Origin of the sequence: Paenibacillus silagei, from assembly GCF_017874735.1 — a bacterium.
GTDB lineage: Bacteria > Bacillota > Bacilli > Paenibacillales > Paenibacillaceae > Paenibacillus_AQ > Paenibacillus_AQ silagei.
This window is the reverse complement of record NZ_JAGGLV010000001.1, coordinates 631,475-687,863: the sequence shown is the minus strand read 5'-3', so window position 1 is coordinate 687,863 and position 56,389 is coordinate 631,475. Positions and strand designations below refer to the sequence as shown.

The 56,389-nt window shown below is 47.8% G+C and carries 61 protein-coding genes and 2 pseudogenes (2 of these 63 cut by a window edge); 47 read left to right on the top strand and 16 right to left on the bottom strand.

Going from position 1 to position 56,389, the window contains the following annotated elements; translation table 11 throughout:
* The 3 genes from J2Z70_RS02995 to J2Z70_RS02985 form a co-directional block, all read right to left on the bottom strand.
* On the bottom strand, positions 1-76 hold the 5' portion of the coding sequence (locus J2Z70_RS02995; RefSeq protein ID WP_209869115.1) for a bifunctional transcriptional activator/DNA repair enzyme AdaA. It extends 995 nt beyond the left edge of the window; the window shows 76 of its 1,071 coding nt (coding positions 1-76); its start codon is at positions 74-76; its stop codon lies off the left edge, out of view.
* Between the two features lie 85 nt (positions 77-161).
* The gene (locus J2Z70_RS02990; protein WP_209869112.1) at positions 162-980 is read right to left on the bottom strand and encodes an SDR family oxidoreductase; all 819 of its coding nucleotides are present in this window, start codon (positions 978-980) and stop codon (positions 162-164) included.
* 26 nt (positions 981-1,006) lie between these two features.
* Positions 1,007-1,531, bottom strand: coding sequence for a PadR family transcriptional regulator (locus J2Z70_RS02985; protein WP_209869109.1), 525 nt, complete (start codon positions 1,529-1,531; stop codon positions 1,007-1,009).
* 333 nt (positions 1,532-1,864) lie between these two features.
* Here J2Z70_RS02985 and J2Z70_RS02980 point away from each other — a divergent pair, with 333 nt between their 5' ends.
* The 11 genes from J2Z70_RS02980 (at position 1,865) to J2Z70_RS02930 (ending at position 11,019) form a co-directional block, all read left to right on the top strand.
* Complete coding sequence (locus J2Z70_RS02980; RefSeq protein WP_209869106.1) at positions 1,865-2,458, top strand: TetR/AcrR family transcriptional regulator; 594 nt, start codon at positions 1,865-1,867, stop codon at positions 2,456-2,458.
* A gap of 242 nt (positions 2,459-2,700) precedes the next feature.
* The gene (locus J2Z70_RS02975; protein WP_209869103.1) at positions 2,701-3,552 is read left to right on the top strand and encodes an SDR family oxidoreductase; all 852 of its coding nucleotides are present in this window, start codon (positions 2,701-2,703) and stop codon (positions 3,550-3,552) included.
* Between the two features lie 100 nt (positions 3,553-3,652).
* The gene (locus J2Z70_RS02970) at positions 3,653-3,976 is read left to right on the top strand and encodes a putative quinol monooxygenase (protein ID WP_209869100.1); all 324 of its coding nucleotides are present in this window, start codon (positions 3,653-3,655) and stop codon (positions 3,974-3,976) included.
* A gap of 31 nt (positions 3,977-4,007) precedes the next feature.
* Positions 4,008-4,340 (top strand): chaperone CsaA, encoded by a 333-nt coding sequence (csaA, locus tag J2Z70_RS02965; protein ID WP_209869098.1) that lies wholly within the window; start codon positions 4,008-4,010, stop codon positions 4,338-4,340.
* 103 nt (positions 4,341-4,443) lie between these two features.
* Positions 4,444-5,745 carry an XRE family transcriptional regulator gene (locus J2Z70_RS02960; RefSeq protein ID WP_209869095.1) on the top strand — a complete coding sequence of 434 codons (1,302 nt, stop codon included), beginning with the start codon at positions 4,444-4,446 and terminating at the stop codon, positions 5,743-5,745.
* Between the two features lie 217 nt (positions 5,746-5,962).
* Positions 5,963-6,379, top strand: coding sequence for a hypothetical protein (locus J2Z70_RS02955; protein ID WP_209869342.1), 417 nt, complete (start codon positions 5,963-5,965; stop codon positions 6,377-6,379).
* 370 nt (positions 6,380-6,749) lie between these two features.
* Positions 6,750-7,433, top strand: coding sequence for a Crp/Fnr family transcriptional regulator (locus tag J2Z70_RS02950; protein ID WP_209869093.1), 684 nt, complete (start codon positions 6,750-6,752; stop codon positions 7,431-7,433).
* A 29-nt stretch (positions 7,434-7,462) separates the two neighbouring features.
* Entirely contained in the window at positions 7,463-8,302 is an 840-nt protein-coding gene (locus tag J2Z70_RS02945) for an ABC transporter ATP-binding protein (protein WP_209869090.1), read from the top strand.
* Positions 8,303-8,306: 4 nt separating this feature from the next.
* Positions 8,307-8,999, top strand: a complete 693-nt coding sequence (locus J2Z70_RS02940) for an ABC transporter permease (RefSeq protein WP_245367917.1) — start codon at positions 8,307-8,309, stop codon at positions 8,997-8,999.
* Between the two features lie 57 nt (positions 9,000-9,056).
* A complete protein-coding gene (locus J2Z70_RS02935; RefSeq protein WP_245367916.1) occupies positions 9,057-10,073 on the top strand; it encodes an ABC transporter substrate-binding protein in 1,017 nt (338 codons plus the stop codon).
* A 43-nt stretch (positions 10,074-10,116) separates the two neighbouring features.
* The gene (locus J2Z70_RS02930; RefSeq protein WP_245367915.1) at positions 10,117-11,019 is read left to right on the top strand and encodes an MBL fold metallo-hydrolase; all 903 of its coding nucleotides are present in this window, start codon (positions 10,117-10,119) and stop codon (positions 11,017-11,019) included.
* A gap of 182 nt (positions 11,020-11,201) precedes the next feature.
* On the opposite strand, the gene J2Z70_RS02925 is transcribed toward J2Z70_RS02930, so the two are convergent.
* Complete coding sequence (locus tag J2Z70_RS02925; RefSeq protein ID WP_209869083.1) at positions 11,202-11,564, bottom strand: winged helix-turn-helix transcriptional regulator; 363 nt, start codon at positions 11,562-11,564, stop codon at positions 11,202-11,204.
* 111 nt (positions 11,565-11,675) lie between these two features.
* Here J2Z70_RS02925 and J2Z70_RS02920 point away from each other — a divergent pair, with 111 nt between their 5' ends.
* Positions 11,676-12,332 carry a nitroreductase family protein gene (locus J2Z70_RS02920; RefSeq protein WP_209869081.1) on the top strand — a complete coding sequence of 219 codons (657 nt, stop codon included), beginning with the start codon at positions 11,676-11,678 and terminating at the stop codon, positions 12,330-12,332.
* On the opposite strand, the gene J2Z70_RS02915 is transcribed toward J2Z70_RS02920, so the two are convergent.
* Positions 12,306-13,154, bottom strand: coding sequence for an AraC family transcriptional regulator (locus tag J2Z70_RS02915; RefSeq protein WP_209869078.1), 849 nt, complete (start codon positions 13,152-13,154; stop codon positions 12,306-12,308). The two genes, J2Z70_RS02920 and J2Z70_RS02915, sit on opposite strands and share 27 nt — an antisense overlap.
* A gap of 130 nt (positions 13,155-13,284) precedes the next feature.
* Between J2Z70_RS02915 and J2Z70_RS02910 the strand changes: the two genes are divergently transcribed.
* Together J2Z70_RS02910 and J2Z70_RS02905 are read left to right on the top strand one after the other, a co-directional pair.
* Positions 13,285-14,082 (top strand): APH(3') family aminoglycoside O-phosphotransferase, encoded by a 798-nt coding sequence (locus J2Z70_RS02910; protein ID WP_209869075.1) that lies wholly within the window; start codon positions 13,285-13,287, stop codon positions 14,080-14,082.
* Positions 14,083-14,112: 30 nt separating this feature from the next.
* Entirely contained in the window at positions 14,113-14,553 is a 441-nt protein-coding gene (locus J2Z70_RS02905; RefSeq protein WP_209869073.1) for a hypothetical protein, read from the top strand.
* A 207-nt stretch (positions 14,554-14,760) separates the two neighbouring features.
* On the opposite strand, the gene J2Z70_RS02900 is transcribed toward J2Z70_RS02905, so the two are convergent.
* Positions 14,761-15,144: a RidA family protein gene (locus J2Z70_RS02900; RefSeq protein WP_076085715.1), complete on the bottom strand. Its 384-nt coding sequence runs from the start codon at positions 15,142-15,144 to the stop codon at positions 14,761-14,763.
* A 105-nt stretch (positions 15,145-15,249) separates the two neighbouring features.
* Between J2Z70_RS02900 and J2Z70_RS02895 the strand changes: the two genes are divergently transcribed.
* Positions 15,250-15,585 carry a winged helix-turn-helix transcriptional regulator gene (locus J2Z70_RS02895; protein ID WP_209869070.1) on the top strand — a complete coding sequence of 112 codons (336 nt, stop codon included), beginning with the start codon at positions 15,250-15,252 and terminating at the stop codon, positions 15,583-15,585.
* 16 nt (positions 15,586-15,601) lie between these two features.
* On the opposite strand, the gene J2Z70_RS02890 is transcribed toward J2Z70_RS02895, so the two are convergent.
* A complete protein-coding gene (locus tag J2Z70_RS02890; RefSeq protein WP_209869067.1) occupies positions 15,602-16,240 on the bottom strand; it encodes a nitroreductase family protein in 639 nt (212 codons plus the stop codon).
* Positions 16,241-16,372: 132 nt separating this feature from the next.
* Between J2Z70_RS02890 and J2Z70_RS02885 the strand changes: the two genes are divergently transcribed.
* Positions 16,373-16,732: a helix-turn-helix domain-containing protein gene (locus J2Z70_RS02885; protein WP_209869064.1), complete on the top strand. Its 360-nt coding sequence runs from the start codon at positions 16,373-16,375 to the stop codon at positions 16,730-16,732.
* Positions 16,733-16,774: 42 nt separating this feature from the next.
* Here the strand turns inward: J2Z70_RS02885 and J2Z70_RS02880 are convergent, their stop codons facing one another.
* Positions 16,775-17,122 (bottom strand): hypothetical protein, encoded by a 348-nt coding sequence (locus J2Z70_RS02880; RefSeq protein ID WP_209869062.1) that lies wholly within the window; start codon positions 17,120-17,122, stop codon positions 16,775-16,777.
* A 59-nt stretch (positions 17,123-17,181) separates the two neighbouring features.
* Positions 17,182-17,403, bottom strand: a complete 222-nt coding sequence (locus J2Z70_RS02875) for an SDR family NAD(P)-dependent oxidoreductase (RefSeq protein ID WP_281068109.1) — start codon at positions 17,401-17,403, stop codon at positions 17,182-17,184.
* 68 nt (positions 17,404-17,471) lie between these two features.
* Between J2Z70_RS02875 and J2Z70_RS33835 the strand changes: the two are divergent.
* Positions 17,472-17,555: pseudogene (locus tag J2Z70_RS33835) on the top strand (DUF2834 domain-containing protein); the annotation flags it as partial.
* Positions 17,556-17,600: 45 nt separating this feature from the next.
* Here J2Z70_RS33835 and J2Z70_RS02870 read toward each other — a convergent pair.
* A complete protein-coding gene (locus J2Z70_RS02870; protein WP_209869056.1) occupies positions 17,601-19,022 on the bottom strand; it encodes an MDR family MFS transporter in 1,422 nt (473 codons plus the stop codon).
* Positions 19,023-19,077: 55 nt separating this feature from the next.
* Positions 19,078-19,317 (bottom strand): hypothetical protein, encoded by a 240-nt coding sequence (locus J2Z70_RS02865; RefSeq protein ID WP_209869054.1) that lies wholly within the window; start codon positions 19,315-19,317, stop codon positions 19,078-19,080.
* A 303-nt stretch (positions 19,318-19,620) separates the two neighbouring features.
* On the opposite strand from J2Z70_RS02865, the gene J2Z70_RS02860 reads away from it, so the two are divergent.
* From J2Z70_RS02860 to J2Z70_RS02830, 7 genes and pseudogenes are all read left to right on the top strand, one after another.
* Positions 19,621-20,829, top strand: a complete 1,209-nt coding sequence (locus tag J2Z70_RS02860; RefSeq protein WP_209869052.1) for a TerD family protein — start codon at positions 19,621-19,623, stop codon at positions 20,827-20,829.
* Positions 20,830-20,933: 104 nt separating this feature from the next.
* Positions 20,934-22,016: pseudogene (locus J2Z70_RS02855) on the top strand (5-methyltetrahydropteroyltriglutamate--homocysteine S-methyltransferase); the annotation flags it as partial.
* On the top strand, positions 22,008-23,495 hold the full coding sequence (locus tag J2Z70_RS02850; RefSeq protein WP_209869336.1) for an aldehyde dehydrogenase family protein: 1,488 nt from the start codon (positions 22,008-22,010) through the stop codon (positions 23,493-23,495). The pseudogene J2Z70_RS02855 and the gene J2Z70_RS02850, both read left to right, overlap by 9 nt.
* A gap of 200 nt (positions 23,496-23,695) precedes the next feature.
* Positions 23,696-24,358: a hypothetical protein gene (locus J2Z70_RS02845; protein WP_209869050.1), complete on the top strand. Its 663-nt coding sequence runs from the start codon at positions 23,696-23,698 to the stop codon at positions 24,356-24,358.
* Between the two features lie 152 nt (positions 24,359-24,510).
* A complete protein-coding gene (locus J2Z70_RS02840; protein ID WP_209869048.1) occupies positions 24,511-25,098 on the top strand; it encodes a sigma-70 family RNA polymerase sigma factor in 588 nt (195 codons plus the stop codon).
* Entirely contained in the window at positions 25,085-25,846 is a 762-nt protein-coding gene (locus J2Z70_RS02835; protein WP_209869046.1) for a DUF3600 domain-containing protein, read from the top strand. Before J2Z70_RS02840 ends, J2Z70_RS02835 begins: the two co-directional genes overlap by 14 nt.
* Positions 25,847-26,084: 238 nt before the next feature.
* Complete coding sequence (locus J2Z70_RS02830) at positions 26,085-29,198, top strand: ATP-binding response regulator (RefSeq protein WP_209869334.1); 3,114 nt, start codon at positions 26,085-26,087, stop codon at positions 29,196-29,198.
* A gap of 121 nt (positions 29,199-29,319) precedes the next feature.
* Here J2Z70_RS02830 and J2Z70_RS02825 read toward each other — a convergent pair whose 3' ends face one another.
* The 3 genes from J2Z70_RS02825 to J2Z70_RS02815 all read right to left on the bottom strand — a co-directional run bounded on the left by J2Z70_RS02825 (position 29,320) and on the right by J2Z70_RS02815 (position 33,694).
* A complete protein-coding gene (locus tag J2Z70_RS02825; protein ID WP_209869044.1) occupies positions 29,320-31,035 on the bottom strand; it encodes an ABC1 kinase family protein in 1,716 nt (571 codons plus the stop codon).
* Positions 31,036-31,138: 103 nt separating this feature from the next.
* Positions 31,139-32,422, bottom strand: coding sequence for an MFS transporter (locus J2Z70_RS02820; protein ID WP_245367914.1), 1,284 nt, complete (start codon positions 32,420-32,422; stop codon positions 31,139-31,141).
* Between the two features lie 117 nt (positions 32,423-32,539).
* Positions 32,540-33,694 carry an MFS transporter gene (locus tag J2Z70_RS02815; RefSeq protein WP_209869333.1) on the bottom strand — a complete coding sequence of 385 codons (1,155 nt, stop codon included), beginning with the start codon at positions 33,692-33,694 and terminating at the stop codon, positions 32,540-32,542.
* A 262-nt stretch (positions 33,695-33,956) separates the two neighbouring features.
* On the opposite strand from J2Z70_RS02815, the gene J2Z70_RS02810 reads away from it, so the two are divergent.
* From J2Z70_RS02810 to bglH, 5 genes are all read left to right on the top strand, one after another.
* Positions 33,957-34,544, top strand: coding sequence for a TetR/AcrR family transcriptional regulator (locus J2Z70_RS02810; RefSeq protein WP_209869040.1), 588 nt, complete (start codon positions 33,957-33,959; stop codon positions 34,542-34,544).
* A 29-nt stretch (positions 34,545-34,573) separates the two neighbouring features.
* Positions 34,574-35,188, top strand: a complete 615-nt coding sequence (locus J2Z70_RS02805; protein ID WP_245367913.1) for a suppressor of fused domain protein — start codon at positions 34,574-34,576, stop codon at positions 35,186-35,188.
* 185 nt (positions 35,189-35,373) lie between these two features.
* Positions 35,374-36,204, top strand: coding sequence for a BglG family transcription antiterminator LicT (licT, locus tag J2Z70_RS02800; protein WP_209869036.1), 831 nt, complete (start codon positions 35,374-35,376; stop codon positions 36,202-36,204).
* Positions 36,205-36,344: 140 nt separating this feature from the next.
* Positions 36,345-38,249 carry a beta-glucoside-specific PTS transporter subunit IIABC gene (locus J2Z70_RS02795; protein WP_209869034.1) on the top strand — a complete coding sequence of 635 codons (1,905 nt, stop codon included), beginning with the start codon at positions 36,345-36,347 and terminating at the stop codon, positions 38,247-38,249.
* 24 nt (positions 38,250-38,273) lie between these two features.
* Entirely contained in the window at positions 38,274-39,683 is a 1,410-nt protein-coding gene (gene bglH, locus J2Z70_RS02790; RefSeq protein WP_209869032.1) for an aryl-phospho-beta-d-glucosidase, read from the top strand.
* A gap of 53 nt (positions 39,684-39,736) precedes the next feature.
* On the opposite strand, the gene J2Z70_RS02785 is transcribed toward bglH, so the two are convergent.
* Positions 39,737-40,099, bottom strand: coding sequence for a winged helix-turn-helix transcriptional regulator (locus J2Z70_RS02785; RefSeq protein ID WP_209869030.1), 363 nt, complete (start codon positions 40,097-40,099; stop codon positions 39,737-39,739).
* Between the two features lie 191 nt (positions 40,100-40,290).
* On the opposite strand from J2Z70_RS02785, the gene J2Z70_RS02780 reads away from it, so the two are divergent.
* The 13 genes from J2Z70_RS02780 (at position 40,291) to J2Z70_RS02720 (ending at position 50,912) form a co-directional block, all read left to right on the top strand.
* Positions 40,291-40,659: a DoxX family protein gene (locus J2Z70_RS02780; RefSeq protein ID WP_209869028.1), complete on the top strand. Its 369-nt coding sequence runs from the start codon at positions 40,291-40,293 to the stop codon at positions 40,657-40,659.
* Between the two features lie 323 nt (positions 40,660-40,982).
* Positions 40,983-41,579: a response regulator transcription factor gene (locus tag J2Z70_RS02775; protein ID WP_209869026.1), complete on the top strand. Its 597-nt coding sequence runs from the start codon at positions 40,983-40,985 to the stop codon at positions 41,577-41,579.
* Positions 41,580-41,765: 186 nt separating this feature from the next.
* The gene (locus tag J2Z70_RS02770; RefSeq protein WP_209869024.1) at positions 41,766-42,800 is read left to right on the top strand and encodes a radical SAM/SPASM domain-containing protein; all 1,035 of its coding nucleotides are present in this window, start codon (positions 41,766-41,768) and stop codon (positions 42,798-42,800) included.
* A 14-nt stretch (positions 42,801-42,814) separates the two neighbouring features.
* Positions 42,815-43,102 carry a PqqD family protein gene (locus J2Z70_RS02765; RefSeq protein ID WP_209869022.1) on the top strand — a complete coding sequence of 96 codons (288 nt, stop codon included), beginning with the start codon at positions 42,815-42,817 and terminating at the stop codon, positions 43,100-43,102.
* Positions 43,103-43,129: 27 nt separating this feature from the next.
* Positions 43,130-43,273 (top strand): hypothetical protein, encoded by a 144-nt coding sequence (locus tag J2Z70_RS02760; RefSeq protein ID WP_209869020.1) that lies wholly within the window; start codon positions 43,130-43,132, stop codon positions 43,271-43,273.
* Between the two features lie 53 nt (positions 43,274-43,326).
* Positions 43,327-44,586, top strand: a complete 1,260-nt coding sequence (locus J2Z70_RS02755; RefSeq protein WP_209869018.1) for a M16 family metallopeptidase — start codon at positions 43,327-43,329, stop codon at positions 44,584-44,586.
* 9 nt (positions 44,587-44,595) lie between these two features.
* Positions 44,596-45,816: a M16 family metallopeptidase gene (locus J2Z70_RS02750; protein ID WP_209869004.1), complete on the top strand. Its 1,221-nt coding sequence runs from the start codon at positions 44,596-44,598 to the stop codon at positions 45,814-45,816.
* 26 nt (positions 45,817-45,842) lie between these two features.
* A complete protein-coding gene (locus J2Z70_RS02745) occupies positions 45,843-46,874 on the top strand; it encodes a radical SAM/SPASM domain-containing protein (RefSeq protein WP_209869002.1) in 1,032 nt (343 codons plus the stop codon).
* 21 nt (positions 46,875-46,895) lie between these two features.
* Complete coding sequence (locus J2Z70_RS02740; protein ID WP_245367912.1) at positions 46,896-47,213, top strand: YciI family protein; 318 nt, start codon at positions 46,896-46,898, stop codon at positions 47,211-47,213.
* 29 nt (positions 47,214-47,242) lie between these two features.
* On the top strand, positions 47,243-48,484 hold the full coding sequence (locus J2Z70_RS02735) for an MDR family MFS transporter (RefSeq protein WP_209869000.1): 1,242 nt from the start codon (positions 47,243-47,245) through the stop codon (positions 48,482-48,484).
* A gap of 29 nt (positions 48,485-48,513) precedes the next feature.
* Positions 48,514-49,170 (top strand): MOSC domain-containing protein, encoded by a 657-nt coding sequence (locus J2Z70_RS02730; protein ID WP_209868999.1) that lies wholly within the window; start codon positions 48,514-48,516, stop codon positions 49,168-49,170.
* A gap of 125 nt (positions 49,171-49,295) precedes the next feature.
* Positions 49,296-50,291: a zinc-binding dehydrogenase gene (locus tag J2Z70_RS02725; RefSeq protein WP_209868997.1), complete on the top strand. Its 996-nt coding sequence runs from the start codon at positions 49,296-49,298 to the stop codon at positions 50,289-50,291.
* Between the two features lie 219 nt (positions 50,292-50,510).
* A complete protein-coding gene (locus tag J2Z70_RS02720; RefSeq protein ID WP_036722960.1) occupies positions 50,511-50,912 on the top strand; it encodes a VOC family protein in 402 nt (133 codons plus the stop codon).
* A 24-nt stretch (positions 50,913-50,936) separates the two neighbouring features.
* Here the strand turns inward: J2Z70_RS02720 and J2Z70_RS02715 are convergent, their stop codons facing one another.
* Positions 50,937-51,779, bottom strand: coding sequence for an NAD-dependent epimerase/dehydratase family protein (locus tag J2Z70_RS02715; protein ID WP_209868995.1), 843 nt, complete (start codon positions 51,777-51,779; stop codon positions 50,937-50,939).
* 118 nt (positions 51,780-51,897) lie between these two features.
* Between J2Z70_RS02715 and J2Z70_RS02710 the strand changes: the two genes are divergently transcribed.
* The 5 genes from J2Z70_RS02710 to J2Z70_RS02690 all read left to right on the top strand — a co-directional run.
* Positions 51,898-52,734, top strand: a complete 837-nt coding sequence (locus J2Z70_RS02710; RefSeq protein WP_209868993.1) for a helix-turn-helix transcriptional regulator — start codon at positions 51,898-51,900, stop codon at positions 52,732-52,734.
* Positions 52,735-53,169: 435 nt separating this feature from the next.
* Positions 53,170-53,637 carry a hypothetical protein gene (locus J2Z70_RS02705; RefSeq protein ID WP_209868991.1) on the top strand — a complete coding sequence of 156 codons (468 nt, stop codon included), beginning with the start codon at positions 53,170-53,172 and terminating at the stop codon, positions 53,635-53,637.
* 31 nt (positions 53,638-53,668) lie between these two features.
* Positions 53,669-54,676: a helix-turn-helix transcriptional regulator gene (locus tag J2Z70_RS02700; protein ID WP_245367911.1), complete on the top strand. Its 1,008-nt coding sequence runs from the start codon at positions 53,669-53,671 to the stop codon at positions 54,674-54,676.
* Positions 54,677-54,915: 239 nt separating this feature from the next.
* Positions 54,916-56,037 (top strand): hypothetical protein, encoded by a 1,122-nt coding sequence (locus J2Z70_RS02695; protein ID WP_245367910.1) that lies wholly within the window; start codon positions 54,916-54,918, stop codon positions 56,035-56,037.
* 96 nt (positions 56,038-56,133) lie between these two features.
* Positions 56,134-56,389, top strand: partial view of an SMI1/KNR4 family protein gene (locus tag J2Z70_RS02690; protein ID WP_209868989.1) — the 5' portion only. It continues 251 nt past the right edge of the window; 256 of the gene's 507 nt are visible here — the first part of the coding sequence; it begins with the start codon at positions 56,134-56,136; its stop codon lies beyond the right edge, outside the window.

Here is a 56,389-nt window from a genome sequence, read left to right as displayed (position 1 = left end):
AGACGCCTTCATAGTCAGATTTTTTCTCGATAAGGGCTTTATAATACTCTAATTTGCGTTCCTCATTTTGAATCATAATTACACCTGCATGTTTTAGGATGAGTATAGTATACCTCTTGCTAACCACGTCCATAGCCGAAAATCAGGCACTTATTCTCTTTTCAAGAAAAATGCTGGGCGATATTAGTTAAATACTCTTCTTCATCCGTATTTTCTTTCATCTGAATGAGCATCTTTGCATCATCTCCGACGATGTACCGGAATTGACTTGTGCCGTCTGTGGCCGCTTGGTATATGGTTTCGGCAACCATTTCTGGAGGCGAGGCGTAGGCCGGTTGTTTTTCCATATCACCCAATTTAGCCCGAAACGCAGCAGTAAATAGCTTGTAGTCTGTTAACGCATCATCAAAAAAGAATTCCATCGATCTTCCACCAAAGTCCGTATGAATAGCACCGGGTTCAATCAACTTTACTTTGATATTTTGTGATGCTAATTCATAAGATACGGACTCAGAAAAACCCTCCACTGCAAACTTGGACGAATGATACAGAGACATCGTAGGAAAGGTAACTTTTCCTCCCATAGAAGAGATGTTGATCAGCATCCCTTTTTGATTAGACCGGAAATGTGGCAGCATGGCTTTAGTCATACGGATCAGACCGAAAACATTCACTTCAAACTGTCTTCTAATCTGTTCATCCGTAGCGGCTTCTATTAGACCCATTGTTCCATATCCGGCATTATTGAGAAGAACATCAATAGTACCGAACCGCTCAATCGCTTCCGCTAACGCAGTTTGAATAGTACCTTCTTGTTCAACATCAAGCCTTAGCACCAACACATTATCCAGTGTAATAAACTCAGTTTCTTGTTCAGGTGAACGCATCGTGGCTACTACGTTCCATCCTCTTTCAGCAAAATGCTTTGCTGTTGCTCTCCCAATGCCTGATGAAGCACCCGTGATAAAAATTGTATTCATAACCATTCCTCCTATAAATTCTGCTCTTACACTAACTTTTCCAGGCTTACCAATCCCTCGGCAATGGTTGCAAGTTTAGCTTTATATTCTTCTATCCCAATTTGGATGCAGATGATCTGTGCTGGATGCATTTCATCTTTATAAAGCGAATATTGCTCAAGTAATTGATCTAATTTTGTGTGAGATTCCTCTTGAGCTTGCTTCAACCAAGCAATCACTTTGTCATATCCAACGAATTCACCAAAATAAAGCCTCATCATAAAATCGGATTTCCTGATGCTGTCTCCTTCTAGCGGGCCTAGTAAATAGGCGTTAAAACATTCTCTGCCTTTAGGCGTTATAGTTAGAAGATTCTTATTAGGCTTACCGTCCTGGAGCACATTTTCCTTAGTGATTAACCCATCCTTTTCCATTCGGGCAAGAGTGGGATAGATCGTTCCATAACTGGAACTATAGAAATTAGAGAATACATTTTCTAATGACTGTTTTATTTGATACCCAGTCGACGCTTCTTTCATAAGTATGCCTAAAATAACATCCTGACTGTTCAAAATTCGGCCTCCTTATAGGTTGGGGAAATTTGTATATCACAATATATCATCTTGATATATATCAAGTCAATATATATTCATTAGATATATAACGTTTTATTGGGCGAATACAACCTCCGCGCTTAATAAGCATTCAACCGAAAAGATTTTAACCGCCAATTCTCACTTGCGGATGCACTTGTACATGTGTTGGAATCCATCCCCAACTCCCGCATTATAGTAATAACGGACAAGATGGGGGCAATGATAGGTTGGGGGCATTATCGCTATCTCAGCGGGAGCGGATAAGCGTTCATCATGGACATACGAGTATAGCGCTGCTATAATAGGCGTATGAACACATATGACAAAATATTGGCGGCTGCTCTTAAGGTACTTGAGGAGGAGGGCGGAGCCCAATTTTCGACGCGGGCTGTAACTGCGATCGCGCAGGTTACGGCTCCTACACTCTACCACCATTTCGGCAGTGCCGATGGACTCCTGAGTGCAGCTATAGTGGAAGCATTCAAACAATTATTTGAAAGTAAGATTACCGCAGTGGAGTCCACCATTTCAGAGATGGCTCTTCGTCAAGGATGGGATGACTATGTCCGCTTCGCGGCTGCCCGTCCCCGGATTTATGCGGCGATGATGGGGCGGTTGCTCGAGGGCGCCCATATCGAGGCGGCAGATCAATCGCACCAAGCCCTAGTGCAAAATGTTCAGAGAGTCGCCGCCGAGGGCAAACTGGCTGTGTCCGCTCAAGCAGCCGCAGATCTGGTCTGGGCTTCCGCCAATACGGCCGCTTGGCTGTATGTGACGGCCCAGTTTCGTAAGTCACCCCCGCCCCAACCCGACGTTATTGATCTTATTCGGGAAAGCGTAATGCAGATCATTTTGACAGAGCCTGGAGATTTCAGGCAAAGCCCTAATGTAGAAGATATATAAGAAAGATCGCCTATCCAACCTGGACCTTCAGGAGGAGGGCGATCTTTTTTATGTTTTGCCAGGGTATTTCGTGTGCGTCGAGTGCATCATGCAATGCCCGCCAAACCAATGTCCAGGCCCAAGGATAACACTTCGAAAAAATATATAGCACCGCTATAGACAACTTTGTATAGCGGCGCTATAATATTCGTATAGCGGTGCTATACAGCGATCCATATCTTATCAAACTCAGGAGGGGTACGATGTCACTTAATACTCAAGAACTGGTCGTCGTCACAGGTACGTCCAGCGGCATCGGGAGGGCTACCGCAGAGCAGCTCGCCACTGAAGGATTTCACGTATTGGCGGGTGTTCGCCGTCAGGAAGACGCCGACAAAATCAAACGCAATAATATCGAGCCGGTGATCGTCGATGTTACCAATGTCGGCACACTTAAGACGCTGGCCGAACGGGTGGAGCAAGATCCGTTTGGCCGCCCTTTGCGTGCAGTAGTTAACAATGCCGGTATCGCTGTTAATGCGCCTCTCGAGATGGTTCCGCTTGATGAATTGCGCCGTCAGATTGAAGTCAGCGTGATCGGACAGGTCGCAGTTATTCAGGCGCTCACCCCGGCCTTATTGAACAGCGGCGGACGCGTGGTCAATATCGGCTCCGTTGGCGGCAAGGTCTCCATGCCTGGATTCGGAATATACTCGGCTGCGAAGTATGCGATGGAAGCGATCAATGACAGCCTTCGCAGGGAGATGTCCTCGTTTGGAATCAAGGTTATCATGATTACTCCGGGGGGGGTCAGCACTGGCCTGTCGGAGCAAGGAATTACAACAGCGGAGCGGTTGTCCAGGTTGATGACCCCGGACCAGCACCGGCGCCATGATCGTCTGTTTGACGCCGTGAAGGCTCAGGCTGAAACATGGGCAAAGGACGGTATCCGCCCTGAGAAGGTGGCAGCAGTGATTTCACGCGCAATCCACGCAAGAAAGCCACGCACCCGCTATACGGCTGGCCGTGATTCGGCACTGCTGACCCGGCTGGTCCGTATTCTCCCGGACAAAGTCCTCGACCGGATGCTCCGCAGCCAGATGAAGCTGCAGTAACGGGCGTTTCACGAAGATACTGTTATCCTTATGGACTCCATTACACAGTATCCGAATTCGATAACAAAAGCTTTGGGTGAATAAATTAGGAGGAATTAGCATGAACGATACAAAGAACCGTTACGTTACTGTACTCTGGGAGGCGAGAGCTAAGGCAGGAAGAGAAGCCGAGATGAAGGCATTTATGACTGCTGCTGTCACCCCGTCGCGCAACGACCCGGGTAACATTGACTACGAGGCTTATGAGGTAGAAGGCCAGCCGGGCACATTCATCATCTACGAGCGCTGGGAGAACCGGGATGCCCTCGACCGGCACCTGAGCGCCCCCCGGATGCAGGAGCTGGTGCCCCAGCTCTTGGACATGATGGAGGGATCCATTGAGGAAGGGATTCGGCTCCTGCAGCCATTCCGTCCAGCGCAGTAAAACAAAAAAATTTAGTAGAGGAGGCACAACGTTGGCAACGATCGATGATTTCGCAGCACTGGATATTCGTGTCGGAACGATTAAGGAAGCGGAGTTTTTTGAAGAAGCAAAGATCCCTGCGATCAAGCTTAAGATTGATTTTGGACCGGAAATCGGGATGAAATCCTCAAGTGCACAAATAACTAAGCGTTACAGAGTTGATGAAATTGTAGGAAAGCAAATTATAGGAATCGTCAATTTCCCTCCCCGGCGCATTGCGGGATTCAAATCGGAAGTATTAGTGTTGGGAGGAGTCCCGGAAAAAGGAGATGTTATTCTATTAAAGCCGGATATTGAAATACCTAATGGTACTTCTATTGCGTGAAAATAAGACTCTAAGAGCGACTCAGCCTTAAAATGTTGATCCCTAAAAAGTTATAGTATACTTGCTTATATGAATAACTGAAGAAAGGGCAGAGGAGAATCTTATGCTCAAGGAACGCATCGAGCTTCTGTGCAAGAAGAAGCAAATATCGAGGAAAGACCTCGTGGAGGGACTCGTTACGCAGGCCCATTTTGCCAACATTTTGGCAGGCAGGTACCCGTTGGCGGACGATTTGTCGGAGCATATCGCAGGGCGTCTCGGCGTCCACGTCACCTATTTGACTGCCGCAGCAACTGCCGATGAGCAGGCACTGCAGCGGGCGGAGCACATTTTCCAGACGATGTCCGGGGGGGCGGTATCCGATAGCTACGTGGATGCTCTGGACGATCGGGATGATGCGCTCGTCGTAGAGTTGACGACTGCCCTTATGAAAGCCGTATACTATCAGCAAATCAACGATCTGACCGCTTACGACTACTTGCATCAGTCCTACTTGAATCATTATTTGGAGAAGTACGGAAGGCCCGACGAAGTTGATCTGCCGGTACCCTTAAAAAAAGCGCTTCTGCTGTACAAAATCCAGTATTTCCGCTCCAAAAGCCGTTACTACGATGTGCTGAATGATGTGAACCGCTTAAGCGGGCTTGTGGAACCGGGGACGGAAGTATGGTTGATGGCGCAAAATATCAGGATGGAAGCATGCATCCTGCTGAAGCAGTTCGAGCAGGCGAAACAGGTATTCGAGCAGACCATGCGGCAAGTCGTCGATGATCGGCTGTTTCACCGTCTATCCGGCCTGTATGTAGCATACAGCGGCTATTGTTTCGCGGTGGGCCTTGTGCAGGAAGCGTTGCATTCGCTTTCGATGGCCGAAGCCAATCTCGTTTATTTGCAGCAGCCGGGCGATGTGGTCACGACGATTATGAACAACCGGATTGTTATGCTGACGATGACTGGAGAACTGGATAAAGCGTTGGACGAAATCGCCCGTTTCGAGGCGATGATCGCCAATGAGCCGGAGGGAACCCGGAAGAAGCTTGAGCCGGTTACGACCATTTATCGGTGTGAGGCCGCTTTTGCCCAGAAAAATTGGGGATTGCTCCTGCAAGGGATTGAGCGGTTGCGAATATCCGGAACCAATACGGATCAAGAGATGGCGTTGGCTTTCTATGAGAGCCAGCTGGCGCTGTCCCAAGGGGACATGGAGAGATTTCAGAACCGCGCGCTGGAATGCTTGCCTTATTTCGAATCCAACCAGCATTCAATGCGTCTTGAGCAGCTGTATGAAGCGTTGGCGGTCGTGTGTGAGGAAGGCCGCCGCTATAAGGAATCGTCCATGTATTATCGGAAGCTGGTGTATCTATTAAGGAATAACGGCGGGGGAGGGCCTTCCCGTCAGGTTTAAATACAAAAATGTTGAACCAAGTGGAGCCTTGAATAACGTCTGAGGCCCGCAGTTTTGCAAGAAAGCCCTATTTGGGGAAAAACGCAGCGTAAATTGGAAGGAAAACCCGCGCTATCCCTCACTTGTTTGTATGTCGCTGATACTATTGTCAGGTTTACTGGCAATCGTATACATTGGAAATACAACGACAAATCAAACGAGGAGAGGCGTGAAGCGTATGTGGGGATTGTTCGGAAAGAAGAAGGAACCACAGGATCGTCTGGAGCAGGCAGAAAAGCTAATGAACAAAGGAATGTCGGGGCTGGTTATGAAAACTATGGTCTCCAAAGAACAGAGGGATCTGATCAACCAAAGTCTGGATACGGCAAAACAGGCGCAATTGGCATCGAGCGGCACCGTTCCGCTTAGCGCAACTGCCATCGTCATATCCGTGACGGATACCGGAAAGCTCATCAATTTCGATCCGATCGTCGTCCTCGTGTTGAACGTGACGGAGAATGATGGAAGCACGTATCAGAAGACTTTGGAAACACTCGTATCAAAAATCCAAATTCCGCGCGCGGGAGATCGAGTCGGCTTGGGCCACAACCCGGCTAATCCGTCCGAGCTTATGTATATGGGACTGCTGCCGTAGAAGTTGTGAGGAGCAGTTCTGTGGAAAGGCGGATTGAGCCGCGTTCCATTATTAATGATAAGGAAAGTTTCAAGAATTCTCAAAATACTAAAACGCTACTGACAAACCGCTGTCAGTAGCGTTTTAGTATACTGGATTGCGCAGGATACGGTAACCCAATGGGATACCGTTCCTTTTGTTTTTGCTTTCATAAAGCAGTGATGCAGCCCACGCAAATGTATAGATTACGGATAAAACCAAAAATAAACAAGGATACACCTGATCATTTGTCGGCTTGCCGACTTTTTTTGTTATAAGCTATGAAATATAATATTAAATACCGATAGGTAAACTTTGAATTATTCAAAAGCCAGAGAGGAGTGCAGCGACGATGGACCAGGATGAGGGAATGTCCTCCTATTGGGGAGGAGCGTTAACGGTTAACGGCGAAGCCGAGCAACTCGCGTTAGCGAAGCTCTTTCAGGAATATGGCACTTCTCGCGGCATGAAGAAGAACGCCTATATCTTCAGGAGCGAGGAAGAAAGTCAGGAGATCTATTTCGTTCAGGACGGATTGGTGAAGATCTCGCAGTTTGCGCAAGAGGGCCAGAGCATTACCTTGTTCCTGCGGCAAAAAGGAGAGGTATTTGGTGCGGCCGAGGTGCTGACGGGGCAGAAGAGGCAACGCTATGCACGATGTATCACGGACAGCTGTATTCTCTCGATTCCGACTTCCCAATTCACCGGCCTGCTGAAAAGTCACCCGGATGCCCTTTACGCGCTGGCGGTAGCCAACGCCCATCGTCTGCTGCAGACACAGCGGTATGTAGAGACGCTGATTTCACGGCCGGTTGCCTGGAGGCTGGCGCAACTATTAATACAGCTCGGAGCTCGTGTGGGGAAGGAGACGGTCGTGACGCTCTCGCTTACCCATGAGGAGCTCTCCTTTGTCATCGGCTGCAGCAGGCAGACGGTTACGGAGACATTGGGCCGATGGCGGGACGAAGGCAGCATCCGCTATGAGAAGAAGAGGGTTGTCATCCACGATACAGACGAATTCCAGCAGCACTTGTAACGATGAAGAGAGCCATGGGGGGCGGGAACATGATCAAGGTAGAAGGAGTAGGTAAGACGTTCGGCCAACGGGGTGGAGCGGGCTACACTGCGTTGCAGGACATCGACTTCGAGGTTGGAAAGGGGGAGTTCGTCTCGATCCTCGGCCCTTCCGGCTGCGGCAAGTCTACACTGCTTAACTTGGTGGCGGGGCTGGAGCGGGCAGATCTCGGCCGTGTCGAAGCAAACGGCAAGGAAGTCACAGCTCCAGGGCCTGATCGGATCGTCGTATTTCAAGACCATGCATTGTATCCTTGGCTTACCGTGCTGGAGAACGTCGCATTTGGCCTTAAGCAAAAGGGAATCCCAAAGAAGGAGCGCCGTGAGCGGGCCATGGAGCAGATCCGGACAGTTCATTTAGGCAAGTTCGCAGACCGCTACCCCCATGAGCTTTCGGGCGGGATGAAGCAGAGGGTTGCGATAGCGCGGGCGCTCGTCATGGACCCTGAGATTCTGCTCATGGATGAGCCGTTTGCTGCACTGGATGAACAGACGAGGCTACTGCTGCATAAGGAATTGGAGCAGATCTGGCTGAACACGCGGAAGACCATACTGTTCATCACGCATAACATCCGGGAGGCGGTCACACTGTCAGACAGAGTGCTTGTCATGTCCACCCGGCCGGGACGGATGAAGAAGGAGTTCCGCGTACAGGCGGCACGGCCGCGAGAGGCTGGTGATTCCCTGCTGCACCATATCGAGAGTCAGATCATGGATACGTTGGCCGCTGAGCTGGAGAAAGTGGCGAAGGAGGAATACGGCAATGACTACATTTTGGAGAAAAGCCCTCTTTCTTATCCTACTGCTGATAATCTGGGAGACGGCATATAGAGCAATGGATTGGGGCTGGCGATTCCCGTCAGCGCTGCAGACGGTTCATACGTTCTACGAGGGAATGGCGAATGGGCAGCTGCTTGAAGCGACGCTCGGCAGCTTGAGGCGAATCCTCATTGCGTTTGTCCTCTCGTGCGTCATCGGCATGACACTCGGTGTCCTGTTCGCCCGGAGCCGGCTGCTGGACGAGACATTCGGATTTGTCGTCGTTGCGCTGCAGACGGTTCCGAGTATCGCTTGGTTGCCTTTCGCCATTATATGGTTCGGCCTGAATGACTTCGCCGTAGTGTTCATTACGACGATTGGGGCGACGTGGACAATGACGATTGCGAGCAGGAGCGGGATCAAGAACATTCCTCCCATCTATCTGCAGTCGGCGCAAATGTTCGGAACAGGCCGCGGGTTCCGGCTTTTGTACCAAGTGATGATCCCCGCAGCCATACCGCAGCTCATTACAGGCATGCGCATGGCCTGGGCGTTCGCCTGGCGGGCACTCGTCTCCGGTGAGCTCATTGCGCGCGGAATCGGTCTGGGGCAGCTGTTGGAGGAGGGGAGAAGCCTGGGTGACACCTCGCTAATGCTCTGTATCGTGCTGGTGATCGCCATTCTGGGCACGATCTCCGACCACCTCGTCTTCAAACGTATAGAGGACAGGATCTGGACCCAGTACGGTCTAAATACTGCCAAAACTTAAGCTCAACCAGGAAAAGGGGAAAGATGCATGTATAGAAAAGTGGCTTATTCGAGTCTTATGATCGTTTTGATTCTGACTCTGTTGTCCGGCTGCGGCACCCCTGGCCTGGGGAGTAACAGCAGCTCCAAGTCGGACAATCCCATTACGGTGAAGCTCGGCGTGCTCAAGAACGTGACCCATGCCCCGGCCTTCGTAGCGATCAAGAAGGGTTATCTGCAAGAGCGTCTTGGCGCTAATGTGAAGATCGAAGTTCAGGGCTTTAGCAACGGCTCTGACTTCTCGACCGCAATGGCGACAGGCCAGATCGACATCGGCTACGTCGGGCCAAGCCCGGTAATCAACCAATATATAAGGAGCAAGAATATCAGGATTCTGTCAGGAGCAAATAACGGCGGCGCCGTACTGGTGGCGAGGAAGGGCTCCGGTGTAACAAGTGTCAAGGAAATGGCTGGCAAGCTGGTTGCCATCCCGACCAAGGGGAGCACGAACGAAATCTCTCTGCGTCTGCTTCTTCAGGAGCAGGGTCTACAGGTGTCGGCAGACAAGAGCGGAGTTCAGCTTATTGCAATGGCTCCAGCGGATACACTGACAGCCATGAAGCAAGGTCAGGTAGATGCGGCGCTATTGCCGGAGCCGTGGGGTACTCAGATCATGAACGAAGGCATCGGTGATATCGTCATGGACTGGGATCAGATTCCGCCGAACAAGGGGAATTATCCACTTACGATTATCGTATCTGGCGACGGCTTCTTGAAGGATCATAGGGATCTGGCCAAATCCGTTCTTCTGGCCAACGAGGACGCTATCAAGTTCATTAAGGATAGTCCTGATGATACGTATTCTCTCGTCAGCGATGAGTTAAAGGAACTGACGGGCAAGGGCCTGGACGCTGAATTGATCAAGGCCACGCTGGCCCATTTACATCTGACGATGAACATCGACCAAGATGCCTTGAAGATAATGGCGCAGGTTGCGGTGGATGCCGGTTATATCAAGGGAGTCGGAGCAGAGGGATTGGATCTGGCAGGCCTGTACGATCTGTCGCTGTTGAAGGAGATACAAGAAGGCAAATAAAACGTAGAGGAGAGGACTGACAGCGATGTATATCCAGCCACAAATGAATCTGAGGCCAGACTACCACCCGGACCTGACCGTCGTTCTGCTTGGGACGGGTTCTCCCCGTGCCTTCTATGGGCGAGCGAAGCCCGGAGCAGCGGTGCTCGCGGGAGACAAGACATTCCTCGTCGATTGCGGGGGCTCTACGGTGGACCAACTGATCAAAGCGGGGATCATGCCTCAGCGGATATCGGATGTCCTGTTCACCCATCACCATTATGATCATAACGGCGGATTCTTCGACTTGTTCATCACGAGCTGGCGCACACATATTACCGCAGAGCATGTCTTCGAAGGTCGTTCAGTGCCCATGCAGGTATACGGACCAGAGACGACGAAGACGATCATCGGCAAAATGCGGGAGTCCTTTGAGTTCGACGTCAATCTAAGAATCAGCTATAACCTGTCGGATGAAGCGGGCTCACTAATCGAGTATACGGAATGCAACGAAGGTGTTATCTATGATAAGGACGGCATCCGAATTACCGCCTTCGAAGTGGACCATCGCCCGGTCTATCCGGCTATCGCTTACAAGTTCGAGTATAACGGCAAGACGGTTGTTATCTCCGGTGATACAATTCCGGTGGCCAACACGGAGAAGCATGCGGCCGGGGCAGATCTGCTTGTTCACGAAGCGTACAACAAGTCGTGGCTTGACGCCCTAATCAGGCAATATCCGAAGCACGGGAAGGCGCTGTCAAATCCCGCGAAGTATCATACGACGACGCTGGAAGCAGCGGGAATCGCGCAACGGGCTGGAGTCAAGCATCTCTTGCTCACGCATCATATTCCTGCCCCGGTGGCGAATAAGGCGGCCGAGGAAGCGTATATCGAGGGGATGGCCGGAATTTACGCCGGTCCGATCACAGTCGGCCGTGACTTGATGGTCTTCGAATTAAAGTAGCGGACAATCAGATGAGGAACATAGGTAACCCAAAGATGATACTAAATCTAGCTACCAATGCCTCTTCAGTCGCATAACTGCGAAATATTAACAGCGCCATGTTCTTCATTAGTGAAGAGTATGGTGCTGTTTTCATTTATTTTCATTTACGTAAGGTCTTAAAAGGGTTTCATGGTTATCGATCACAGTGATTTAGAATGTTCACAGATTGTATTATTACCTGCGGTGATCCCCTCTCTTTTAAGATGGTTATCGCCAGCATCACACATTTCTTTTAATAATGGAAGGAATGTCCGGCCATAGTCTGATATTGAGTATTCTACTCTAATGGGAACCTCGTCTGCATGTACCGCGCGATGCACTAATCCATCCTGCTGCATTTGCTTTAATTGTTCGTTTAAAACTTTATGTGAGACGCCTTCACAAATCTTGAGTAAGTCTTTTGTACGCTTTTGCTCATATCCTAATTGATACAGAATAATGCTTTTCCATTTACCACTAATGATATTTTGTACCACATCAAATCCTGTATTTATTGTATTCATGAGATCCTCCTTACTTTGAAGTAACCTAGTGACTATAAAGTGCAGTATTTTCAATTGTATACGCTCCAGATAATATGATTATAACAAATCTAAGATATGGGAGGCGTTAAAATGAGTCTGCAAGATATTATTCTAAAAAGGAAATCAGTCAGACATTATGATCCAAACTATACGATTGAAAGAAAGGAAATACTTGATTCGATTGAACTGGCTGCCAAATCACCCAATGGAAATAACATTCAGAGTACACGTTATTTACTCATCGAAGATAAGGAGTTGCGCGCCAAAGTTAAACCACTTGCATATAACCAGGAGCAGGTTGAAACCTCAAGCTATTTGATTTTGATCTTGGGGGATTACCGTACTTTTCATGCTGAGAATATCTATGCTATTCAAGACAAGGCTTTGGAGAAAGGTTATTTCACTCAAGAGACTAAAACGTATTTAACAAATGCAGCCATTGGTTATTATCGAAACATGTCTAATCAAGATTATTTAAAAGAGCTGGTCCGCGATGGCAGTCTGGCTGCAATGGCCTTAGTCCTTATTTTGAACGAAAAAGGTTACCAGACCATCACGATGTCAGGTTATGATAAAGCTGCTCTTTTCGAAGAGCTCAATATTCCCCAGCATTATGAAGACATTATGTTATTAAGTGTGGGCAGAGGGATTCAAGAGGGTCATTCCACTGTAAGACATGATATTGAGGATATAACGTTTATAGATAGGGTACCTTCGTTGCTACTTGGCAATGATGGGAACCCATAATTCCTGCTCTATTTTGTCTCCTGGAGCCAAAAAATTCTCTATACAAGGGAGATTGGCAAGCTCGTATCCAGATGTAGGAAGCCATTCTGTATATAAGCGCTGCCCAGCATTAACGTTATCGTTGGGGAAAACAGCAAATACAGAGGGAGGAAGAATGAGTTCTTCCATATCGTTCGGTATATTTCCGTCATACCTACACCCCATGAGTAAATCAAAGGTATCCTCTTTAATTGCCGCGTCTTTACCAAAGATACCAAGTAACCCTTCAAGTTGGCACTTTGGATTTTCCCAGGACATGTCTATCAGCTTTTGAAGAAATCCATTTGATTGTGCTGTGGCCCACAATTGCGGAACCGTATTAAAAGCATCTTCAGTTTTTACCGTTTCCCTTTTAACTGCAAAACGGAGGTTACAATCAATATTTTCAATTCGATACTCCATCTCAGTGACTCCTTTTATGGTAATCTGAAAGGACATGCGAGGATATGCTTTCAACTGAACATTGCTTTCACGAACGGATGCAGGTGTAACGCCATGCAATTGGCGAAAGGCTCTTGTAAAAGCATCAGGGGAACTATATCCGTATTTCATAGAAATATCAGTAATCTTTGCACTATGTTTCTGTACTTCAAAAGCCGCCTTAGTAAGCCTTCTACGACGAATATATTCAGCGAGGGTAACATTGGCTAAAGATGAGAACATTCGCGAAAAGTGGAACTCGGAGCAGCAAGCAATTTTTGCAGCATAAGAATAGTTAATTTCGTTATCAAGGTTACTTTCTATATAATCAATTGCGCTGTTAAATCTGTTTAACCAATCCATATACTCACCTGCCTTTCACTAATTACTATACAGCAGCTATCATTGAAATACCCTGCAATACTTGCCTAAGTTTGCAGGAATATGATATGTATTTTGAAACGATATTGATTGAGCCATAGAGGTGAACATTATGAGTTTTGGAGAAAAAGATGCAGTACCCTTTGAATTCCTTAAGTTGGTTGGAGATGACGCAGCTTCATTGATTTGGGTAAATACGGCGAGGACTTATTATATTCAGAGTAAAAGTGGATTAAATAAGTATTTGAAAATTCAGGAAGTCGGTAAGGCCGAATCTTTAGAAAGACAAGCCCAAAGGTTATTGTGGTTATACAATAAGTTACCTGTTCCGGAGGTTCTTGATTTCGGTGTAATCGGGAATTATGAGTATTTATTAACACTTGAATTGCCAGGCGTCGAAGCTTCCAATAAGCAATTTTCTTCAAATACAGAAAAGATGATCTCTTTATTGGCACAAGGTCTTCGGAGAATTCATGAAGTTTCAATTGAAGGTTGTCCTTTTGATCATTCATTTGAACAGTTGATGAGCACTATCCAGTACAGGTTTAGTAGAGGGAACAAATTTGACTCAACGGAGCTGCAAAGAAGATTTGGTGAGGACAATGTTGAAAAGTTGCTGCTTGAAGTCAACAATTATTCTCGGGAACTCAAAGAAGATTTAGTATTCACACATGGTGACTACAGCCTGCCAAACATCATTATTGCTAATGACTCTATAAGTGGATTTATCGATCTGGGAAATTGCGGGATTGCGGACCGTTATTATGATTTGGCAGTAGCTGAGAAGAGCATTATCAGAAACTTCGGCGAGCAATGGGTCAAATTATTTTTTTCATCCTATGGTGTATCAGAGATTGATTATGCAAAAATAAGATTCTACCAAGTTGTAGAGCATTTGGTTTGGGCCTGATCATTAAGTGAACACAAGGAGGATACGGGGATGAGGATGCCAAGCGACAGCGAGCTGACATTGCTATTCGAAGGAGATGATCAACAGCTGCAGCAATTTGTTTTTGCGAACAGCGTCATTGTAGATTGGGGAGAGGAGGACGAGGAGATCGTCCGCTTGTTCGGTAAACAGCTTCCCGATGAAACGGTCGAGGTGACGCCTACGGACAAAGGACTGGATGTTACCTACAATGGACAAATGCATTCGATTGCGCTTACCTTTAGCGGAGATGACCGCTACATCACGATTCGCGGCTTTCAGGAGCTGATCCGGGACAAATACGAAATCCGGCTTTTTGAGGCCTCATATTTTTCGGATACGCACGAATTTTTGATTTTACCGAAGCGGAAGTGGGAGGAACTGGATGCCCGTTATCCGGTGCGGAGTAGGGAGATATTCCGTATCATCGATGATGAGTTGGATTTTCCGTAACTGGGCAAGTGGTTAACCAAGCTTCAGCAAGAATTCGAACAGTGTACCGGTTACCTGAAAAACATCTAAAACGGCTCAGGAAGGATATTCCTATGAACCGGGTAAGGCCATCCGCTACTACTCTGATGGAGAGATTCCGCAAATTCTAAAACGCTACTGACATTACTCTGCCAGTAGCGTTGTTTAGTTGAACCCTCTCTCTTTTTCTTAACCAACATGCGCCACAGCCCGTACCTCTACCCACTGTTCCGGGAATGCCAGGTAAGTCACCCCGATCATGCTCCCCGCCGGCCGATGCTCTCCGACATACTTTTTGAACAGTCCGATCGCGGTTTCCCCGTGCTCCTGCGCATTCGTCAGATACAGCTCCACGTAAGCCAGATTATCCTTGGTCGCTCCGAACTCTTGTAACACGGTATCCAAATTCTTCAGCGTTTGTGTCATCTGTGCCTGAATATCGCCTGCTCCAACGAAGCTGCCCTCCGCATCATGGGAGAACTGTCCCGAGATATACAGCGTGTTGTCGACAAGGTACCCCTGCGAAATCCCGTGATCCCAGAGGGTATGGTTGTATGTTCGAATGGTTGTCATTGCTTTAGCCCCTTTACTTCAAAGTAAAGCTATTATAGACTGAGCAAAAATAAAGGGATAGTACGCACAAAGAAGTGGGCTACTATCCGAAAGGATAGCGTGAACATGGGCATTTCAGATTTGAAGGGCAAAGAGACGGTGATCCAAGACACACCATTCGGTTATACGATGTCGGTGATCGGCGGGAAGTGGAAGATGGCGATTCTGTATGTGCTGTCCGCCAAACCCTCGATTCGATTCAATGAAATGCAGAGACAGCTCGGAGCGGTGACATACAAGGTTCTCAGCGCGCAGCTTAAGGAATTGGAGGCTGACGGGCTGGTGAAGCGCGTGGAGTATCCGCAGATTCCGCCCAAAGTGGAGTATTCGCTGACACCGAAAGGGCAGACCTTGCTACCTGTGTTGGAGCAGCTGTGCGAGTGGGGAGCACAGAACCGGTGAGGTTCATACATTCACATCAGCGCCAAAAGGTGATTTCCTCGCTACCCAGCCGCACGGACTCATGGCCCTCATCTTTGGCCTTGCCAATGGATAAGATCATGACTGGAACATACCTGTTGACATCCAGATCAAAGGCGCTAACGACCTGGTCGCGTTCAAAGCCTGCCATCGGATTGGTATCATACCCATGGGCACGGGCTACCAGCATCAGTTGCATCGCGAATAAACTTGCATCGATTTTGGCAATTTCGATCTTTAATTCTCTAGGTATTTGCGGATACATGCCCAGAATTTGCGCAACCTGCTTGTCGCGTATGTCTTTGGGCATTTTTCCTTGCTCCACAGCAGTATCATAGATTTTCTCTACATATAAATCGCTCTGCGTATCTCCCAAAATGATGAGCATCGCCGCAGATGTATCATTTTGCCGCGTATTGAACTGGACCAGAGGCCGAAGCTTGTCTTTCCCTTCAGGGGAGTGAACCACGATTATACGCCATGGCTGCATATTCGCAGAAGAGGGCGCAAGGCTTGCTTCTTGAATCATAGCGTGCAGCTCTTCCTCCGAAATTTTGACGTCCTCATCGTACTGTCGTATGGAACGGCGGCCGGTTAGAATGTTGACAAAATCATTATTTTGAATAGATTCCAGCATAAATGCACTCCTTCTGATGTAACCCATTATTTTGACAGTAGCGCTGCCCCGGGTTATCATATTTTTATTTTGAACTATGAACCTTGGTTTATAGCAAATATAAATGAATGATTGATTTAGAAGGAGCAGAATATGAGAGCGAATGAAGTTTCCAGGCTGACGGAATTACCCATATCCACCTTGCGCTTCTATGAACGTAAACAGTTGATTCCTGAACAGTTTATTTCGAGGGATGAAAATAATTACCGCGTATACGATGAAGGAGTGGTCACCTATTTGCAGGATGTGAGAATGCTACTCACTTTAGGTTTAACGATCCAGGACATAGTTTTACTGATCAATGAGAGCTCGTATATTAAGAAGGAAGCATTGGTAAAGGAGAAAATCAAAGAAATCCAGGAGTTAGAAGCCAAGTTGAATGCATCCCAAAAGTTTTTGGGTGATGTGCTAGAGGGCAAGGCGCATTTTCAGACCGGATGTAAATCTCAATAAGATTTCCTGTTTAATTGGCGGGGCAGCCATATTACAAGTAAGTTAAATAAGCTCATTAGGTTTCATCGTTCGCAATACATTTGAAGAAATCTCACCATTAGAGTAGTAACGAATGGCTTTCCCTTTTTCTTTGGCATATTCAATCTCTCTTCTTGTGCTACTTCCAATGTAACCATTCACATCTACTACAAATATTTCATCAGAAATATCGATTTTTCTAAAATGGAGATTTCCAAGGAGTTCAGCTTGTTTTTCAGTGATTTCAAATCCTTCACTTTGCTCAAAGAAGGCGAGGCTAATTACAATATTTCCTTGAAGGGTTAGGAATGCATTGGCCTGTTCGAAGGCCTCTTTAAACTTTGTAGAGCCACATAAAGTTATTATTTTCATGATTATTTCCTTTCATATATTTCTTGGTTAATGTATTCGTTCAATCAATTCATTATCCTTCAAAACATTTCAATCAATTCATAATGGAGGTTTTGGTATATGGTTTCGGCAACGATTTCTGGAGGCGAGGCGTAAAAGAATTCCATGGATCTTCCACCAAAGTCCGTATGAATAGCACCGGGTTCAATCAACTTTACTTGGATATTTTGGGATGCCGATTCATAAGATACGGACTCAGAAAACCCCTCTACTGCAAACTTGGACGAATGATGCATAGACATTGTAGGGAAGGTCCCTTTTTGATTCGACCGGAAATGTGGCAGCATGGCGTATCGGAGCTTTTGCATGGATGGATGTTTTGGTTACAGCGATCGTGCTTATGGGATTCATTTTGTTAGAAGGCACCAGAAAGAGAATGAAGTTTTTATGGATGCCGATTGCAGGTACGCTACTGGTAGGTCCTTCAATGGGTCTTCCCTTATTTCTGTTGCTGACGGCCAGTGATAAACCAACTTGGCACCAAAACAAGAATTGTGAGAATACATTCAATCCCAAAAACCGTTTGCAAACCGGCAACAATACTGTGTGCTCTATCTTGAATCGCAGCGGGATCAGGTGAATGGTGAAGATAACGATTGGCTCTGGATGACATGATGCCTACGAACAAAGCGATGCCAATTCCCCCGGCAATCTGTTGGAGCGTATTGTAGATGGCTGTGCCGTGGGGGACCAGGTGACGCGGAAGCTGATTCATTCCTGCTGTCTGAGCCGGCATGACGACAAACGATATGCCTAAGAATAATAGGACATGATTGAACAGAACGGAGCCTCGGGTTGTATCGCTATCGATACCGGCAAACAGCCACAGTGATAGGGCGATCATGAGCAGTCCGGGCATTATGACGAATCTCGGCCCGAATTTATCGAACAATTTTCCCGTTACAGGCATCAGTATTGCGTTCAAAATACAGCCTGGCATCAGAAGTAACCCTGTCCCGAAGGCCGTTAACTGCATCACATCCTGCATATAGATCGGCAGCAATGTCGTGGTGGCGAATAAAACCATCATGAGCACCACTATCAATACAGCTACCAAAGAAAAAGCGGGATACCGGAATACGGAAAGATCAATCAAAGGCTCTTTAATTTTGAGTTGCCGCCAAATAAGTAAGAGCAAGAAGAGCCCGCCTATAGCAATCAAACTGTAACTCCCAGGACTAGCCCCGACACCGGTCTGGCTAAAACCGTAGGTGATAAAACCAAACCCGATGGTTGACATCACAATGGATAGAAGATCGACCCGTGGTTTTGTTATTTCTGTAACATTCTTTAAATTTATGAATGCATAAATAATTGAAAACAACACGACAGGAATCACCATGTAGAACAGCCACCGCCACTCCAAGGTATCGATAACCAAACCTGACAAAGCCGGTCCGATGACAGGGGCGACCATGATGACAAGCCCCATGAGACCCATGGCAGCCCCCCTGCGTTCTGGAGGATAAAGGGCAAGAATTGTATTCATCATCAGCGGAATCAATAATCCTGTCCCGCAAGCCTGAACAACCCTGCCTATCAGCAAGACTTCGAATCCAGGGGAGACTGCACACAAGCAGGTACCTGCTAAAAATAACGTCATTGCGGACATAAACATCCGGCGAGTCGTGAACCATTGCTGCAGCAATGCGGTCACCGGCACCAGTATGCCGATCATCAGCATATAACCGGTAGATAACCATTGTATGGTTGAAGCGGTAACGTTGAACTCACGCATTAATCCGGGAAAAGTATTAGTAAGTAAATTTTCGTTAAGGAACGCAATAAACGCACCGATGAGCAGGGCGGCTAGCATCGCCCCACTCTTCATTCTGCTTGTCTCTTGAACCTGTTCGTTCATCTTCCACCTCCAGAGAATATTCATTACCAAATCTTCACCTGTCTGATTGTGCAGATTATCCTACACCATCACCTTCTAATAAGGAGTAGAAATTATCGCGGTCTTCATCATCAAATTTGCCAAGCGCCTGTACCCTGACAAATTGATGTCCGCCATACATATCGATCTCCTCACCATTACTATTGTAGAGGGCGATTCTATGGCCATCCTGATTCCGTTCCATATACCCGTAACAATCTGCCTCGGGCTCTTCCCCGAAAAAGAGTAAAAATCTGATTTTGTCCACGCTATTCATACAGATCTCCCTTCCGTATTTCTCATTAATCTGAAGACTATTTTACGTGACACCGTCTCAAATGGAAAAAGCGATATCACTCTGCATACTCGGAAATCCATTCCTATTTTAATAACATAAGGGGGTCTCCCTCGCTATGCCGCTCATTCTCAAATTATTTCTTGACGGGACGCGATTAGGGGAGTATTATAACGTGCCGGTTAACTCAACGGGGCCCTTTATAGTTTTATATCCCAAGTATTTCCTCCCTGTGTTAATATTATTGAGACAGCACGAGCCATTAAATGGATTGGAGTGGTTGGAGTGAATCAATTTCTGCAAATGGGAGCAAATATAACTTTAAGTGCCGCAAAAGGTAGCATTACGATTAGCCACGAAATCTCTACTCTGGTAGACGTTTCTTTAACAGCCTTCCTCTTAACGGATGCTGATAAGGTGCAAGGAGATAGCGGAATCATCTTTTATAATCAGCCCACAAGTTCCTCAGGTGTAGCCACGCTTTTACCAGCCGAGCAAGCCGGTAATACCAAAGTTTATAAGCTGAATTTCGACATGGATAAGGTCCCTGAAGGTATAACCAAAATAGCTGTAACTCTGACAGAGGATAACAGCACAGGATTCGCGAATGTGAAGAATCTGGCAGCAGAGATATGTACGCAAAATACGATTATTCACTTATCCCCATCCAGTTTCACGAACGAGAATGGAATTGTAGTGCTTGAATTATATCTAAGGAACGGGCAGACCAAGGTAAAATCAATCTGGCGCGGATTTGATTCCGGGCTTGAAGGGTTATGCAAAAACTATGGTGTTGAAGTAGAAGCGGATGAGCCAAGTGAGCATTCTAAACCTCAGATCATTCAAGAGCCTGTATCAAAGGAACCTGGTTCGGCTATGTCCATCAACCTTGAGAAGGTAAAGGGTAAGATCAATCTCGATAAAGGGCAGAAGCCGGTTATCATTGAGAAAACACCAGAAATTACGGCTACGGTATCTTGGGAGACTGGAACGGATTATGACATTTATGCTTTAGTCTATACAAAGGATGGAAAGCAGATTGATGTAGCTATGTTTGGTGCAACGGGAACACCTCCCCTCAAAAATTATGGTAAAGGGACAGTTGAGCATATGGGCGATGTGGGGAGAGGTAAAAAATCAAAGAAGACAGAGGTCATCAAGTTAAGACTAAGAGATGATGTTCTTGCGGTTGTTCCTGTAGTTTATTCAGCGCAATCCAATGGAACCGGTTCATTTTACAGATATAAGGTGTCCATGAGTATAGATAATCATAATGGAACCTCAGTTACGATCTCCGCCAAGAATGCAAATAATAATGATACGATCTATACCTGTGTACCCGGGATACTTCATAATACGCCAGCTGGCGTAATGATAAGTCCATTAGAGCTTTACAGTAGTCCAAATTCAGAGTATAGGCCGATTCTTAAGGTAGGGGACTCCAATATGGTAGAAGTGATCATGGATCAAGGACCTTTAAATGATTATAAATAGGTTATCGCGAAAAGCTATGACCAATCATGCCTTTTTCATATAACCTGCATTCTTTGCCCTCATGCTATACTCAGTACACTAAAAAGTTGTAAGGAGATGTAGCGATGATACCCTTTCGCAATGATCATGTAGGCAGCTTCCTGCGTCCTGCGAACTTAAGCCAGGCGCGTGAACAATATAAAGCAGGCAACATCACATATGAGGCACTAAGAGCGGTGGAAGATCAAGAGATTATCCGGATTATTGAGCAGCAGAAGGAGAATGGCGTATTCGCAGTGACGGATGGGGAATTCCGCAGAAGCTGGTGGCATTTTGACTTTCTGGGCGGCCTAGACGGCGTAGAGCTGTATGAGGAGATCGACGGACCCAAGTTCCATAATATGCAGACCCGCAAGGGCGGCATTCGTGTGGTGGGTAAGGTTGATTTCTCGAGCCATCCCTTTGTGGAGCATTTTGAGTTTTTGCTGAAGCATGCAGGTGACGCCGTAGCGAAGCAAACCATTCCAAGTCCCAACATGCTGATCTACCGGCTGGAGCCTGGGGCCAATAGTTATAACGACCGGGAGCAATTCCTTCAAGATACGATTGCGGCGTACCAAAAAGCCATTCAAGCGTTCTATGATGCCGGATGCCGGTACTTGCAACTGGATGATACAGCATGGGCAGACCTTTTCTCAGAAGCGGGTCACGATAAGTTGCGGGCAAAGGGGCTGGAACCGGCGGAAGAGCTCAAGATCATGCAGCGCATGATTAACGAAACCTTGGCTCATAAACCGGCAGACTTAGTGGTGACTATGCATATTTGCCGGGGCAACTATAAATCCAACTACTTCTCAAGCGGCGGTTATGATTATGCTTCTGAGGTCATTTTTGGAGGCTTAGACGTAGATGGCTTATTCCTGGAATTTGATGATGAGCGTTCAGGCAGCTTCGAGCCACTGAAATATGTGAACCGGCCGGATTTGAAAATCGTGCTGGGTCTGCTCACATCCAAAACAGGCGAACTAGAAGATAAAGAGTACATTAAAGCCCGGATTGCCGAAGCAGCAACCTATGTGCCCCTTGAGCAGTTGTGCTTGAGCCCGCAATGCGGCTTCTCCTCTACAGAGGAAGGCAATATTCTTACGGAAGAACAACAGTGGCGCAAGCTTCGTTATGTGAAGGAAATTGCCGAAGAAGTGTGGAAGGCAGACCAAGAGACCGTTGTTGTGGAGGCCTTCATTAATGGTCACCATGTGCCCTCCCTTTCGCAGTCAGCCAAAGAGAATCCGGCGAACCCGGCTGAAATCGTAGGCTATTTCCCTGTCACTACGAAGGAACAAGCGGTGGAAGCGATTGAAGCGGCGGCAGAAGCTTTTAAAATATGGAAGAAGACCTCGATTGATGAACGTATTACCCGGATGCGTAAGGCAATAGAGAAGATCAGAGCAGCTGAGCCGGAAATTGTCCATCTGCTGTCCAGAGAGCATGGCAAGCCCCTGTATGATGCCCATGGTGAGATTTATGTCTCGTTAATGTGGATGGAGTTCGCTTGTAATGAAGCTGCATCCGTCCTACAGGAAGAGGTCCAGGAGCATGACCATGGTACAACCATCCTGTCCTATGATCCAATGGGTGTGGTGGCAGCGATCAGTCCATGGAATTATCCGATTGCGTTATCTACGATTAAAATTGCTCCTGCCTTACTTGCGGGCAATACGATTGTGCTCAAACCGAGTCCGTTTGCGCCACTGGCGGCGGCGAAGGTAGCAGAGCTGATCGCAGGCGAGTTCCCGGCGGGTGTCATCAATGTCGTTCATGGGGATGCAGATGTAGGCGTTGAGCTGACTAGTAATCCTCTTGTCGCCAAAATCGCCTTCACAGGCGGAACCGCAACTGCCAAGCACATCATCAAAGCAGCTTCGGAAACGATTAAGGATATGACGCTGGAGCTGGGCGGCAATGATGCGGCGATCTTCCTGGATAGCTTTGATGTTCAAGATGAGCGGGCCATGCGCCGGATTGTCATCTCCAACTTCCTGACCACAGGCCAAATCTGCATGATCGCCAAACGTGTATATGTTCACCGTTCTATCTATGATGCTTTTGTTGAAAAATATATTGAGGCGGCTAACCGCTGGATTCGCATCGGTGATCCCTTTGATGCCAATACGACAGTAGGTCCGGTGAATAACCTGAAGCAGAAGAATTACGTGCAGGGTCTGATTGAAGATGCACGCCAGCGCGGAGCTAAGGTCATTCCGCTCGGCCAGATTCTGGACCAACAGCAGTTTGAACAAGGATACTACCTACAGCCGACGCTTGTTCTGGACTGCGATTACCATGATCCGATTGTGGTGGAGGAGCAGTTTGGTCCTACCGTTCCAATTCTGCCATTCGACGATGTAGAGCAGGTGATTCATCTGCACAATGAGAGCATCTATGGATTGACGAGCTCGGTCTGGGGGCGGGAAGAGGAGGCCGTCTTGGTCGCACGTCAGCTCGAAGCGGGAACGACCATGATCAATACAGCTGCTGTGCAAGGGCTCGATGTCCGGTTCCCGTTCGGTGGCTTCAAGCAGTCCGGGATTGGCCGTGAATACGGCGCAGAGGGCATCCGTACGTATACAGAGCTGCATGTGATCAATGTTCCGAAGACACTGGATCTTCCTTATATCCCAGAGTGAACAAAACACCTTCAAGAGAATGAGCTCTGTCGTAAGATAGAGAGATCCTTGGAGGTGTTTTTTGCGTTGGCAACTAGAGTGAGTTACCCGGTAGTAATAAAGACGGAAGCCATTGAAATAAGAACGGGCAGTTTTTTGGAGAAACCTGATATCATTAAGGAGCGGGACTGCTCAAAGTACGGGTTAAAGGAGATAAAATCATGAAGAAAAAGATTGCGTGTTTACACGCCCACTATTCAAATATCCAGTATATTCAAAACGCTCTTACCTCTGATGGGTTGGAATTGGTTCATTTTGTGGATCCTGGTTTGATGAGTAGAATTACATCAGATAAAAATTTCGATGAAGGACAAGCCAAAAATAAAGTCATCGAACAAATAGAATGGATATCACAAGCAAGTGTTGAGGCTATTCTTATCACATGTACTAATTATATTGCTCTTCTTGAAGAAAACCGGCTTCATACATCTATTCCTATAATAAAAATTGATGAGCCTTTCTTTAGTTCGGTCTGCAGTATTACAGAACCACAGGTTCTATTATTCACTAATCCAGCAACCGTCGCAGGGACAATGAGCAGGCTTAATGAATTTGCTTCTATACAGGATAAGCCAATTCATATTGAGGCACGTGTCATAGAGAATACATTTGAGCTAATCATGCAAGGTAAAAATGAGCAATACGTTGAAGAATTATCAAAGTACATAAAGGGGATACTTGCATCAGAAAAAAACAAGAAAATTTCTGTTGCACAATTATCTATGGTGGAATCAGCCGTTAAAGTTGAGCAAGAGTTAAATGTGAAAATCGGGAATCCGTTGGATTCACTGATAATACATTTCGAGAGCTTGTTGCTCAACTAACGGGGAATGTGAATGTTAGGCAGACAACATTAAACCGATCAAAATCCTTAGTGGACTTTGATCGGTTTATTCTGTATTTTTCCAAAGAAAAATCGAACGAAATATTCTTTATTCCCCAATATATAGTGTAAGACCGAAGGGAGGGGTGATGAATGGAGCATCCAAAAGAATATTCTCAGCTCATTATGCTTACGCTAGCCGGCAGTCGTGAAGCATTTAGTGAGCTATATGAAGCTACGATTAGGGATGTATATCAAACCGTTCATTTCCTCGTTCGCGAAACAACTGAGGTGGATGATATCGTTCAGGAGATTTATATTCAAATGCGCAGATCTCTTGGCCATTTTGACATCAGTCGTCCCTTTAGACCCTGGCTTATGGGAATAGCAGTGCGACAAATTCATGCCTACCGGAGAAAGAGATGGACGCATCTCCGAGTTCTTAAGAAGGCAGAGCAGGTCAATTTGGTGGTGGAGCCTGAATTCACAAATAAGGTTGTGGACAAGATCTCCAACCACTCCTTGCTTGCTAGCGTAGATAGTCTTCCGTATAAGCTGAAGCAGGTGATTATTCTGCATTATTTAAATGAATTATCGCAGGAAGAAAGTGCTGCAATCCTTGAGATCCCTCTGGGTACCGTGAAATCCCGTATTCATGCTGCACTGCGCAAGCTTCGTCAGAAGCCAGAGAATCAGACTCTTTTTAAGGGAAAGGTGGAGGATCTGCATGAATTTCAATGAAAAGCTGCGAACAGTTCTGCAGGAAGAGGCCAGAAATTTAAATGCCCCACCGGAACTGAAGGAGAGAATACTAAATCAGACCGTAACCGGACAAGGGGGAAGACGAATGAAAAAGAAGTGGATCGTAGCAGGCGTTTTGGCAGCTACTTTATTAATTCCTACTGGAGCGTTTGCCGGATATCATTATCTGGCGAATAGTATGTATGGTTCGAAAGAAGCAGCAGCTACGATTGGCCTAAGCCAGCAGAAATATGAGGAGTTAGAGGCTAAGCTGCAGAGGTTGAAGCATAATTTTAGCGAGGAAGAAGCTGCCAAGGTTATGTCCTTATTGAAGGAATTAGGCGATTACAATCTGCTGGCGGCAGATTCCAAGGGGATTTTTCACATAGAACAGCTTGATGCAGAAGAACAGAAGGCTTACCAGAAATTACTGGTGGAGCTTGAACCGTATTTCAAGGAAATGAACGAAACGGATAAATCCAAGACAAAGGCATCTGGCACAGATCGTGGCGCTTTCTGGGATAGCTTGCTTGAGAAGGCTGAACAGAGGCTTACAGAACAGGAGTATAGGGAGCTTGAACCCATAATAAATCAGTTAAAAAGCTATGATGCCAAGGTAACTGATCCAGACGGAAGTGTTCATATGGATCGGCTGTCGACAGAAGAAATTCAAAAGCAAGAGAAGTTATTGGAGGCGCTCACCCCTTACGTTAATAAGCTGGACATAATGGTTAAAACAAGCTCTTAACCCTTACTCCCTCAGTATGGCTTGAAAACCAGTCATTATGATCCAAAACTCGCAGAAGCTTTATTTACCAGCAAACCGACCATAGAGCAGGGTAGGTCGGGAGGGTGCGTAAATGGGCTTTTGCGAGTTTTTTGTGCTACAAAATTTCTTAGCAAAAAACTACATGAAGCCGATAGATAAAGAAGAAGAAATGAGTAGGAGAGGGATACTCTTGGCTAATTTTTCATGGAATCACCAAATGAAAATGAAGTACATCTTTTTATTCCTGGGGTTACTATTAGTTGTTCTATCAGGCACACGCTTATTATGGATGGAGTTGTTTGGCGGTTTACAACAGGATTCGATAAAAAACGGGGAACTCCATTTGCGTAATTGGAATGCAGAAGACGGGCAGATTGTTTTGCTTGACGGGGAATGGGAATTGTATTCCTCACATTGGTTCAAGGATGGCAAAAAGCAGCAGGGCTTGGCCTTGAGTGAGCCAAGGATGATTCAAGTTCCAGGGGGATGGAATCAAGCTGTGCATCCCGGGACCTCTACTCCATATGGATTTGGCTCGTACCGCTTACGAATATATGTGAATCCGCAGCAGGATCTCAACTATAGTATTCGTGTGCCAAGTATACGCACTTCGTCGGAAGTATACGTAAACGGCCGGTTACTGGCTAAATCCGGGCGGGTAGCGGATTCGGAAGAAGCCTCTATCGCTAAGAATCTTCCGTATTCTACAACCTTTAGGGCCGACAAAGATGGTGTAATCGAATTGGTAATTCAAGCGTCCAATTATGTGGATAGCCGGAGCGGTGGCATTGTCCGGTCTATTAAATTCGGGACAGAAGAAGCAATTACCCAGGAGATGAAACTTTCGGTATCTATGCAGGTTCTGACAACGGTTATCTTTCTGATCCATTCTGCCTATGCGTTTATATTATTTGTATTGGGTAACAGGCAGACAAAGTTGCTGTATTTCTCTTTACTGACATTCTCTTTCACACTAAGCGGTGCGTTAAGCAGTGATGAGAAGCTGTTCCATCAAATCATTTATATCGGCAACGTATGGGATTTCCGGCTATCCAATGTAGCTTTTTTAGTTGGAGCCTATGCATTATTGGAGTGTACGAATCATCGCGAACTAGCTCTTTGGCACAGAATATATCCTGTATTTAGGGCACTGATCTTGGGGACCGCAGGGATTACGCTATTGTTGGATACATATCAGTTAACCAGCATCTTCCCTGTGTATAATCTGCTAGGCGGTACTGCTGGAGTCGTTGCAACGATTGCGATCTGTAGAACAGTGGTCAAGGATATGAGAGGGAATCTGTTATTGTTGTTCTCCATCCTTGCGTTGATCCATCATGTGATCTGGATGCTCTTCTGGCGGGAGGGCGGTTATAATCTTCTCTATTATCCGTTTGATTTGATTATTTCAATGGGGTGTTTGGCCTCAGTATGGTTTAGGAATTATTTTAAAATGTACGAAAACACGAATGAGCTAGCAACAACCTTGCAAAGAATGAATGATCATAAGGATCAATTCCTGGCGAATGTTTCACATGAGTTCAAAAATCCGCTGCACAGCATGCTCAACCTATCACAATCTGTTATGAAACGGGAACAGCATGTAATGCAGGCAAGAAGCATCAAAGAGCTTGAAACTGTTTCTTCTGTAGGGCACCGGCTAACCTTGATATTAAACGATTTGATTGATGTGATGAGCCTGCGGGAAGGCAATCCCCGTATCAGCAAAAAGGTTATACCGATCCAGCCGATCGTGACGGGAGTCCTTGATATGCTGCAATTGAATGCAGAGGTGAAATCTATACAAATTACAAATCAAATTCCTGAAGATTTTCCTCTGGTCCATGCAGATGAGAACCGGATTATTCAGATCCTCTTCAATTTACTTCATAATGCTGTGAAATACACAAATGATGGAGTTATTTTGATTTCGGCTTATGTAAACGACGGGAGGGCTTATATCGTTGTTGCTGACACCGGAATTGGAATGGATGAGGGCATGCTTAAATGCCTATTCCATCCATACGAGCAAGCCAACACAACGGAGACCATGATTGAAGGCGGCTTCGGGTTAGGGCTGAGTATAAGCAAACAACTGGCGGAGCTTCATGGGGGTACATTGGATGTAACCTCCATTAAAGGAGAAGGTTCGCAATTCAGCTTCTCTTTACAACTGGCAGGCTTGGAAGCGGAGGCGGAGAGTGCGCCGGCGAAATCTTTTGAACCGTTACCCATATCTGCTGTGGCAATTCAAGAACCTGTTCCAATGATCATGGACGGCGCCCCCCCCCTGAGTGATGAGACACCGGCAACGTTCTTCAAGATGGATTCCGACCGTCCGGTTCTATTAATTATTGATGATGATCCTGTTAACCTTCAAGTGCTTGAAGCCATACTGCCACCAGACGAATATGATACAACCATGGTAACCAGTGCCAGACAGGCGTTGGCTATTCTGGGTACGAAGGAATGGGATGTGGTAATCTCTGATATCATGATGCCGATGATGTCCGGATATGAACTGACACGAAGGATTCGTGAGCGATTTACCTTCACAGAGCTTCCTGTTCTGCTTCTTACTGCAAGAAGCCAGCCACAGGATATACATAGCGGTTTCCTGGCGGGAGCAAACGATTATGTGACGAAGCCGGTAGAAGCCATAGAACTTAAATTGCGGATACAGGCGCTAACGACGATTAAGCAATCCATTCGGGAACAGCTGCGACTAGAAACTGTATGGCTGCAAGCCCAAATTAAGCCTCATTTCTTGTTTAATGCTTTGAATGCTATATCAGCATTAACGGATATTAATCTGGAGAAGATGCGTGATTTGCTTGATGAATTCACTAATTATCTGCGAAACAAATTTAAATTCCAGAACATTGAAAGTCTTGTTCCGGTTGCAGAAGAGCTGAGTTTAGTGCGTTCTTATTTATATATTGAACAGGTGCGGTTTGAAGAGAGGCTGCAGGTGATTTGGGAGATTGATGATCACAGGTGCATCAAAGTCCCGTTTCTTACGATTCAGCCTCTCGTTGAGAATGCAATTAAACATGGAATCATGAAGCGCAAGCGTGGAGGCAGCATTGTCATACGTATTTCCTTCGTGGAGACCCGGGCAGAGATCACAGTTAAAGATGATGGGGTCGGAATGGATGAGGTTCAATTGCAGCAATTATTGGAAAGGCGTAAAAGCAGTAGTTCCGGCGTCGGATTAATCAATACGGATCAGCGCTTGAAGCGGCATTTCGGAACAGGCCTTCATATCACAAGCGCGCTGGATGCAGGGACAACGGTAACTTTTCACGTTCCGCTCAGCAGTAATGAATAACAACGATGAGATCGGCCGGAAGGATGAAGCTGAAACGGTACCGTCCTTTAAAAGGACGGCAATGCCGTTTCCACTTGTACAGTTTAGTTTCGTTCGCAGCGTTAATGTTATCCACATTTCGTTATCCACGCGATTTAGACTTCGGCTTCTCCAACCGGCTACGTTCACGCATAGCGTTGATTTGTCTGGCATGTCTTTCGTCCCGGCGGCCTTGTCTCGTTCGGAGTTGGCTCAGCATAACGAGCAGGCCCAGGGTGCCGAGTACATAAGAGACGATGGGATTCACTTCATTCCACAGGTTGACCCCGGCCAGAAGTAATACTGCGCCAATGATGGTGGCAATTAACCGCTGTGTATTTTTATTCTGCGTCTCGATTAATTTTTGCTCGAGGGAGCTCGCCAGCTTGACCCTTAAGCCTCCGCTATCCATTTTATCGATTGCAGACATGAACTTCTTGGTCGTTGGAAGGATGTCTTTGAGCATATTCTTGCCATCCTCTACAACTTTGGAGATGACACTTCCCCGCAGATCCCTGCGCACCACCTGTTCCACATAAGGCTTAACCGTCCCGACCAGATCAAGGTCCGGGTCCAGTCCGGTACAGAGGCCGTACACGGTGCCTATGGCTTTGCCCAGGAATGTGGTATTGGCAGGTAATTGAAAAGGCTGGGAGTAGAGGAAATTACGCAGTTCTTCCACATTGTCGCCTGACGTCACAAAACTCAGATCGAACGTATCGCCGTTGATTTGTTCGAATAATAACGTAAGATTCCTGGAGAAGACCTCCAGATCTACATTGCGTCTTAAAAATCTCAACCGGTTCAGGGCATCGATGGCACCGTGGGCGTCTTTTAAATATACGGCCAGCAGAAGGGCTACCATCTGGGTCTTCATATCACGGGCGATCCGCCCGACCATTCCAAAATCAATCAAAGCGATGGTGCCGTCAGGCTGCACGAGCACATTGCCAGGGTGGGGGTCAGCGTGAAAAAGCCCGTTCAATAGAATCTGTTCCACGAAGATTTCAATCAGCGATGTCGCCAGTTGGGTCCGGTCCACACCCCAAGCGTCGAGTTTGGCAAAATCATTGATTTTGACACCCTCCATAAATTCCATGGTCAGCACCTGCGATGTAGTACAAGACCAATGAATGTGTGGAATCACGAGATCCTTCCGGTGGGCTAGCTGCTGCTTGAATTCTTCGGCATTACGCCCTTCTTGCTGATAATCGAGTTCCTCCATAATGGTGTCATGAAACTCATCATACACCGCATCAAGGTCCATGAAGTCAGTAATCAGCTTCTGGCGCTTCAATAACGAAATAGCGACCTGAATGGATTTCCAATCAATCGCGATAATGTCCTCGACCCCGGGCCGCATCACCTTCACGGCGACTTGCTCACCTGTCTTCAGGGTGGCCCGGTGGACCTGTCCGAAGGAAGCTGCTGCAATAGGAGTCGCGCTGAACTCAGCATACATCTTGCTGATGGATACCCCGAGTTCACGCTCTACCTTCTGCTGGATCTCAGAGAAATCTACAAATTCTACAGAATCCTGCAGCTTGGACAATTCATCGATCACTTCCTTCGGCAGCATATCCACCTGCGCACTCACATGCTGCCCAAGCTTGATAATTAGCCCGCCCATATCCATGGCGGTTGTCGTGAAATACGCTGCCTGCTTGCGGTATAAGGCCCGTTGCTTCGCTGCAAAGCGCCGCCTTGACATCAAGAACTTCAGCTTGCCCAGCCACCAGAAATCCCAGGCGAACTTGAAAATCATCCGCATGGTTCTTCTGAACCTTGCATCCTTCATTAATTTCAGGAATTCGCTCATACTTGTTCATCTACCACAGAGTTATTATGCTGCATCCCAAATCTCTCCTTCTAATCTTCCATGTGCCTAATTGTATGATATTTCATACCAGACAGATATACAATTAAAGGCTTGGGCGGCTAGGCGATGATGGCGCAGGTTCGTCCCTGAATGCCCGGCGGCCGAGCAAGCCGACCACCAAAGCCAGCGATGTCAAAACCGCCGCCAGCAGATACAGGTTGACGATCCCGAACCGTTCGGCCAGTCCCGCCATGACCAGCAGCGAGATGCAGAACACCAGATGCAGCAGCGAGGCTTGCGCCGACAGCACCTTAGGCAGCATCTGCTTACTGGTGCTGCGCTGGATGAGGGTACGCCGGTTAATCACCGACAGCTCCGCGAACGGTCCCATCAGCAGGACAAGCACCAGCGCTATATATGGCTGGGTAGTCAGAGCGTACACCATGGTGAGGAAGCCGTAGCCTGCCATACCGATGAGCATCGCCCCCAGATAACGGTTGCCGATGAGACGCACTGCCGACAGGACCAGCAGCCCGCCGCCGACCGTTCCTGCGAAATAGGCTGCGTTAATGAAGCCCCACCACTCTTCGCCTTGCTTCAGCGCAACCTGGACGAAGGCCAGTGTGAATGCACCGACCCAGACCGAGCCGCCCAGCATGTCGATAATGTCCATGAAGGTCAGCATCCGCAGGCGGGGCATACGCCAGATGACTTGCCAGCCTTCGGTCAAGGTCTTCCACTTCGAAGCGGATGGGGGTACCGGCTCCAAGCCCGCCGGCTGCCCCTGCATCTGAGCCATTGCTTCTGCTGGCTCTCTCACTCCAAGCGAAAATGCGGCCGCCAGCCCATAGATGGCCGCTGTCAGCAGCAGCGCCGGGCTGGGCCCAAGGAATGCGACCAATAGGCCGCTCAGTCCCCAGCCCGCAAACTGAACGACCTGATCGCTAACGCTGATCAGACCGTTGGCTTGAAGCAGCCCCTCCTCCCGCGTTACGAGCCGCGGCACCAGCGCATTGCGGGCCGGAACGGTCCAGCCGTCGAGGAAGGACATGACGAAGACCAGAGCAAAGACAAGTGTGAGTGAAGCAGCCGCACCGTTAAGCTGCAGATACAGAGCCAGCAGCACAAACAGCAGGAACTGGCCTGTCTGTGAGATCAGCAGCAGTGAGGGCAGCTTGATCCGGTTGATGAGCAGCGGCGCAATGAAGCCGCTCACCATCTGGGCCGAGCTGCGCATCAGCGGCATCAGGGCCGCCGAGACAAGGGAATCCGTCCGGTCCAGCACCAGCACTGTCAGGGCCATAATATACAAGACATCGGCAGCATTCGCCGCCGTCTGGGTCGTCCATAGATAATAGAAGGAACGTGTTAATAACCGTGGTCTCAAGAAATTCCGGGCCTCCATTTCTGCATCCATAACGTCAAATGTAAGATAAGGATAACAATAATGGAAATTTAAGATTTTGACAAACCTCACTAAGGGAATATGAAGCCGTTAGATTGTTCATTTCATATGACGGGTTAACGCCCAGAATATCAGAGCCAGAGCACTGGCCATTGCACCGAGCAGACACACTCCGTTCCAGCCCGAGTATGCATACATACTGGTAGATGCAATCGATCCGGTGGCGCTGCCAATCGAATAGAAGACCATATAACCGGCAGTAAGCCTGCTGCGGGCTTCCGGGCGCAGATGAAGGATCATGCTCTGGTTGGTGACGTGTACGGCTTGTACGGCCAGGTCAAGAAGGATAATCCCAATGATTAACGCGAGCAGCGAATGCGGAGTATAACTGATTGGCAGCCATGAAAGAAGCAGCAGAGTCAACGCCACGCCGGTGGTCTTTTGCCCCAAACCCCGATCGGCCAGACGGCCTGCCCGCGCTGCTGCTAACGCCCCGGTAACTCCGGCGAGACCAAACGCTCCAATCGCGGTATGTGACAGGGACAGCGGCGGAGCACTGAGAGGCAGCACCAGGGAAGTCCACAAGATACTGAACGCGGTGAAAATCAGCAGGCATAACACAGCACGGACTCGCAGCAGCCGTTCCTCTGCGAACAGCGTGAACAGTGAACGGAGAAGCTGCGGATAGGATAAGGATTCTCTCCGGGGCTCAGACTGCGGCAGCACCCTGAACAATACACCTCCCATGATTAACGTGAGTCCTGCGGAGACAAGGTAGACCGAACGCCAACCGGCCAGATCCGTTAACGCGCCGGCGAATGTCCGCGCCAGTAGAATCCCAATGACAATTCCGCTGGTCACCACACCGACCGTGCGCCCGCGTTCGTCCGGGGCAGCCAGAGTTGCTGCGAACGCAACGAGTGTCTGGGTCACTACCGCAAGTAATCCAACCGTAGCAATGCCTATGAATAACACCATGCTGGTGGGGGCAGTGCCCACAACAACCAAAGCCAGCACGGATACCAGCATCTGTCCGGCAATCAGCCAGCGCCGACCCAGCAGATCACCCAGCGGCACCAGCAACAGTAGTCCGATGGCGTAACAAATCTGAGTCACTGTAATCACGATGCCGACGGAAGAATGCGTAATCCCGAATTCGCTGGAGATCGCGTCCAGTAAGGGCTGGGCGTAATAAATGTTGGCTACCGCCAGTCCGCAGGTGATGGCAAATAAGAGCGCAACCTTACGGGTCATTAAAGATGCAGATACTGGTTCTGCTGCTACGTCATTAAATTTCGGTTCTTTCACAAAGCCCGCCAAACATAACGCCTCCTTGGATATCTCGATTTAATAATATACCGATCGGTATGTAATAATCCTTGATAAATATAACGCCAAGCAAAATTAACTGTCAAGGGGAACTGGGGTGGAAGATATATAGAATGGTCTGATTGACAGGAGGATCTGCGGCAAATACAATCGTAATATACCATTCGATATGAAATGAGGGAGTTCAATGGCCCGGCCGCGTGAATTTGATCAGGATAAGGCGCTAGAGGCAGCTATGGATGTATTTTGGGAAAAAGGGTTCGAAGCGGCCTCCTTAAGCGACTTGACCGCAAGAATGGGCATTCAGCGTCCAAGCCTATACTCTGCCTTTGGAGACAAGAAGGGCCTATTTGAAGCTGCCCTACGAAAATATACGAGTTCCCATGCCGCCTATGTCCGGGGCAGTCTGCACAAGCATTCTTCAGTGAAAGAAGCATTCCGTACTTTTTTTGAAGATGTGGTGTCCAAAGAATATGAGAAAAGCCCGAGCACGGGGTGCTTCTGCATCAATTCAATGGTGGAGCTGGCTGCCCATGATGAGAAGTTCGAGATTCTGACCAGGGAACATCAGATGTATCTCTCGGTGATTTTCCAGGAAACGCTTGAACGGGGTATACAGTCAGGGGAGCTGGATGCAGGGATAAATGCCAAGAATCTGGCGCAGACGCTGGTCATTTCGTTAATAGGACTTACCGTGTTCCTGAAATCCCGTCCGGACAGGGTAGTGATTGATAACTTTGTGAAACAGATACTTACCCTAGTAACCATATCCTAATCAAAAGAGGGAAGGTGATGGCTATCTTTATGGAATCAAGCAAAGAGAGGGAGCTCTCCTTCGATATCCGCAGAACAGTGATCTTAGGTGCATACATGCGGGATTGGCAGATGCCGGAATGCCGGATCATCTTGAGCAAGCCCGATACAGCCGTCCATGTTGAAGTTTACTATTTTCCGGCTGATGATGAGACTACAGTGGCGAGGTTCGCAACAGTCGGGTTATCCGCAGCTCACCGCCCGAATGGACAAGCTGTGGGTACGGAGTGGATGATGGCTCTGACCTCTGACTTAGGCGGAGAGTCTGTGGACCGGATATTTACCTATCTCTGTGATCTTATCGCCCATCATATAGAGGGTGCAGGTGATTCACGGATACCTAGAGTGATGGAAGAGAGTCCGCTGGCCCCGGCTAACTGGACAACTACTGCCCTGTTGCTGGATGAGCTGAGGGGAGAAAGTGAAGAGCTGGAGGAGATTCAGGTCGGGAGCGAGAGGGTTGAGATCCTATGGGCGCTACCAGTCACGGCGCAGGAGGCTGTATTAATCTTAAGTGAAGGCGTGGAGGCCTTTGATTCCTACATCGAAGAGATCGAGCATTCTATTATTGATCCGCGGCGGCTGAATGCTTCCACGGAAGCGTAACATTTTCCATGAAAAGGGTTGCAAGAAAGTCTTGTTGAACCCAAAAATCCATGATATAATCGGTCCATAATTAAATAGATAACGGATTGTTACTACGTATGTAGGCAATACCATTAACAGAGCTATATTTATATGGCGAAGTTTGTGGTCTTGCCTTTTTTTATTTTGTGACAAAGGTGGTTATTATGAGAATTGCAAAAGTGTTGAATAATAATGCCATCATTACTATGAATGACCAGAATAAAGAAGTGGTGGTAATAGGCAGGGGGATTGCGTTCAAGAAGAAGCCGGGCGACCTCATTGAAGAAGATAAAATTGAGAAGGTCTTCATGGATAATGAGAGTATATCCGACAAAATGAAGACGCTTCTATCCGAGATTCCGCTTACGCATATGGAGATTTCGGAGCGTATTATTAATCTCGCCAAAATGAATCTGGGGAAGAGACTGCACGACAGCATCTATGTTAGTCTGACCGACCATATCCATTCGGCTATCGAACGCTCCAGGCAGGGACACCATATCAAGAATGTGTTGCTGTGGGAGGTCAAGAAATTCTACAAGGATGAATTCGAGATTGGTGAGAAAGCGCTGTTACTGATCCATGAGGAGCTGGGAATCCAGTTCCCGGAAGACGAGGCCGCTCATATTGCGCTCCATCTGGTGAACGCGCATATGAATGAAGAGATCCCGAATGTAGTTAAAATCACTAAGATTGTGCATGAAATTCTCAATATTGTGAAGTACCATTTCAAAATCGATTACGACGAAGAGTCGCTAACGTATTACAGGTTCGTCACCCATCTCAAATTCTTCGCCCGAAGAATATTAAATGGCACACATATTGAGAATACCGATAGTGAGTTATATGAGATGGTCAAGCGGCAGTATAAGGACTCCTTCTTGTGTGGACGGAAGATTCAAGATTATATCCGAAAAACATACAATTGCACACTGACCAATGAAGAAGTCATGTATTTAACGATTCATATTGAAAGAGTCGTCCATCTAAAATAACCCTTGTTTGGGGTTGCTACTGCGGAGCAGGCAAAACCTAAACTGGACTTGGATTATCCCTCTGTTTTTCCGGGGGTATTCTTTGGCCGGTTTAGGTTTTTCTTATATTTTCTTATAAATGAAGAGGAGTGAGCTGTACCATGGATCAACAAAAGCTGGCGAAAGAAATACTAAAATTAGTAGGCGGGGAAGACAACATACAGGATTATACCCATTGTATGACCAGACTTCGCTTCAATCTGCGGGATAATGGGGCCGCGGACCGAATAAAGCTAAAGGAGCTGCCTGGAGTGATGGATGTTAACATTAACGGCGGGCAATTTCAGGTCATTATCGGGAACGATGTGTCCAAGGTGTACGGGGAGTTAAGCAAGATTGCCAAAAATAATGCTGGCTCTGCCAAAGAGAACGCTGAACAACAAGGTAACAACAAAGGGCAGAAGCTCGGAATTAAAGCTTCGATTGGCAAGTTTTTTGCAGATATATTACCCGGGATATTCAATCCTCTTGTTCCGGCTATAGCGGGAGCAGGGATGATCAAGGCGCTGTTGGCTATAATCGTCATGTTCAATGCCACAGCAGCGACTACGGATCTCTACAAAATTCTGAATATTATTTCAGATGCCGTATTCTATTTCCTGCCGATGCTGCTCGCCTTCAGCTCTGCCAAGAAATTCAATGTTAATCCGTATCTGGCTGTTGTGATAGGGGGCGTGCTGCTCCATCCTAACTTTGCCAAGTTTATGGCCGACGGGATCACGTCGATGAGCTTCCTGGGATTGCCGGTTAAGCTGGTGTCCTACTCTTCCTCTGTTATTCCTATTATTGCAACCGTATGGATCATGTCTTATGTAGAACGTTTTGTCCGCAAAATTGTACCGAATGTACTGAAGACCATCCTGGAACCGATGCTGATCCTGTTGATTGTGGCACCTATCGCATTAATCGTGATTGGTCCATTAGGAATTTATGCGGGTAATGCCATTGCCGATGGCTACATGTATTTCTATGAGCACTTCGGTGTAATCGCCGGTACGCTGCTTGGAGCCACGTTCTCGCTGATGGTCATCACCGGACTGCATTACGGCCTCATTCCGCTTGTCTTCCAGGCGATTGCCCAGAACGGCTTCGACTATATTATGCCGATTATGACCGTTGCTAATATCGCGCAGGCCGGTGCGGTATTCGCCGTATTCCTGAGAACCAAGAATGGCAGCCTGAAATCCTTGTCCGGGGCGTCAACGATCAGTGCGCTGATGGGGATCTCTGAGCCAGCGATTTATGGTGTGAACCTCAAATTGAAAAAGCCGTTTATTGCCGGGCTGATCGGTAGTGCGGCAGGTGCATTCATCTTAAGTATCTTCCAGGTAGCAGCCTATGCGCTGGGAAAAGTCGGCTTGCCGTCCTTGCCGCTGTACATTGGACATAAATTCTCCCTGATGGTTCTGGCGGTGGTTGTCAGCTTTGCCGTTGCTGCTATTGTCGCTTATGTTCTGGGCTTCAAGGATGTTACAGAGGCACCGGTGGAAGAGAACAATACGGACCTTCCTGAGCCGTCTGCGAGTGAACCTGTATCTGCCAAAAAGCTGCAAAATGAACAAATCTATGCGCCCATTGCAGGCGAGGTTAAAAGCTTAAGCGAAGTCAGCGATCCTGCCTTTTCGCAGGAGACGATGGGTAAAGGTGTTGCCATTCTGCCTAGCGAGGGCCGTGTGGTTTCTCCAATTAATGGTGTGGTGTCGGTAGCCTTCAAAAAGAAACATGCTGTCCTTCTTACCAGCGACGATGGGGCAGAGGTTCTGATTCACGTCGGGATTGATACGGTCAAGCTGGGCGGCAAACACTTCACGCTCCATGTGAATCAAGGCGACCGGGTAAATGTCGGCGATCTGATTCTTGAATTCGATAGGGACAGCATTATTCAAGAGGGCTTCGAGATCATTACTCCGGTCATCATCTCTAATACGGGTGACTACACAGACATTACTGCGGTCAGCCCGTCCACCGTGAAAGAAAAGGATACTCTGCTGAAACTTAATGTATAAACCAATAGAAGGGAAGAGAACAGAATGAAACAGACAGACATGCAATTCCCGGAAGGCTTTTTATGGGGGGGCGCGATTGCGGCTAATCAGGTGGAAGGTGCCTATCAGGAGAACGGTAAAGGGTTATCGATTGCTGACATTCTGGCCAATGGGATCTTTAACCCGCCCTATGAGCATCCCGATAAAAAGAATCCTTACCATGACGCTATAGATTTCTATCATAGATATGAGGAGGACATCGCTTTATTTGCTGAGATGGGCTTCAAGGCGCTTCGTACCTCTATTGCCTGGACGAGAATATTCCCGAACGGGGACGAAGAGACTCCCAATGAAGCTGGCTTGCAGTATTACGACCAGTTATTTGATTGTATGCGAAAGTATAATATTGAGCCGGTTGTGACGCTGTCTCATTACGAGATGCCGCTTGGACTTGTTAAGGATTACGGCGGGTGGAGAAACCGCAAGCTGATTGAGTTTTTTGAGCGATATGCGATTACCGTATTCAAGCGCTACAAGGACAAGGTGAAATACTGGATTGCCTTCAACGAGATCAATGTGCTGCTCCATATTCCCTTCGTCGGTGGAGGAACGGTCATTGAGGAAGGCGAGAACAAGAAGCAGATCATTTACCAGATGGCGCACTACCAGCATGTAGCCAGCGCACTTGCGGCGAAGGCCTGCCATGAGATTATTCCGGGCTCGCAGATGGGCTGTATGATCGCTGCAGGACCGTACTATCCGCATACCTGCCATCCCGATGATATTCTCACAGCCATGGAGATGGACAGACAGGTCTACTTTTTTACCGATGTTATGGCCAGAGGATACTACCCTACTTATGTGAAACGGTGGTTCAAGGAGTATGATATCGAGCTGGATCTGACGGCAGAGGATGAACAACTGCTAAAGCAGCATACCGTCGATTACATCAGCTTCAGCTATTACAAGAGCCGCTGCGCCAGCGCGAATCCGGATGGTCTGGAGATGGTATCGGGCAACCTGGCTATGGGAGTCAAGAACCCTTATCTGAAAGCGTCCGAGTGGGGCTGGCAGATCGATCCCACTGGCCTGAGATTCACGCTGAACCAGCTCTATGACCGGTATCAGAAGCCGCTGTTCATTGTGGAGAACGGGTTCGGCGCTGTGGATACGGTAGAAGAAGATCAGAGCATCCATGATGATTACCGGATCTCCTACCTGCGGGACCACATGATTGAAGCGGGCAAAGCGATTGAAGACGGTGTTGAACTGCTGGGCTTCCTGAGCTGGGGACCGATCGATATTGTAAGTGCCTCAACAGGCGAGATGAAGAAGCGGTACGGTTATATCTATGTCGATAAAGATAATGAGGGGAACGGCACGCTGCGCAGAATCAAGAAGAAGAGCTTCGACTGGTACAAGGAGGTTATCGCCTCCAACGGGAAGAGCTTATAGTCTGAGGGAAATGAGATCACTTAAAAAAGCAGAAGGCACCCGCTTGGGTGCCTTTAGTTTTGCTGGTCAGTTTCTAGTTCACCTACACGTTCAGCACCATATAACTGGTTCAGATGCTCAATGTGGGTGACTCCCCAATCATTCATGGCCTGCATGATGCCGGACAAGCTTCGTCCGTATTCCGTGATGGAGTACTCCACCTTCGGCGGGATCTGGTGGTAAATCTCACGGTGGACAATATTATGGTATTCCAGCTCACGCAACTGCTGTGTGAGCATTTTTTTGGTGATCTCAGGAATGGCCCGCTGTAATTCGCTGAATCTCATAGCTCCGTTATTGAACAGGCGCAGCAGAATGACAGGCTTCCATTTCCCCACGAAGATTTCTAATGCGGATTCGAATTTGCAGTAGGTCATATCGCTGCCCCCTTGATTCACGTAAGGTATCTTTGAAGTAACTAGGTTTAATTAAAGTGTCTACTTCTCATGGGAAACCCTTCATATTATTATGCAGCTAAGGTTTCTGTAGCGCAAGAAGAACCGCCTGCCCGGGTGGAGGGGACCCGGATGCGGCTTGCGTAAACATATGAGAAGGAGTGACATTGTATATGAATATCGTGTTATGGGTCTTACAGATTGTTCTAGGTGCGGGGTTCTTGTATTCGGGTTGGCTGAAGGCATTTCAGTTGGACTCGGCCCGGGCGGCCTGGAGCTGGGTGAATGATGTGCCGCAGGGGCTGGTTATGGGAATCGGCATCGCTGAGCTGCTGGGGGTCTTGGGGTTAATTTTGCCGATGGCTCTTCGCATCCAGCCGCAGCTTACCCCGCTCGCCGCTATGGGTCTGGCTGCTGCCGCAGGCTCCGGTCTGGTCTTCCATCTATTGCGGGGCGAACCGAATGTGTGGATCAACATCATCTTTATAGTACTGGCGGTCATTATTACTGTTGGGCGTTTCCCGCTCTTGCAGGGGCGTTAAGTCCCGTCCCTTGAGTAGATGAGGACGGATACCCTGAGACCTTGCTTCAAGAGGATGCCAGTTATCCCTTCGGATATGGGGAGCTTTATATTTACGCCCAACTCGGGATGGCCGGGATCAAGCATCCGGTAGCAGGGTTCTGGCAATTCTCTTAGGGCCGGAGTTCATCGTATAGTAGGAAAATGAAGAATTGACAGTCCGTAGTGCAATGCTATAATCAAATAAATTGAAAATAATTCTATAAATATTTCTTTACTGGAATCTGCATCTAGATGAACTTCACTAATAACTATTCGAGTCACTTTCGAGTAATGGGGTGAAAGATGGAAGAGCTCAAAGAGTCTTTCGTAACTAATGTAGAGGATATGAGTTGGATCAGGCGCACTTCTGACTGCTACTTTATCATTGATGAGACTGGGCGAGTTATACAATGGAGCACAGAGCTTGAAATGCTGCTTGGTATTTCAGCCACACAAGCTGTAGGCAAGACCTGCCGTTCGCTTGATCTCTTCAGTGATTGTACCGGGAACAGTCTCTGTAAAACCTGCCAGGTTCTAAGTGCTACAAAACACATGGACAATTGCAACGGATCACGCAAGGTATTTGTTCAATGTGGCTCAATCCGGGTTCCTTTCATGAAGGATATTCGTGTCAGCAACTACGATAAGCGGTTAATTTGGGTGACCCTCGAACAGACCTCGATGTTTTCTCTGACAGAGAAGCTGACTCCCCAAGAAAATAAGGTGCTGGACCTATTATCCAGAGGCCATTCAACGCAGCAGATTTCTTTAGAATTATACATTTCATATACTACGGTACGGACTCATATCCGCAATCTTTTGAGTAAGCTTGGAGTACACAACCAAAAGGAAGCAGTTTCTCTTTTTTTTCGAGCCGCTTACAGGGGAAATAATGAGTAATAGAAAAGGATCATCTCCCGGTCATTGACTGAGGAGGTGATCCTTTTTGCTGTGTAATTTCAAAATTGTTATAAAAATACTTCAATTGTACGATTACTCCACTTCTAGTATATGTTATTTTTGTAGCATATTTAGTGGCATATATTGAAAGCCGGGAGCAAATGTCCCCCGGTGAGGGAGGGGAATATGAGTACTATTGCAGCAATACAGGATCAGTTCAAAGCTCCGTTCTATCTGGTCTGGGAGATTACACTTTTATGCAACGCCAGTTGTGTGCATTGCTATTCAGGCGCCGGCCGCCGGCATCCTGAAGAACTGGATACAGCAGAGGCTCTTAATGTAGTTGATCAATTAGCAGAAGCCGGCGTCCTTCTGCTTGGACTCTCAGGGGGAGAAGCTCTGCTCAGGCCCGATTGGATGGACATTGCCTCCCGCGCTTCGTCAAAAGGGATGATGGTTTCAATCGGCACTAACGGAGCTGTGATTAATGATGAGATGTGCCGCCGGATCATTGAATCCGGGGTTTCCGGCATCTGCGTCAGTATTGATGGAGCGACAGCGGAAGTTCATGAGCAGGTACGCGGTGTCAAAGGGCTATATGATAAGGCTGTTAGTGCTATCGAAACATTAGTGAAGCATGGGATTAATGTTACTGTCGGGTATACGCCGACACGGCTTAATTTCAGGGATGGCCGAAGTGTCGTAGAACTGGCAGCCCGGCTTGGTGCAAACGGAGTAAATTTATCTGAGTTTATTCCCACAGGACGGGGAGATCAGGCATTGGCGCTTACGCCTAATGAGCTCCGCGATGTAATTGTGGAGTGGATCTCCATGCAGCAGGAATACGCCGGAAAGCTGAAGATATATTGGCATGACTGCCGAGTTGCACTGATGCTGCCGCCAGAGCAGGCATCACAATATATAGGCTGCGGTGCAGGCTATGTTACCGCTCGTATAACTGTTAACGGTGATGTCACCCCTTGTGTAACTTTACCGCTTACGGCAGGCAACTTGCGTGAGCAGAGCTTCCAGGACATCTGGAGACATTCGCCGGTCCTAGCAAATATTCGTGACAGGACAACAAGAAACGAAGGGAATTGCGGCACTTGTGAGCATAAGTTCATCTGCGGAGGATGCCGCTCAGCGGCATTAGCCTACCATAACGATGCTTCAATGGGTGATCCTTATTGTTGGGTAGTTCCTGAAACAGTTCAAGTTTAGAAGGAGAGGATAAGATGCCGAATTTCACTTCAGATACGGTACTAACACTCGCATCAAATATTGTTACCCGTAAAGAAGAAAATAGCAAGTATGTGGTGTACAACCCGGCAACAGATGAACTTCATGTGTTGTCACGTCTGGCCTATACCATACTAAAGCTGTGTGAGCAGCCTGCCCGAATTGATGAGATTACAGAGCTTGTTGAAGAATCCATTCCAGCCTTTAAGTGTGACCAGGGGCGAGTGGAAGTGAACAAATTACTTCACAAGCTATTGAAACGGGGTTTGCTTCAGGCAGCCTGACCAGTTCAATAGAGAGGAGGTGAGGAAATGGAAGCAACCAGAGATATGTTGTGGAACATCGCCCGTGACAATATGGCGGAAATGGAGGACGCTGATTTACTGGCAGCCATTCAGGAACTGGATATTGTAGATTTAGGGGAATTATCTGTTATTGCCTGGAGAGTAATTTAACAAGCAAGGAGCCTCGGGCGCTGCCAGAGGTTCTTTTTACAAGGAGGTAGCTAATGGATCAGGGCGGAGCAACCTGCCGGAGGTTAAGCAGTGGATTGAAAATTATTCATCTCCCGTTAGCTGGCTTGAATACAGTATCGATAGGTCTGCTTTCGGGTGCGGGTGCAAGGCTGGAAGCAGAAGATGAAATAGGCAGCTCACGGATCCTTGAAGATTGGATATGGCGGCGGGAACAGAAGCAAGAGGATATCCATGATATTTTAGCCGATTTCGGGGCTAATTTGAAAACCTCATCCAATATAGAATGGACACGTCACTGGACTACAGTGCTTTGTAATCAATTTGAGCCGGTCTTCAAACTGTTTTTGCATGATATTCTGGAGTTTGATTTATGCACTAATACGTTTGCGGCCAGCAAGGAGTACACGGTAACGCTTGCCAGTAAACGCCGTCAGGAACCGAATGCGTACGTAATGGATGTTTTGCGGGAGAAAATGTCCGGGGGTACAACCATTGGACGGTCAACAGTTGGACTAGTTGAAGATATGGACAAGTTAGATTTGCCTAAGATACAGAACGTATATGAACGTCTTTATGCGCCAAATAATTGTGTGGTTGCTGTGGTTGGAGGCATTCCAAAGGATAGAATGGGGAAGCTGCTGGACGAAATTGTTGAAGCTGGCGATGTACAGAATTCACCTGTTGTTCCTCAGGAAGAATCTCCGTCCTGGCAATCCTGTGTGCATTCCATCGAACAGGAAGGCAGACTGGTTCATCTGGGAGCGGCGTTGCCCTGTGTATCATGCAGCCACCCTGATTTTTTTGCATTTGCTGTGTTATCACAGGCGCTGGGTGGAGGAGACGGCTCCAGACTTTTTGAGAGTATCCGTCAGAAAAAAGGATTGGCCTATCAAGTGCGAAGCAGCTTAATGTCTTTCAGGGATACTGGACTTCTAACCTTTTATTTGGCCACCGGACCCAATTTTGTGTCCTGGGCAGCCTCTGCTATCGCGGGGGAAATAAAACATATCAGGAATAAAGGTATTAGCAGGGAAGAGGTTAATGCCGCCAAGAACCAGCTGTTAAACCAGATGGTACTAAGGTCCGAGAGCACAGCTTCCAGAATGAACACATTGTTGACCGCTTCTTGGTATCCGGGGTACCCCGGGACGTTGACGGCCATGGAAGAGGCAATAAGTGCGGTTACTCCGAAGGCAATTCAATCCGCTCTAATGAATGTTGCTCCGGCTGCAGCAATGGGGCTGGTAACTTTGGGGCCGGTATCAGCTTCAGCGTTAGTATTGGATCAATAGGGGGACATTATGGCTTACTCAGAGTGGAAATATCCAAATGGACTGAACATAATCACAGAGGATATGCCCTCAATGGCGAGTGTGACAGTCGGATTTTTTGTGTTAAGCGGGGCGGGGCATGAGTCTCTGGAAGAGATAGGCATAGCACATGCGCTGGAGCATCTGCTCTTTAGAGGTTCTCTGCTCTATCCAAAGGGAACGATGAGTCCCGAGTTCACTCAACTAACAGGAACTATGAATGCCTTTACCACCTGGGAATATACTTGCTTCTACAGCCGTTCCACCCCTGAGGTATTGTCAGATGCATTTCTTCCGTTAATGGACATGATTCGTCAGCCTCTATTACGGGAAGAGGATTTCAATCTGGAACAGAATATTATCCGCAGGGAATTATCAAGACAATTGGAGGAACCGAGGAGCAGACTGACCCATGCTCTCCATCAATCAGTGTATCCGGGACGTCTTGGTAAGCTGCTGATTGGTCATGATGAAGATATCCTGCAACTGAAGGCTCCGGACCTGAGGGAATTTCACAAACGGCATTACATTCCATCGAATATCTTGCTGGTGATTTCAGGTAGGCTTGAGAAGTGCATCGGACTGGATTCCTGCCTGCAAGCCTTAGAGGATTGGGATGAGTCTATAATTCCGGTTGAGCTTGAACAGCCGCTAATTGCACAACCTGAAGTGGTCAACCTTACGCAAAAGCATTCAGAGTTATGTTACTCCTTATGGGCCTGGAGTCTGCCGCCGTTAGAAGATAAAGAACATTACGCTGTCCATTTGTTATGTACCTTATTAGGGGACGATAATTATATCGGCTCAAGGCTCTACAATAAGATCGTCGCACCTGGATTTGCACAGCAGATCACCTGTGTATACACCGTATTAGGCGGCAAAGGGCTGTTCAAAATCTATGGTCTGACAAGCGCACCTCAGTTGGAGTGGATTCGAGAAAAGATGCTGGTGGAGCTGCAGCAGATAAAGGCCGGAATGATTACGCCACGCGAATATAACCGAGCCAAGCAAAAAGTTAAAACACAAATGGCTCTGGATGCTTCTGGATCCCACAGCCGTTCGGTTTCCATTGCGCAGGCTTGGATGCGTCATAAACGTATGGTTCCTCTAAGTGAACTCCTGGCACTCATTGATCAGATTAGTATAGATGATCTTCAAAATATAATAGAACAGTACTTTAGCGGCAGAGAGTTCTTTGAAATCTACGGATAAACACAAGAAACGGGGCTGGTCAAAATATGGTAGAGAAATGGTTCAGCTATCCTGTACATATGGTCTGGGCGGTTACAAATTTGTGTAATGCTCACTGCATACATTGCTCGTCAAGCTCTGGAACCTGTCTCCCGGGAGAATTGGATCAGACACGCGCTTTGCAGTTAATTGACGAACTGGCGGAAATAGGATGTATTGATTTAGCCTTGTCCGGAGGGGAGCCGCTGTTTCGGCCAGATATTGACCAGATTATTAGACATGCTGTTCATCATAATATGCAGGTCGGTCTGGGGACCAACGGCTGGGGTCTGAATCTAGAGAGAGCGAAGGCATTGAGGACCTTAGGACTTCAACGCATCCAGATTAGCCTTGATGGGATAGGCCAGACGCATGATGAAGTGCGAGGGCTGAAGGGCCTGTTTAATCGTGTGGAACGTGCCATTGATGCTTCTCTGGAGTCTGGACTTCAGACACATATCTGCTTCACTCCCCACAAAGAAAATATGCATCATACGGAGCAGGTTATTGAATTTGCTCTGGCCAAAGGGGTCCATTTGTTCAATCTGTCACAGTTTGTACCTGTTGGCAGGGGAAGTCAAAGCATGGATTTGCTCCCCGAGCAATGGAGATCTTTGGCCGAGCTGTGGGTGCATAAGAGGGAGCAGCTCAAAGGACGTATGAAGTTCAGCAGCCATTTGGCGCAAATGGCCTTGGTTGATCCCGCTCTAGCCTGCCAGGAGGGCTTCAGAGGCTGCCAAGCCGGAATGGCACAAGGGTATATTTCTGCAGATGGCTGGGTTACTCCCTGTGTTATGCTTCCGGTAAAGTTAGGAAATGTGCATGAACGGTCCCTGAAAGAGATTTGGGACAGCTCTGAGGTTATCCAGCAATTACGTGACCGGAGCAACCTGAGCGGAAATTGCGGTCAATGTGGAATCCGGGAAAAATGTGGGGGATGCCGCGGAGTTGCTTATGGCCTGTATCACGATTATTTAGCTGATGACACGCATTGTTGGCTGCATTCTGTACCAGAGTCTGCAGATCGCATCACAGTCTAACATGAAAAGGAGAATGTACAAATGAGCTATGTTACCAGAGATGAAGACATTCGGTATGTTATTTTGCTCAGTCATGCAACAAATGAAAAAATGAGTCTTGAACTTATTCGTGCCCATGTGAACCATTTACGGGAACTTGACCGGGAAGGGAAGCTGGTATTATGCGGGCCGTTTACGGATTATGCAGGCGGTATGGTCATTATCCGTGCATCGTCCAGAGAAGAAGCGGTAAGCATCGCAGAACGTGATCCGTATGTCCTTTCAGGCAAAGAGAATTATGAACTGCGCACCTGGGAGTTGTCACATGAGAGTAACGGACATATGGGGATTGTTGAATAGAATGAGAATGAAGAGAGGTTGATTCTTTCATGCGGCTTGCGTTTTCCTATTTTAGACGGCATGACCCCATATTATGGATTAGGGTATTTGGAACCGGCCTATGTGCATTAACTACATTTATGATCCGGCCTTTTCTCATTTTTTATATCTCGGATAAGCTTGGTGGAACAGTATTGATGCCCCTTCTGGTAGTAGGTCTTCAACCGCTGGCGGGAATTTTGCTGAGTTTTTGGGGCGGAGGGCTTGCTGACCACTATGGGCGTAAGCCGGTCATGCTTGTATCATTAGCTATTCAGGCTTTATCCATGTTTGGTTTTATATTTGCTGAATCCCTGTGGATGCTGATTCTGATCTCTGTACTTGGGGGTATGGGGATGCCGATGTTTCTTCCAGCAGCAAATGCCCAGATTTCTGACGTTGTTCCTGAGGAGAAACGGGCGGAGGCTTTTGCCCTTATTCATGGTGCAGTCAATGTTGGTGGTGCACTGGGGCCCTTGCTGGGCTTGGCCGTGTATCTATTGAATCAGAATGTTATCTTTGTGGTTTGTTCGGCTTCTTTTATTTTGTTTGCTTTGCTCATTTGGTGGAAGGTGCCGGAGACACGGCCGGAGGAGAGCCTGCATTCCGATAAGCCTGAAAAAGCCCGCTCGAGCAGACTTCTATACCGTGAACATAAATTATTGTACCTGCTGACCTTATTCGCGCTTCCTGTGGGATTGCTGTACTCTCAAGTGGAAACTACTCTTCCTCTGCATCTGAAGACAAACTTTTCTAATGCATCTACCATCTTTGCCGGCCTGATGACGATTAATTCCGTTGTTGTCATTCTGCTTATGGTCTGGTTGCCAAAGAAGACTGAAAATAAATCACCACAGTCTATGATTTTGATAAGTTATCTGCTGTTTGCAATTGTATGTCTGGGTTATGGATTTGCTGCCTCATTCTTTGTATTGGTGGTCACGGAGCTGATTTTTACCGTAGGTGAAATCATAGGCATCATCCACTTGCAAAAATATGTTTCCATTGCTGCCCCTGCAGGGATGCGAGGGAGATATAACTCTATCTTTGGTTTATATATGCAAATCCCTAAAATCCTCGGCCCGATTTGCTTCGGACTGATCTTTGAGCACTTTGGTGGGGGGCTGATGTTTTCGCTTATCGCTAGTCTGTTAGTTCTTTGTGGAGTGGCGATCTATCAGCTAATCCGTAACGCAGAGAATCAGAAATTCGCTCTAATGCAACAGGAGCTGCAGACGAAGACAGCAGTTTGAGGGGTGGAATCAGGATGCGGATATGTTCTGTGAACATTGGAAAAGCTGAATCGATTGAACATGAAGGAAAACACATATTGTCTGCGATTACAAAGAAGCCAACAAATGATAGGGTTTTCTTATCCGACCTAGGCCTGCAAGGTGACGAACAGGCGAATAAGATTAGGCATGGCGGACCACACAAAGCGATTTGCGCTTATCCGGAGGAATATTACACTGACTGGGAAAAGGTGCTTTGCAGGGAGCTCCCTTTTGGATCCTTCGGGGAAAATCTTACTGTACAGGGTATGAGGGAATCAGAGGTAAATATCGGCGATATTTTTATGTGGGGGGAAGCGTTGCTGGAGGTTACGCAGCCTCGCCCTCCATGTCATAAACTGGCTAAAAAGTTTGGGTGCCCTCAACTGCCGCTTATTTTCCAGGATCTGGGAAAAACCGGTTTTCTTATGCGTGTCTTGCAGGAGGGGTGGGTAAGCATTGAGAGCCAATTCGTTTGCTTTAAGACCCATTCTTCTAAAATCTCTATTAAAATGGTCAACGAAGCTATGCACAAGGATGTATCGAATAAAGAACTAATAATGAATATTTTACAGGTGGAGGCTTTATCGCCAAGCGTTAGAACCACCTTGAAGTTAAGACTGGCAGGACATTATGAGGACTCTACAAACAGAATGCAAGGAATGTGAAGTGAAAGCCGCTTGCAGCTATCATTATTTATGATACTCACCTTCTCTTCTAGTCATTTTACCTAACCGCTGTAACAGCCTACAATTTGTATGAAGCCACTACAGTGTAATAGGAGGATACGAAGATGAAGGCAATTACACTTGGACCGCAGGGTCTGCAATATACGGAGCATCCGGACAAGCGTCCTGAACAGGGACAGGTCAAGGTAAGGTTAAAGACAGCCGGACTCAATCACCGGGATTTATTCATTATAGCTGCTGCTTCTGCTACAGAAGGTGCACCGGGTCCGCTTCATCCTTGCGTGCTTGGTTCAGACGGGGCTGGTGTTATTGAAGAGACGGGTGAAGGGGTAAGCGGCCTGGCTCAGGGGATGGAAGTCATTATTAATCCATGTCTCGGATGGAATCGGGCGGTTGAGGTGCCTGTGGTTCCTGACATATTAGGGTATCCTGCTGACGGGACTTTTGCGGAATATGTGATTGTGCCTGAGGAGAATGTTGTGCCTAAGCCAGCGTATCTGTCCTGGGAAGAGGCGGGTGTTTTACCCCTAGCGGCACTTACTGCGTATCGGGCGTTATTCACTAGAGGGGGCCTGAAGCGGGGCGACCATGTACTGATTCCGGGCATTGGCGGCGGAGTGGCTACGTTTGCTGCTCTTATGGCGGCAGCGGCAGGGGCGCGGGTTACAGTTACGTCCAGAAGTGAAGCGAAGCGTGCAGAGGCCCTGCAATTACCGGTTACTCAGGTTATAGACAGCAACACCCGTTGGAGGGAAGAACTCGGGAACTATCCTGTAGACCTGATCCTGGATAGTGTAGGTCCAGCCACATTCGGGCAATACTTCGAGGTCATCAAGCCGGGCGGGAGAATCGTCATGTTCGGCGCAAGCTCGGGCGATGATCTCACCATTCCGGCCAGAGCGATCTTCTTCCCGCAGCTTCAGTTGCTTGGAACATCCATGGGCAGCCATGAAGAGTTCACCGCGATGCTTCGGTTCATGGAGCAGCATCAGATACACCCTATCATGGATAGCGTGTATTCATTAGCGGAGACCCCGCTTGCCCTTCAGCGGATGGAACGCGCGGAGCAGCTCGGGAATATTGCCCTGAGAATAGGCTAAGGGTACAGGGACAGGAGATACAGAGGCTACTGACATCGGCCCGATAGCCTTGCACCCGCTGAATGTGATCGGTTTTTCGATTACATTTGGAGCGGATAACCTTTCGTCAGCCGAATGTGATCGGTTTTTCGTCTACATTAAAAACGCTACTGACATAACGTTGTCAGTAGCGTTTTTTTATCATTAGACATGTACACATTCAAGAGAGGATGAACACTTATGAATTTCGCTTCGATACGCATCATTACTGACGACATCGATCGTCTGGTTGAGTTCTATGAGCAAGTGACAGGGGTGACGGCAGAGCGGCCCGCTCCTGTATTTGCGGAATTCGTTATGCCCACATGTACTCTGGCCATCGGCCACTCCAAGACAGCACAGCTATTCGGCGCAGATGCTGTAGTGGCGGGAAGTAACCGCACGGTTATTATGGAGTTCCGCGTTGACGATGTTGAAGCGGAGTATGCACGCTTGAAGCCAGCTGTTGAGGATTGGGTACAGGAGCCAACCACGATGCCGTGGGGGAACCGCTCGATGCTGTTCCGTGATCCCGACGGCAACCTGGTGAACCTTTTTCAGCCGGTGACGGAGGATGCAATGAAACGGTTTGCTGGCAGGTAATAACAGAGGTGCAGGCGGGTTAGATCATAACGCCCCTGCATCTCTTGCTGTATAGAACGACGGATAGATCGGGCGGTAATGCAGTTCGTCTCTGATCCGCGAGGTATCGACAATCATGTCCCATGGATCATATGGCTGCTGCAGAGCTTCAGGCGCGGGTTCGGCCTGATGAAGCTGAAGCATCTCGGCCACGGAGATCGGTGCATCATCAGCCACATTATAGATGCGTCCGTCGATGCCCGGCGTGAAGGCGGCGAGCATCAGCGCCTGGCTGATATCCGCATGATGGGCCATATGGATGCGTCTGGCCGGATTCCATTGGCTGAAATAAGGCAGTACCTCCGCGATATGGGGGTCGCGCTCACCGTAGACGAAGGGAAAACGTACAATACGCAGCCCTAAGCCCTGTTCACGGTGAAGTGCCAGCAGCGCCGCTTCAGCTTCCGCCTTACTCTGGGGATAGGCAAAAGCAGGCCGGAGGTCATCCTCCTCCCGGCTGGGCCGCGAATGACCTCCCGGTCCGTAGACGTGGTTGGTGCTTGCGAATACGAACCTTGGCACATCCGCATCCAGCGCTGCACGGGCCAGGGCCACAGCGCCGTCAATATTGGCTATTCGGGTGGTCTGCTCATCCACGCCGCGGAACTGGGCGGCTAAGTGAACCACAACGCCAATGTCCCGCAGTGCTTCAAGATATCCTTCCGGCTGCAGAAGATCGCCTTCTACGCATTCAGCCCCTTGCTGGCGAAGCTCCTCCACCCTGGCAGTATCCCTGACCAAGAGTTTAACCTGATGGCCGCGCTGGAGCAGACGCGGAACCAGACGGCTTCCTACCTTACCTGTTGCTCCAGTTACAAAAATCTTCATCCTCAGATCCTCCTAAGTTGTTAAGTCATAGGAGGAGTATAATGGGACGCGCGAATAGCATCCTTCCTGCCTTTATCGTATGATTGGGAGTGTCAGGATAAGGAGGCGATTCTATTCTATGGAGAACGTTTCTTCCAAAATATCATTGGGTGAATTTCTGCGTACGCGCCGGGAACGCCTTACGCCGGAGGATGTGGGGCTGAAATCTTATGGACGGCGGCGGATTACAGGGCTGCGCCGGGAAGAAGTAGCCCAGCTTGCCCATATCGGAACCTCGTGGTACACCTCCCTGGAGCAAGGGCGGAGTGTCAATCCATCGGAGGAAGTCCTTAATAATATAGCCAGAGCCTTGCGGTTAACAGAGGATGAACGCCAGCATCTGCATCTTCTTGCCAGACCGGTACAACAGGACAGGGAAGCGGATATGCACATTCCTGCGGGCATTGAACGGATGATCCAGGTGCTAGGTCCGCATCCGGCATTTGTGCTGGGGAGATATTGGGATATGCTGATGTGGAATCAGGCGGCTGAGCTTGTGTTCCGGTTACCTTCGTGTGCGGATGCGGTGCCGGAGAGAATCAACTGGGTCAGATATCTTTTGACAGGGCTGGGGCCATCCGTAGAGGGTTGGGGAACTGGAGCCAAAGTCCTGATTGCCCAGTTCCGTGCGGATTACGCGCGCTTCCCTGATGATGCGAGGTTTAAGCAGCTCATCGAAGAGTTCATGCAGAACAGTCAGATCTTTCGCGAGATCTGGCCGCTTCATGAGGTTCAGGCTATAGCAGACCACCACAAACAGAGATATGATCCCCGATTCGGCGAGATGGAGTTTGAGCATGTGACCCTGCAGCCTCCGGGTAATCCGGACCTGAAGGTAATGATCTACACAGCTTCAACAGAGACAAGTGAGCGGCTGCAGCGTATGCTGGAGACTCTTGGGGCAAAAGCGAAATAGAAACTAAAAGCTGGGAGGCCCCTTGAGCGCCTCCAGCTTTTTTGTACATAAATCGGACCTAGTAGGGGTAGTCCTAATTGCAATTTGTACAACTAAATCGCCGGATGTGCCGCCAAATCTCTTTTTAGATGTATTTCGTGCAATTAAAATGCCTCTAGTTCTGGATTTTTGCCCATCCAGGCAAATTTAGTTGTACAGACTACAATTAGAAGAAGATGGACTTCCGTTTCACTGTTTTTAGTTGCACAGAATACACTTACCCCTGTTTTTTCGCTACAGATACAGCCTCATCCCTTACCGCATTTATGGACTGAAATCACTTGATTAATTAGGATGGTCGTTTACCCTTGAGAAGGGAAACCGGAGAAGGGAAAACGGGGCGGTTAACAGAAATGGTATATGTACAGGAAATCAGCGAAACGGAAGGATAGAGCCATGAGTAACTTAATCCTGAAGCATTGGACGGAGGAGTGTGAGCTGCCCGGGATCAATTGTATTGCTTGGGCAGATGGCAGCATTACGATTCTGAATATTGAGACCTGTTACGACCCGAATACCCGTCAGCGTACAATGCGCTGTTCCCCCTTGTGTGACACAACGATTGAGAGCATTGTGAAGTATAACGATGATCCTTGGACCATTGTTGATGCATGGACGAGTCTGGATTATGAGGGCGGTACAATCTACGGCGGGGACGGGCAGATGGGGAATGAGGGCTTCATTGCCTGCACCGATGCGGGCGGCAATATGGTTTGGGCTATTTTCTCGGATGTCACCAATCCTATCAAGCAATTAAGTATTGAAGACCGGACATTAATCGCGATGAATGAGCATGATGAGCTGAGGATCGAGATCAATCTGGATCATCTTACAGAGATGAGGCTGATCCCATGCCGCAAGTAGAATCAAGAAATGCCTTTTCCAGTATTCTAGAATGAACATAGAGCGGTTGGAACGAGGGGGTGAGCGGACGGTGTACGAGTGGCACAGGCAGATCCAGACCATTGTCGATGATATGGACCAAAGCATTAAGCAGCATAACAGTGAGGCCATAACGCTGCAATCTCTTGCTGACAAGCTGGGTTATTCGGAGTTTCATACTACGAGGAAATTCAAAGAGATATCCGGGATGCAGCTTAGGGATTACCTTCGCCACCGGAAGCTGGCTTTTGCACTGAAGGAGGTGCGGGACAGCGGAAAAAGCATTCTGGATATTGCGCTCGACTATGGATTCTCCTCCCATGAAGCTTTTACGCGCGCGTTCAAGGTGACCTATGGTGTGGCCCCAAGCGAGTACCGGAGACACCCGTATCCTGTTGTCCTGCGGACCAAAATCAACCCGTTTGACCGCTACTTTTTCGGACTAGGAGAGGTTGGGATGATCAAATCTACAGAAGAGGTTAAGATTTATTTCGTAACCATTCCGGCGCACAAATTCCTGCACATTAAGAATTACGAGAGCAACGGGTACTGGGATTTCTGGCAGAAGCAGAGCCTGATTCCAGGGCAGGACTGCGAAACCATCACCGGCTTGCTGGACAGTATCAAGGGGAAACTGGATGATGACGGCGGAAGCGATACGAACAGCGGCAACGGCCAGATTATGGCGTATATGAATGACCCGGACGGCAGGCTCTGCGATTGGGGATTTCCGCGTACAGAGTGTTATGGTGTGCGTCTCCCTTATGAGTATGAAGGTGAATTCCCCGCGCAGATGCTGATGGCGGATGTCCCCGAGGCCGAGTATATCGTATTCGAGCACGGGCCATTCGATTATGAGCAGGAGAACCGCAGTGTCGAGGAACGGATGGAGCAGGCGATGGCTGCTTTTGACTATACAGGCACTGGCTACTGCTTCGACTCTACCCCCGGCCGGATCATCTACTTCTATTTCAACCCGGATCGGTACTTCAAGTATGTCCGGCCTGTGCGGAAGTCTTAACCGCTTGCCAAGCACCTGCTGCTTCATAGGGTAGGTGCTTTACTGATTTCCATAGAAGAAAAGCATTGTAACTCTACCCATGACATACAGCACTGAGAGCATCCATAATTTGTGATTAACTTGTAGGAGTTAATGATGAAAGGGTGATATTTCTTTTGGATGTAAAAAGTCCCAATACATACAGCGGCGTAGCGGCTCAGACGCGAATAAGGTATGCTCGCCCTCTGCTGCTTGCCCTAATGGCGATACTTCTGATCAGCAGCCTGACAGCCTGCAGCGGCAACTCTTCTGCGGGTGAAACAGCAAGTCCGTCTGCACAACCAGCCAGTCCATCGGCACCTCCTGCCCAATTGGCCCAGGCAACGCCTGCTGCAACCCCGCTAACGACCAAAGCGACTGGCCAGATTTATCTGTATGGCGAATCCCATGGGGTTGCCAAGATTATGGACAAGGAATATGAAGCTTGGTCTGATTATTACCACAACAAGGGCATGAGACACTTATTTGTGGAGCAGTCCTATTACGCTGCCGAATACTTGAACCTGTGGATGCAGTCGGACAATGACGACATTTTGGAGGAGCTTTATCAGGATTGGGAAGGGACTCAGGGTCACGTTCCCTATACGAAGACTTTTTTTCGAACAATAAAAAGCGGATGTCCTGATACTATTTTCCACGGAACAGATATTGGGCATGGACCTGATACTACCGGCGAGCGGTTCTTGTCTTATCTTAAGGCCAACGATTTGACCGGATCGGAGATGTACACCTTAACAACCGAAGCGATTCAACAAGGGCAGAGATATTACAGCAGTTATGATGGTGTATACCGGGAGAATAAGATGGCTGAGAATTTCATCCGAGAATTTGAAAAGCTGGGCAACGAGAGCATCATGGGCATTTACGGGGCAGCGCATACCGGAGTCAATGAAATGGAACTTATTACTCAATCGGTCCCTTGCATGGCGAATCAGTTGCAGAAGCAATATGGCAGTAACCTGCATACGGAGGACATAAGCTGGATGGTTAAGGATATTGAACCAGTCAGAGTAGATGAAATCACCATGCAGGGTAAAAAGTATACAGCATCGTATTACGGGAAGCAGGACATGAGTGGATTCAGGGATTATGTTTACTGGGAGTTTTGGCGATTAGAAGATGCTTACGAAGATGCCAGCAAGCTGACACAGACGGGTAATGTTCTTCCGTATGATCAATACCCGATGCAAATCGCAGAAGGTCAGGTATTTGCCATTAGTTTTACCAAAACAGATGGGTCGGTGGAAAGAGAGTACTATGTGGCTAACGGTAAGCAGTGGGAAGGCAGGGAGGCAACGTGGCAGCTTAAGGTAAAGGAATGATTCTAGCGGATTTTTGAAATAAGTGACCTGCGGAAATGGTATATTAGTGTAGGAGTTTCCATTTCGTAAGCGGATGGGCAGGTGTATCAATTGGCAATGGATAATGGAAAAGGAAAAACTCATATTGGGGATTTTATCACTTGGGCGGAGGCAAACGGCTGGGAGATAAGGAGAAAGTCCGGTGCTCAGCTGCATTTGAATAGCGGCATTACTTCCAGATATAAAGGACTGCCCGATGAGTATTTAGAATTTCTAAAGGTAGTTGAGACCTGCGTTGCACCGGATGAGCAAACCTGGTTTAATTGTGAGGCTGAGTTCAATCATAGCGCGGAAACCGAATTCCGGTGGAATG

Excerpts from the sequence above, each read along its gene's own strand:
- J2Z70_RS02990 (WP_209869112.1), bottom strand. The coding sequence starts at position 980 with ATGAATACAATTTTTATCACGGGTGCTTCATCAGGCATTGGGAGAGCA.
- J2Z70_RS02980 (WP_209869106.1), top strand. The coding sequence starts at position 1,865 with ATGAACACATATGACAAAATATTGGCGGCTGCTCTTAAGGTACTTGAG.
- J2Z70_RS02975 (WP_209869103.1), top strand. The coding sequence starts at position 2,701 with ATGTCACTTAATACTCAAGAACTGGTCGTCGTCACAGGTACGTCCAGC.
- J2Z70_RS02970 (WP_209869100.1), top strand. The coding sequence starts at position 3,653 with ATGAACGATACAAAGAACCGTTACGTTACTGTACTCTGGGAGGCGAGA.
- J2Z70_RS02960 (WP_209869095.1), top strand. The coding sequence starts at position 4,444 with ATGCTCAAGGAACGCATCGAGCTTCTGTGCAAGAAGAAGCAAATATCG.
- J2Z70_RS02955 (WP_209869342.1), top strand. The coding sequence starts at position 5,963 with ATGTGGGGATTGTTCGGAAAGAAGAAGGAACCACAGGATCGTCTGGAG.
- J2Z70_RS02950 (WP_209869093.1), top strand. The coding sequence starts at position 6,750 with ATGGACCAGGATGAGGGAATGTCCTCCTATTGGGGAGGAGCGTTAACG.
- J2Z70_RS02945 (WP_209869090.1), top strand. The coding sequence starts at position 7,463 with ATGATCAAGGTAGAAGGAGTAGGTAAGACGTTCGGCCAACGGGGTGGA.
- J2Z70_RS02940 (WP_245367917.1), top strand. The coding sequence starts at position 8,307 with ATGGATTGGGGCTGGCGATTCCCGTCAGCGCTGCAGACGGTTCATACG.
- J2Z70_RS02935 (WP_245367916.1), top strand. The coding sequence starts at position 9,057 with ATGATCGTTTTGATTCTGACTCTGTTGTCCGGCTGCGGCACCCCTGGC.
- J2Z70_RS02930 (WP_245367915.1), top strand. The coding sequence starts at position 10,117 with ATGAATCTGAGGCCAGACTACCACCCGGACCTGACCGTCGTTCTGCTT.
- J2Z70_RS02925 (WP_209869083.1), bottom strand. The coding sequence starts at position 11,564 with ATGAATACAATAAATACAGGATTTGATGTGGTACAAAATATCATTAGT.
- J2Z70_RS02920 (WP_209869081.1), top strand. The coding sequence starts at position 11,676 with ATGAGTCTGCAAGATATTATTCTAAAAAGGAAATCAGTCAGACATTAT.
- J2Z70_RS02915 (WP_209869078.1), bottom strand. The coding sequence starts at position 13,154 with ATGGATTGGTTAAACAGATTTAACAGCGCAATTGATTATATAGAAAGT.
- J2Z70_RS02910 (WP_209869075.1), top strand. The coding sequence starts at position 13,285 with ATGAGTTTTGGAGAAAAAGATGCAGTACCCTTTGAATTCCTTAAGTTG.
- J2Z70_RS02905 (WP_209869073.1), top strand. The coding sequence starts at position 14,113 with ATGAGGATGCCAAGCGACAGCGAGCTGACATTGCTATTCGAAGGAGAT.
- J2Z70_RS02900 (WP_076085715.1), bottom strand. The coding sequence starts at position 15,144 with ATGACAACCATTCGAACATACAACCATACCCTCTGGGATCACGGGATT.
- J2Z70_RS02895 (WP_209869070.1), top strand. The coding sequence starts at position 15,250 with ATGGGCATTTCAGATTTGAAGGGCAAAGAGACGGTGATCCAAGACACA.
- J2Z70_RS02890 (WP_209869067.1), bottom strand. The coding sequence starts at position 16,240 with ATGCTGGAATCTATTCAAAATAATGATTTTGTCAACATTCTAACCGGC.
- J2Z70_RS02885 (WP_209869064.1), top strand. The coding sequence starts at position 16,373 with ATGAGAGCGAATGAAGTTTCCAGGCTGACGGAATTACCCATATCCACC.
- J2Z70_RS02880 (WP_209869062.1), bottom strand. The coding sequence starts at position 17,122 with ATGAAAATAATAACTTTATGTGGCTCTACAAAGTTTAAAGAGGCCTTC.
- J2Z70_RS02875 (WP_281068109.1), bottom strand. The coding sequence starts at position 17,403 with ATGTCTATGCATCATTCGTCCAAGTTTGCAGTAGAGGGGTTTTCTGAG.
- J2Z70_RS02870 (WP_209869056.1), bottom strand. The coding sequence starts at position 19,022 with ATGAACGAACAGGTTCAAGAGACAAGCAGAATGAAGAGTGGGGCGATG.
- J2Z70_RS02865 (WP_209869054.1), bottom strand. The coding sequence starts at position 19,317 with ATGAATAGCGTGGACAAAATCAGATTTTTACTCTTTTTCGGGGAAGAG.
- J2Z70_RS02845 (WP_209869050.1), top strand. The coding sequence starts at position 23,696 with ATGAAGAAAAAGATTGCGTGTTTACACGCCCACTATTCAAATATCCAG.
- J2Z70_RS02840 (WP_209869048.1), top strand. The coding sequence starts at position 24,511 with ATGGAGCATCCAAAAGAATATTCTCAGCTCATTATGCTTACGCTAGCC.
- J2Z70_RS02835 (WP_209869046.1), top strand. The coding sequence starts at position 25,085 with ATGAATTTCAATGAAAAGCTGCGAACAGTTCTGCAGGAAGAGGCCAGA.
- J2Z70_RS02830 (WP_209869334.1), top strand. The coding sequence starts at position 26,085 with ATGAAAATGAAGTACATCTTTTTATTCCTGGGGTTACTATTAGTTGTT.
- J2Z70_RS02825 (WP_209869044.1), bottom strand. The coding sequence starts at position 31,035 with ATGAGCGAATTCCTGAAATTAATGAAGGATGCAAGGTTCAGAAGAACC.
- J2Z70_RS02815 (WP_209869333.1), bottom strand. The coding sequence starts at position 33,694 with ATGACCCGTAAGGTTGCGCTCTTATTTGCCATCACCTGCGGACTGGCG.
- J2Z70_RS02810 (WP_209869040.1), top strand. The coding sequence starts at position 33,957 with ATGGCCCGGCCGCGTGAATTTGATCAGGATAAGGCGCTAGAGGCAGCT.
- J2Z70_RS02805 (WP_245367913.1), top strand. The coding sequence starts at position 34,574 with ATGGAATCAAGCAAAGAGAGGGAGCTCTCCTTCGATATCCGCAGAACA.
- licT (WP_209869036.1), top strand. The coding sequence starts at position 35,374 with ATGAGAATTGCAAAAGTGTTGAATAATAATGCCATCATTACTATGAAT.
- J2Z70_RS02795 (WP_209869034.1), top strand. The coding sequence starts at position 36,345 with ATGGATCAACAAAAGCTGGCGAAAGAAATACTAAAATTAGTAGGCGGG.
- bglH (WP_209869032.1), top strand. The coding sequence starts at position 38,274 with ATGAAACAGACAGACATGCAATTCCCGGAAGGCTTTTTATGGGGGGGC.
- J2Z70_RS02785 (WP_209869030.1), bottom strand. The coding sequence starts at position 40,099 with ATGACCTACTGCAAATTCGAATCCGCATTAGAAATCTTCGTGGGGAAA.
- J2Z70_RS02780 (WP_209869028.1), top strand. The coding sequence starts at position 40,291 with ATGAATATCGTGTTATGGGTCTTACAGATTGTTCTAGGTGCGGGGTTC.
- J2Z70_RS02775 (WP_209869026.1), top strand. The coding sequence starts at position 40,983 with ATGGAAGAGCTCAAAGAGTCTTTCGTAACTAATGTAGAGGATATGAGT.
- J2Z70_RS02770 (WP_209869024.1), top strand. The coding sequence starts at position 41,766 with ATGAGTACTATTGCAGCAATACAGGATCAGTTCAAAGCTCCGTTCTAT.
- J2Z70_RS02765 (WP_209869022.1), top strand. The coding sequence starts at position 42,815 with ATGCCGAATTTCACTTCAGATACGGTACTAACACTCGCATCAAATATT.
- J2Z70_RS02760 (WP_209869020.1), top strand. The coding sequence starts at position 43,130 with ATGGAAGCAACCAGAGATATGTTGTGGAACATCGCCCGTGACAATATG.
- J2Z70_RS02755 (WP_209869018.1), top strand. The coding sequence starts at position 43,327 with ATGGATCAGGGCGGAGCAACCTGCCGGAGGTTAAGCAGTGGATTGAAA.
- J2Z70_RS02750 (WP_209869004.1), top strand. The coding sequence starts at position 44,596 with ATGGCTTACTCAGAGTGGAAATATCCAAATGGACTGAACATAATCACA.
- J2Z70_RS02745 (WP_209869002.1), top strand. The coding sequence starts at position 45,843 with ATGGTAGAGAAATGGTTCAGCTATCCTGTACATATGGTCTGGGCGGTT.
- J2Z70_RS02740 (WP_245367912.1), top strand. The coding sequence starts at position 46,896 with ATGAGCTATGTTACCAGAGATGAAGACATTCGGTATGTTATTTTGCTC.
- J2Z70_RS02735 (WP_209869000.1), top strand. The coding sequence starts at position 47,243 with ATGCGGCTTGCGTTTTCCTATTTTAGACGGCATGACCCCATATTATGG.
- J2Z70_RS02725 (WP_209868997.1), top strand. The coding sequence starts at position 49,296 with ATGAAGGCAATTACACTTGGACCGCAGGGTCTGCAATATACGGAGCAT.
- J2Z70_RS02720 (WP_036722960.1), top strand. The coding sequence starts at position 50,511 with ATGAATTTCGCTTCGATACGCATCATTACTGACGACATCGATCGTCTG.
- J2Z70_RS02715 (WP_209868995.1), bottom strand. The coding sequence starts at position 51,779 with ATGAAGATTTTTGTAACTGGAGCAACAGGTAAGGTAGGAAGCCGTCTG.
- J2Z70_RS02710 (WP_209868993.1), top strand. The coding sequence starts at position 51,898 with ATGGAGAACGTTTCTTCCAAAATATCATTGGGTGAATTTCTGCGTACG.
- J2Z70_RS02705 (WP_209868991.1), top strand. The coding sequence starts at position 53,170 with ATGAGTAACTTAATCCTGAAGCATTGGACGGAGGAGTGTGAGCTGCCC.
- J2Z70_RS02700 (WP_245367911.1), top strand. The coding sequence starts at position 53,669 with ATGAACATAGAGCGGTTGGAACGAGGGGGTGAGCGGACGGTGTACGAG.
- J2Z70_RS02695 (WP_245367910.1), top strand. The coding sequence starts at position 54,916 with ATGGCGATACTTCTGATCAGCAGCCTGACAGCCTGCAGCGGCAACTCT.